The 57,671-nt window shown below is 41.6% G+C and carries 44 protein-coding genes (2 of these 44 running past the window's edge); 3 read left to right on the top strand and 41 right to left on the bottom strand.

The genetic code is table 11. The features are described from left to right. From NHH16_RS04915 to NHH16_RS04830, 18 genes are all read right to left on the bottom strand, one after another. Nucleotides 1-1,243: the 5' portion of a phage tail tip lysozyme gene (locus tag NHH16_RS04915; protein ID WP_262064783.1), read on the bottom strand. It extends 455 nt beyond the left edge of the window; the window shows 1,243 of its 1,698 coding nt (coding positions 1-1,243); its start codon is at nucleotides 1,241-1,243; its stop codon lies off the left edge, out of view. Continuing rightward, the gene (locus NHH16_RS04910) at nucleotides 1,243-3,849 is read right to left on the bottom strand and encodes a VirB4-like conjugal transfer ATPase, CD1110 family (RefSeq protein ID WP_262064782.1); all 2,607 of its coding nucleotides are present in this window, start codon (nucleotides 3,847-3,849) and stop codon (nucleotides 1,243-1,245) included. Before NHH16_RS04910 ends, NHH16_RS04915 begins: the two co-directional genes overlap by 1 nt. Further along, nucleotides 3,758-4,177 carry a PrgI family mobile element protein gene (locus NHH16_RS04905; protein ID WP_262064781.1) on the bottom strand — a complete coding sequence of 140 codons (420 nt, stop codon included), beginning with the start codon at nucleotides 4,175-4,177 and terminating at the stop codon, nucleotides 3,758-3,760. The genes NHH16_RS04910 and NHH16_RS04905 overlap by 92 nt, the downstream gene beginning before the upstream one ends. Nucleotides 4,178-4,190: 13 nt before the next feature. Next, nucleotides 4,191-5,030: a hypothetical protein gene (locus NHH16_RS04900; RefSeq protein ID WP_262064780.1), complete on the bottom strand. Its 840-nt coding sequence runs from the start codon at nucleotides 5,028-5,030 to the stop codon at nucleotides 4,191-4,193. A gap of 11 nt (nucleotides 5,031-5,041) precedes the next feature. Then, nucleotides 5,042-5,371 (bottom strand): hypothetical protein, encoded by a 330-nt coding sequence (locus NHH16_RS04895; protein ID WP_262064779.1) that lies wholly within the window; start codon nucleotides 5,369-5,371, stop codon nucleotides 5,042-5,044. A 72-nt stretch (nucleotides 5,372-5,443) separates the two neighbouring features. Then, nucleotides 5,444-7,783, bottom strand: a complete 2,340-nt coding sequence (locus NHH16_RS04890) for a VaFE repeat-containing surface-anchored protein (RefSeq protein WP_262064778.1) — start codon at nucleotides 7,781-7,783, stop codon at nucleotides 5,444-5,446. A gap of 151 nt (nucleotides 7,784-7,934) precedes the next feature. Beyond that, the gene (locus tag NHH16_RS04885) at nucleotides 7,935-8,354 is read right to left on the bottom strand and encodes a DUF3795 domain-containing protein (RefSeq protein WP_262064777.1); all 420 of its coding nucleotides are present in this window, start codon (nucleotides 8,352-8,354) and stop codon (nucleotides 7,935-7,937) included. A gap of 139 nt (nucleotides 8,355-8,493) precedes the next feature. Then, nucleotides 8,494-9,177, bottom strand: a complete 684-nt coding sequence (locus NHH16_RS04880; protein ID WP_262064776.1) for a hypothetical protein — start codon at nucleotides 9,175-9,177, stop codon at nucleotides 8,494-8,496. 79 nt (nucleotides 9,178-9,256) lie between these two features. Further along, nucleotides 9,257-10,180, bottom strand: coding sequence for a replication initiator protein A (locus NHH16_RS04875; protein ID WP_262064775.1), 924 nt, complete (start codon nucleotides 10,178-10,180; stop codon nucleotides 9,257-9,259). Nucleotides 10,181-10,186: 6 nt separating this feature from the next. After that, nucleotides 10,187-11,119 carry a ParB/RepB/Spo0J family partition protein gene (locus NHH16_RS04870; RefSeq protein ID WP_262064774.1) on the bottom strand — a complete coding sequence of 311 codons (933 nt, stop codon included), beginning with the start codon at nucleotides 11,117-11,119 and terminating at the stop codon, nucleotides 10,187-10,189. Next, nucleotides 11,076-11,897, bottom strand: coding sequence for a ParA family protein (locus NHH16_RS04865; protein ID WP_262064773.1), 822 nt, complete (start codon nucleotides 11,895-11,897; stop codon nucleotides 11,076-11,078). Before NHH16_RS04865 ends, NHH16_RS04870 begins: the two co-directional genes overlap by 44 nt. 197 nt (nucleotides 11,898-12,094) lie before the next feature. Beyond that, nucleotides 12,095-12,334 carry a death-on-curing protein gene (locus NHH16_RS04860; RefSeq protein WP_262064772.1) on the bottom strand — a complete coding sequence of 80 codons (240 nt, stop codon included), beginning with the start codon at nucleotides 12,332-12,334 and terminating at the stop codon, nucleotides 12,095-12,097. Between the two features lie 356 nt (nucleotides 12,335-12,690). Continuing rightward, nucleotides 12,691-14,034, bottom strand: coding sequence for a TIGR02679 family protein (locus tag NHH16_RS04855; protein WP_262068482.1), 1,344 nt, complete (start codon nucleotides 14,032-14,034; stop codon nucleotides 12,691-12,693). Nucleotides 14,035-14,037: 3 nt separating this feature from the next. After that, a complete protein-coding gene (locus NHH16_RS04850; protein WP_262068481.1) occupies nucleotides 14,038-18,117 on the bottom strand; it encodes a TIGR02680 family protein in 4,080 nt (1,359 codons plus the stop codon). Next, on the bottom strand, nucleotides 18,110-19,258 hold the full coding sequence (locus NHH16_RS04845) for a TIGR02678 family protein (RefSeq protein WP_262068480.1): 1,149 nt from the start codon (nucleotides 19,256-19,258) through the stop codon (nucleotides 18,110-18,112). Before NHH16_RS04845 ends, NHH16_RS04850 begins: the two co-directional genes overlap by 8 nt. Then, entirely contained in the window at nucleotides 19,259-20,746 is a 1,488-nt protein-coding gene (locus NHH16_RS04840) for a TIGR02677 family protein (protein WP_262068479.1), read from the bottom strand. Between the two features lie 26 nt (nucleotides 20,747-20,772). Then, the gene (locus tag NHH16_RS04835; protein WP_262068478.1) at nucleotides 20,773-21,987 is read right to left on the bottom strand and encodes an ATP-binding protein; all 1,215 of its coding nucleotides are present in this window, start codon (nucleotides 21,985-21,987) and stop codon (nucleotides 20,773-20,775) included. Nucleotides 21,988-22,147: 160 nt separating this feature from the next. Further along, the gene (locus tag NHH16_RS04830) at nucleotides 22,148-22,915 is read right to left on the bottom strand and encodes a DUF134 domain-containing protein (protein WP_262068477.1); all 768 of its coding nucleotides are present in this window, start codon (nucleotides 22,913-22,915) and stop codon (nucleotides 22,148-22,150) included. A 218-nt stretch (nucleotides 22,916-23,133) separates the two neighbouring features. Between NHH16_RS04830 and NHH16_RS04825 the strand changes: the two genes are divergently transcribed. Beyond that, nucleotides 23,134-24,411 carry an MFS transporter gene (locus NHH16_RS04825; protein WP_262068476.1) on the top strand — a complete coding sequence of 426 codons (1,278 nt, stop codon included), beginning with the start codon at nucleotides 23,134-23,136 and terminating at the stop codon, nucleotides 24,409-24,411. Here the strand turns inward: NHH16_RS04825 and NHH16_RS04820 are convergent. From NHH16_RS04820 to NHH16_RS04805, 4 genes are all read right to left on the bottom strand, one after another. Next, nucleotides 24,371-26,401 (bottom strand): ATP-binding protein, encoded by a 2,031-nt coding sequence (locus NHH16_RS04820; protein ID WP_262068475.1) that lies wholly within the window; start codon nucleotides 26,399-26,401, stop codon nucleotides 24,371-24,373. The genes NHH16_RS04825 and NHH16_RS04820 overlap by 41 nt on opposite strands. A 186-nt stretch (nucleotides 26,402-26,587) precedes the next feature. Then, nucleotides 26,588-27,262, bottom strand: coding sequence for a response regulator transcription factor (locus tag NHH16_RS04815; RefSeq protein ID WP_262068474.1), 675 nt, complete (start codon nucleotides 27,260-27,262; stop codon nucleotides 26,588-26,590). Between the two features lie 173 nt (nucleotides 27,263-27,435). Then, on the bottom strand, nucleotides 27,436-28,122 hold the full coding sequence (locus NHH16_RS04810; protein ID WP_262068473.1) for a phosphoribosylaminoimidazolesuccinocarboxamide synthase: 687 nt from the start codon (nucleotides 28,120-28,122) through the stop codon (nucleotides 27,436-27,438). Between the two features lie 57 nt (nucleotides 28,123-28,179). Further along, nucleotides 28,180-29,070, bottom strand: coding sequence for a LysR family transcriptional regulator (locus NHH16_RS04805; RefSeq protein WP_262068472.1), 891 nt, complete (start codon nucleotides 29,068-29,070; stop codon nucleotides 28,180-28,182). Between the two features lie 181 nt (nucleotides 29,071-29,251). Between NHH16_RS04805 and NHH16_RS04800 the strand changes: the two genes are divergently transcribed. Then, complete coding sequence (locus tag NHH16_RS04800) at nucleotides 29,252-30,001, top strand: SDR family NAD(P)-dependent oxidoreductase (RefSeq protein ID WP_262068471.1); 750 nt, start codon at nucleotides 29,252-29,254, stop codon at nucleotides 29,999-30,001. A gap of 86 nt (nucleotides 30,002-30,087) precedes the next feature. Here NHH16_RS04800 and NHH16_RS04795 read toward each other — a convergent pair whose 3' ends face one another. The 4 genes from NHH16_RS04795 to NHH16_RS04780 all read right to left on the bottom strand — a co-directional run bounded on the left by NHH16_RS04795 (nucleotide 30,088) and on the right by NHH16_RS04780 (nucleotide 33,163). Next, on the bottom strand, nucleotides 30,088-30,699 hold the full coding sequence (locus NHH16_RS04795; protein WP_262068470.1) for a 50S ribosomal protein L25: 612 nt from the start codon (nucleotides 30,697-30,699) through the stop codon (nucleotides 30,088-30,090). Between the two features lie 138 nt (nucleotides 30,700-30,837). After that, entirely contained in the window at nucleotides 30,838-32,424 is a 1,587-nt protein-coding gene (locus tag NHH16_RS04790) for a bifunctional metallophosphatase/5'-nucleotidase (protein ID WP_262068469.1), read from the bottom strand. A 29-nt stretch (nucleotides 32,425-32,453) separates the two neighbouring features. After that, nucleotides 32,454-32,663 carry a helix-turn-helix domain-containing protein gene (locus NHH16_RS04785; protein ID WP_262068468.1) on the bottom strand — a complete coding sequence of 70 codons (210 nt, stop codon included), beginning with the start codon at nucleotides 32,661-32,663 and terminating at the stop codon, nucleotides 32,454-32,456. Nucleotides 32,664-32,941: 278 nt separating this feature from the next. Beyond that, the gene (locus tag NHH16_RS04780) at nucleotides 32,942-33,163 is read right to left on the bottom strand and encodes a hypothetical protein (RefSeq protein ID WP_262068467.1); all 222 of its coding nucleotides are present in this window, start codon (nucleotides 33,161-33,163) and stop codon (nucleotides 32,942-32,944) included. A gap of 851 nt (nucleotides 33,164-34,014) precedes the next feature. Here NHH16_RS04780 and NHH16_RS04775 point away from each other — a divergent pair. Further along, the gene (locus NHH16_RS04775) at nucleotides 34,015-34,659 is read left to right on the top strand and encodes a LysR family transcriptional regulator substrate-binding protein (RefSeq protein WP_316043925.1); all 645 of its coding nucleotides are present in this window, start codon (nucleotides 34,015-34,017) and stop codon (nucleotides 34,657-34,659) included. Nucleotides 34,660-34,689: 30 nt separating this feature from the next. Here NHH16_RS04775 and NHH16_RS04770 read toward each other — a convergent pair whose 3' ends face one another. The 15 genes from NHH16_RS04770 to cuyB form a co-directional block, all read right to left on the bottom strand. Further along, on the bottom strand, nucleotides 34,690-34,953 hold the full coding sequence (locus tag NHH16_RS04770) for a Txe/YoeB family addiction module toxin (protein ID WP_262068466.1): 264 nt from the start codon (nucleotides 34,951-34,953) through the stop codon (nucleotides 34,690-34,692). After that, nucleotides 34,946-35,197 (bottom strand): type II toxin-antitoxin system RelB/DinJ family antitoxin, encoded by a 252-nt coding sequence (locus NHH16_RS04765; protein ID WP_262068465.1) that lies wholly within the window; start codon nucleotides 35,195-35,197, stop codon nucleotides 34,946-34,948. Before NHH16_RS04765 ends, NHH16_RS04770 begins: the two co-directional genes overlap by 8 nt. A 730-nt stretch (nucleotides 35,198-35,927) precedes the next feature. Next, nucleotides 35,928-40,499: an MGH1-like glycoside hydrolase domain-containing protein gene (locus tag NHH16_RS04760; protein WP_262068464.1), complete on the bottom strand. Its 4,572-nt coding sequence runs from the start codon at nucleotides 40,497-40,499 to the stop codon at nucleotides 35,928-35,930. Between the two features lie 57 nt (nucleotides 40,500-40,556). Next, complete coding sequence (pgmB, locus tag NHH16_RS04755) at nucleotides 40,557-43,442, bottom strand: beta-phosphoglucomutase (RefSeq protein ID WP_262068463.1); 2,886 nt, start codon at nucleotides 43,440-43,442, stop codon at nucleotides 40,557-40,559. Nucleotides 43,443-43,507: 65 nt separating this feature from the next. Then, nucleotides 43,508-44,329, bottom strand: a complete 822-nt coding sequence (locus tag NHH16_RS04750) for a carbohydrate ABC transporter permease (RefSeq protein WP_262068462.1) — start codon at nucleotides 44,327-44,329, stop codon at nucleotides 43,508-43,510. A gap of 5 nt (nucleotides 44,330-44,334) precedes the next feature. After that, nucleotides 44,335-45,201 (bottom strand): carbohydrate ABC transporter permease, encoded by an 867-nt coding sequence (locus NHH16_RS04745; RefSeq protein WP_262068461.1) that lies wholly within the window; start codon nucleotides 45,199-45,201, stop codon nucleotides 44,335-44,337. Nucleotides 45,202-45,300: 99 nt separating this feature from the next. After that, nucleotides 45,301-46,608 (bottom strand): ABC transporter substrate-binding protein, encoded by a 1,308-nt coding sequence (locus NHH16_RS04740; protein WP_262068460.1) that lies wholly within the window; start codon nucleotides 46,606-46,608, stop codon nucleotides 45,301-45,303. A 264-nt stretch (nucleotides 46,609-46,872) separates the two neighbouring features. Then, nucleotides 46,873-48,357: a response regulator transcription factor gene (locus NHH16_RS04735; RefSeq protein ID WP_262068459.1), complete on the bottom strand. Its 1,485-nt coding sequence runs from the start codon at nucleotides 48,355-48,357 to the stop codon at nucleotides 46,873-46,875. Continuing rightward, the gene (locus tag NHH16_RS04730; RefSeq protein ID WP_262068458.1) at nucleotides 48,342-50,180 is read right to left on the bottom strand and encodes a sensor histidine kinase; all 1,839 of its coding nucleotides are present in this window, start codon (nucleotides 50,178-50,180) and stop codon (nucleotides 48,342-48,344) included. Before NHH16_RS04730 ends, NHH16_RS04735 begins: the two co-directional genes overlap by 16 nt. Nucleotides 50,181-50,484: 304 nt before the next feature. Then, nucleotides 50,485-52,032: a glutamine-hydrolyzing GMP synthase gene (guaA, locus tag NHH16_RS04725; protein ID WP_262068457.1), complete on the bottom strand. Its 1,548-nt coding sequence runs from the start codon at nucleotides 52,030-52,032 to the stop codon at nucleotides 50,485-50,487. A gap of 63 nt (nucleotides 52,033-52,095) precedes the next feature. Continuing rightward, complete coding sequence (locus NHH16_RS04720; protein ID WP_262068456.1) at nucleotides 52,096-53,445, bottom strand: MATE family efflux transporter; 1,350 nt, start codon at nucleotides 53,443-53,445, stop codon at nucleotides 52,096-52,098. Between the two features lie 121 nt (nucleotides 53,446-53,566). Then, the gene (locus NHH16_RS04715) at nucleotides 53,567-53,812 is read right to left on the bottom strand and encodes an HPr family phosphocarrier protein (RefSeq protein ID WP_262068455.1); all 246 of its coding nucleotides are present in this window, start codon (nucleotides 53,810-53,812) and stop codon (nucleotides 53,567-53,569) included. 181 nt (nucleotides 53,813-53,993) lie between these two features. Continuing rightward, entirely contained in the window at nucleotides 53,994-55,832 is a 1,839-nt protein-coding gene (asnB, locus tag NHH16_RS04710) for an asparagine synthase (glutamine-hydrolyzing) (RefSeq protein WP_262068454.1), read from the bottom strand. Nucleotides 55,833-55,834: 2 nt separating this feature from the next. Then, on the bottom strand, nucleotides 55,835-57,325 hold the full coding sequence (locus NHH16_RS04705) for a Mur ligase family protein (protein ID WP_262068453.1): 1,491 nt from the start codon (nucleotides 57,323-57,325) through the stop codon (nucleotides 55,835-55,837). An 8-nt stretch (nucleotides 57,326-57,333) separates the two neighbouring features. Further along, nucleotides 57,334-57,671: the final stretch of a cysteate racemase gene (gene cuyB, locus NHH16_RS04700; protein ID WP_262068452.1), read on the bottom strand. It continues 370 nt past the right edge of the window; 338 of the gene's 708 nt are visible here — the last part of the coding sequence; the start codon falls outside the window, past its right edge; it ends in the stop codon at nucleotides 57,334-57,336.

Here is a 57,671-nt window from a genome sequence, read left to right as displayed (position 1 = left end):
TGGTCCCCATACTTGTAGCTCGGCTTTCTAAGTTCTTGAAACGATTGGACCCTACTGTCCACTGCGCAATTCCTCTTCCAGGTCCCCCGCCCTGTTGATAACACTTCGGGTCTAGACCAGACTCTTGCTTTAGATTTCCCATAATCCCAGCAGCACTCTCTGGACTAAACCCTTTGCTTATTAAAAAGTTCCAAGTGATTTCCTCGTTCGTTTCTCCTTCAAAGTCGCTAAACTCTTCCGGATAGTTAGGAACACAATAACCAGAAATACCACCGTAAGATAAGGGATATGTTCGCGTTGCCACAATGTCACCCGTATTCCCCTCAATGGTTATTACTTGATTGCCTTTTACGTACTGAACGATACCGATATGACTCATGCCGTTTTCAAAGATGATTAAATCTCCTGCCTTTGGTGTGTATCCATCTTTTTTCATGTAGAGATTTCGCTTATCATACCAGCTTCTATACTGAGCAACAGAAGCGCTCTTTGGGAATATCTCCTTTTCTATGTAGTCGCACTGGTCAGCACACCAGCTGACAAAACAAGCGCACCATTCTTCTCGCTTCTTAAACCCAAACCAAGACCAGTACTTATCGCCGCCTTTCTGATCCCCTTCTTTTTCTTCGGCTAAAGCTACCTCTACAAATCTTTTTCCCCCATCGCTTTGCCTTGCACTTGCAATTACCAGCAGCAAGAGACTCGCTGATAGCATAACCACTACTAATACCGCCAAGAATACTGGAACCACTGCCGCCATGGCGAACTTTGCTTTCGGTCCTGCCACCATGGCAATACCTTCTCCCACTCCGCCAGTAGCACTTGCTGCCTTTTTAAAGTCATCTGCCATCATTTTCTCAATGACTTCTTCGCGTCCGAGTTCTACTTGGCGCTCTTTCTTAATGTTATCCATAGCAACTAACTTAGTAGCCGACTTAGCAATCGTCGCTTCTACGTGACTTATGTCATCAGGTCTTGGGTAGTCCGCTATTTTATTGACCGTAGCTGTCTGATTCGTAACCTCTTCACCAGTTGGAAAACCCTTACTTGATGGCTTTTGATTCTTTCTTAAATAGTTCTCCGTAGCCTTTTCTAGATACTGCTGTTTTTTTCTGGTGTTAAGTCTATTCCACTGACGTCTCTCCTTCTTATTTAGATACTTCTGAGGTTGATAGCCCTTTCTGATAAATAGTAACTTTTGAGCGGATTTGCTATTGAATTTCTCTTCTTCAAACAACTTCATCACAGCACCTCTCGTAGTTTTGCGATACTGGCTTCTCCGTTTCTATCTATTTGATCCCTCTCCTTAGCATCACGCATGCAAGCCTCTTCCTTTTTCTTAGCAATCAACTCTTTTAGTTCCTTCATGCGCTTTTGCTTTTGCCTACTTTCCTTCGGATCTGTAGTAAAGAGCCAGTAAAGGATATTATCTTGGTCGATTCGAGCATCAAAAATGACTTTCGTATTCCCAAATTTCATAAGACCCATCCCTTTATGCTTAGCATCCACATACTGCATTTCGGTATCTGTTAAGTCAATAATCTCCGGTAAGTCCTGCCGGTCTGTTTTCGATAAGGAGAGGATTCCGATTACATCCGAATTGGCAACCATGGTTTTGGCCTGCTTACTCATAATAGAGTCGCTGATGTTCTGGGTAATACCAGTAGTAATACCGCCATCTTTTCTCGCTACCTTCCATAACTTCTCCCAGGCAAGCGCGAACTCTGGGTCATCAAAGACTACGTGTAGCTCATCCCCGTAGACCCTCGTCGCCTTATGGTTGCGTTTATTGTAAGTAAGCCTTGTAGTCATCAACTCGGTAATAATCATCATGGAAGGTTTCTTTAGCGTTTCTCCTAAGTCCCGAATACCAAAGACTACCATTCGACTATTGATATCTACGTTGCTTTTATGGGCAAAGACATTGGATGAACCACTTACATATAGCTCAAAGGCGTCCAAGATATCCCCAGCCTTTTCTCTTGGCTCTTCCGCTAAAAAGCGTTGGTATTCTAGGAACGTTGGCTCTTCCATAATTCCCTGTTCATCAAAGATACGAAAGACTTCCTCATACAAGCGACGTACCGAGCGGTCGATATAGGTGGCTTCGTTTCCCTCTAAGGTTTTCTTTTTGATATAAGGGAATAAGCGCTGCATGAACACTCCCTTATCTGAAATGAAACCTTCTCGTAGGGACTCATCAAGGTATACGTCTTCAGGTATCCACAAGGGATTGATATGGGTTTCTGTGCGATTGCTAAAGTTAATTACTTGGCCTCCGTAAAACTCGCAGATATCAAAATACTCATTGGCCGGATCGAGTATTAGTACATCATCATAGGTATAATTTAGTACCTGGACGATTTCCAATTTTACAAAAAAAGACTTTCCACTCCCCGGCGGCGCATAGATAAAGCCGTTCCCATTCTTAAGATTCTTCTTATTGGCGAAGATTAGCGTTTTGGACCCTTGGTTTATGCCATAAAAGGCTGAACTACTACTTCTATCATTTAACTCCGCCACGTGATATGGACAAAAGGCGGTAATACTACTTACCTTCATGGGGCGAAGCACCGGTACTAGCCTTGTCGCCGTTGGAAGCATCGTCTGAAAGGCTTCTACTTGCTGTCCTCTTAAAAACTCTAGTTCCACATCTTCCATCGCTGCTTGTTGCTTAACTCGCTCTACTCGGCTATCTAACTCTTCCTGGCACTTTCCTTCTACATATATGAGCAGAGAGGTATAAAAATACACCTCATCATTTAGATGGGCGTTCTCCAGTTCTTCCGATATCTCTTGTTTTTGCTGGCGCTTATCCCAACTAGGATCTGTTAGAAATGCTCCTCGCTGATTATTCTGCTGTTGTTGGCGATCGATGCTGCCTTCAATGTTCATAAGCTTTCGACTTAGCATTTCCTTTGTATCGGATTTACTAAGAGGTGAAAAATCCATTGTAGCGATAACTGGAAAGTTAAGCCCTTTTACAAACTTCGTAAGGAAACCATCGGGAAGAGATTCTGGGTATTCTCTCGCAAGTAGTACACAACCATAACGCGCATCTAGACGTAACTGCTTTTTCTCAATCTCCATTGTGAGTGGCGCTAGTATATGTCTAAAGTAATCTCGTTCCTCTCGTAATTTTTCCCATGTAAGCGAAAAACGCTCCTCTTCCAATGGCCGATAAATACTCTTTAAGATTTGCAAGCGGTTAATCCCATCAACTGGTATCAGCTCACTTTCTAGTTGATAGAAATAGGGAACAATACTGGTCTCTAGGTTATTGAAGAAGAGAACTGCCTCTTCCATGTTTTGTTTTACACAAGAAAGAATTAGGTAGTACTGGTAATCGATGCGGTTATTTCCTAGCTTCCTCTTTTTCCCAATCACTTCGTTTAAGGCCTCATTTGTTAGTACGTAAATCGGACCCTCGTGAAGCGGTTCTCGCCGGCTTTCCTGCTCTACTGTTTCCTGTGGGCGTTCAATCCCTGATACCATCACTTTAAAAGCCACCTTCATCCCTCGAAGGATCTCCATCCAGACCTGCAGTACTTTCCGCTTCCCTTCATCATCTTCTAAGTCAAAGTTGATGTCTGTAAAGCGATACATCTTATCAAAAACCATCCCCTCTTTATTATCTGGTTCTATCTGAAACACACCATTTTCAGATATCTTTTCTATCGGTATGTAGGAGCCTGTGTCTGTAGGGTAAGCATTCTTCCGAATCTGATACACTGGCACACTACACTTTTTATAACTTTTAAACGTTCGTTTTCCCATCTCGTTTATCACCTTGATTCCTTCCTTTTCTTGACCATCTTTTCGTTCTCTTCCGCTTGATAAGCCCTTCATAGCGAATATCCTTTTCTCTCGTAAACTCCTTTGAAGCATAGTGAATCGTTGGCGTAAACTTTAGGCGCCAACTTCGTTTCGCTAGCTCAATAAACCCTACTCCCATACGACTAGCCGGGAAGAAGCCAATCAGACCCACTAAGATATCTAGAGGCAAGATGATATAAATCCCTAAGAGAACGTGAATATCAAATAGAAATAGACAGCTGAGGACACCGCCTAAGTTTAAAAACAGTAGCAGCCCTAAGCTAATGGTTTCTCGCTTATTTAACCCACGAAAGAAATCATCTTTGTATTGCTCAAAGTCTCGATTTATTTCAATTTTCATCCTAACTTTCCTCCTAATGCATCCCTAAGAATTTTCTAAATATAGCACCTGACCCTCTGACTGCACTACTCATAAGCACCATCTTAAATGCTGGTTCGATAATAGACATCAGCGTATCCACCACCCCTGAACCTGGAAATAGCGGGATTGCCATAATCGGTACACAAATCCCGATCGCTAGGATCATAAATGAAGCCTCTAAGATAACTGCTAGAAACTCTTGAAACCAGCTGCTAGCAGTTCTTGATAGCTCCCGACCACCCGCAATGGTCGCAATGGCCAGTGCACCTGTTGGTGCAGCAAAGATAATCTTTATGATTCTCTGAAATACCGATAAGCAGATAGAACCTCCACAGGTCAGTGCTGCGATAAAAAATAGAATTCCAATAATAGTACCGGCAAACATAAGACTGCCACTTTTTAAATACTCTGAGGATGGTGCTAAGTGACCATATGCGCTACCAGTGGCGAATCCCATGCGACTAATAATCATCCTCGATAACGCCTGGCCCGACTGAAACATTGCCATAATAAACGGCTTTAACCCTACGATGACCGCTTGGCATATGCCTAAGCGAATCAAAATGAAAATAAGACTTTCTAGCTGGATGATTTGCCGGTAATCACTAACATCCCGGTATAGTCCCAGAAAGAAGAAGGTTACTACTAGTGCTGAACCCACTGCAAGAAAAAGAGGATAGATGTTATCCATTACAACCGCCCATAAATTGGCATCGATTTCCTCTGGTGTTTTCACCAGAAAGGCTAACGAGATATCCACAAAGGCATTCCAAACATCACATCCTAATTGGTATAGCATATGGCCATTGATTAAGTTTTGAATAAAGCTCATTCACAACCTCCTTAATACCCCATAAGTGCGAGTAAAGTAGAAATGCCAACCAACAGTCCGCCAGCAGCAATCTTAAACGCTGCGGTCTTTAATCCTCCTGTATTATGATCTCCCCAACTTGTCACCAGATCGACAACTCCTAGGATTAGCACAATCGTACCAATACCTACAACCACCGCAATCAGTACGGTTTTTATCACATCAATAGGCTTTGTGATTGCCCCGACATCTATAGCAGCAAAACTAGGTATGGTTAGAATAAGGGAAAGCGTTAGTGCTTCCACTACCGCTAATACTCCTTTTGTCTTCGCTCCATATCTTTTATATTTATTTCTCTTCATTTTTCGTTTCCTCCAATTAAAAAGCCACCTTCTTGGTGACCTGATTGGAAGGGGCACAAGGCCCCTCCCCTACTATTTCCTTCTCTTTTTTAAGATAACGATAGCTACGATTGCACTCACTAGAGCAAAGGCCAAGAGAATGATAATATTGGCACCATCTCCGGTATTTACTACTTCCTTCGGTGGGTTCACTGGTTCTGCCGGCTTTTCTGGCTCCTTAATCCGAATCGTTTGATCTTTATCTTCGATGTCCGCATGACTAGCCACTAGTTTTCCGTCTAGGTACAGTTCTTCAAACACGACAATATCTTTTCCACCAAGTGCGCTTCCGTCAAAGGTAAAAGTCATGATTTCCGTGTCATTCATTTCCTTTGTCTGAAAGGTCTTTGTCGCCGTCACTTCTTTGTCGTTTATAAGAAGTGGCTTCTTCGTTTCTTTATCCATCAAGATGCCTCGTAGCTCATACTCAAGTTCCTTCGTTAGATTCTCATAGCGAACTTCATCTTCAAAGATCATTTCTTTCTCGGCGAGTGCTTCCTGAGTTCCTGTCTTTTTATCCTTTGCTTTCGTACCAATGGCTGGAACAGATTTGTAATCATTGGTGATGGTACCTAAATCGATGGTGGTCATCTCTCTACTAATGGTGACTTCAATCGGTTCAAGTAATACACGGTCTTCATTTACCTCACAAGGTAATTCTTCTACTAGATAGGTATCGTAGATTAACGCTCCTCTTTTATCGTCTAATGTGGTAAGTTCACCAAACCAGATACCATCTGTTGGCTCCTCTCCTCGATTGGTATTATTTGAGTGCAGATTCCACTGGGACGATGTACTGAATTGTCCGTTCTTATCGGTAACTACTACATGGCTTTCTTTTGTGGTTACCGATGTGATTCGAAACGGAACGTAAGCCATTCGCTTTTGGTCACCATCAGAAACCTTTACTCCTTTTAGATCTCCTCGGATTACCTGGTCCTCTTGCAGAGGCACATTATATTCATAGACCGGTTGTCCGTGTTCATCTGGAATAATCCTTCTTACATGAACACCGGGAGTCTTTCCCTCTTTATCCGTTAATAGATACCCTGACGGCGCCTTTGTTTCTTGTACTGTTAATGTACCAAAAGGAACCGTTGGCATACCGTTACTCAAGTAAAGAGCATCGCCACCAATCTGATAGGCGCCGTGTAGATTGGCAAACCCGTTCTCATTCGTCTTAAATATCCATGTGCGTTTAGGCTCATATCCTTTTGTTCCTGGGTCTACATCTTTTTCTGCATCGCTTAGGAGTACATCATAGTATTTAACGGTAAACTCACCATCTATTAGTTTCGCTGTTCCTTGAGGCTTATCCTTATTGGTTTCTGCATCTATCTTTCCTAGCAGCATCCCTATAGGGTCATTGCCCGGAACATTTTTGATTTCTACTGTTGCGGTCTTCTCCCGAGTAACAGTTACCGATACGCGGTCGACTTTTGAGAGATATCCTTTCGGGCTTTTCGTCTCTTGAATTTGATACTCGCCCTCTAGTGCTTCAAGCTCTCCTGTATTCCCTTCTGCATCTGCAACCAGTGTTCCCACCACGTCATTGGTGCCCGCTTTAAAGACCGTAAACTCTGCTCCCTCAAAAGAATAGCAGCCATTGCCTTCGGTAATCTCTGGGTTCGCAGACACCTTTTTAATCTTTACTTTTCCGTTCGGGGTATAAGAGGAACCACCCATCACTTGACCGGCACCGTCTTCGTTATACACAAATGCTTGAAAGGTCCATGGTGCGTCTGGCAATTGGTCTAGTAGACTCACTTGATGGACTAACGCTTGAATAATATCTTGACTCAAGCCTACAAATGCGGAACCGCCGGGATCATAAATGTAGGAAATCATTACATGGGTCATGGTGTATTCTGAGTCCTCATTGTAACCAGCGCCACTGGCACCGATTGCGCCAAAGTTTTGATACCAAGTCTGATAGCCCGGACCACCGTATAAGTAATAGAGTCCTTTTGCATAGCGACTGTTATTGGGAACGTAGCGACTGATTCCATAATTACCAGTTGGCGGCGTCTCTACGGCTGGCTGCAGACAATAGGCAACTCGGTCACCTGCGGTAAAATAATTGGTAAACCAGCTCTCATAAAAGATTGTGCGGCCTACCACATGGTTTACTGTTCCCGTTCGCAATAGGCGTTTGGCGCGCGGAACATCTTTTATTTCCAGGCTTTCCTCGCTAGGACCTTCTGCCTTATGCTTATCTTCACCAATACGCTCCGCTAGCTCATTCATAATCTCTGTTTTTTGCTGATTGGATATCGGAGTGCTCTTCATTTTTGCTTGAATCATTATCGGCGAACATAAAAAAATCACTGCAACGATACTTGCAATAATTTGGTATAACTTTCCTTTATTCATATTTTTTTCCTTTCTTTTGCATGAAAAAAGACAGGTATTTTTACCTGCCTTTTGGGTTGCTATTGCGCGATAGTCCTTATACATTCATCATCTTTAAACGATTATACGTCTGACAAACTGGAATTTGCCAGTCATATGCTTTTAATATTGATTAGCGTTCTGTATTTCCACACTCACTACAAGCCCCATCATGGAGGGAGAAAGCACCGCCACATTTTAAACAAGTCCATTTTTGACGGTCTTGTTCTAAAAAGCCGACAATCCCCTTTTCATGTGCTACGATACTATTTTCAACAAGACTTGTTTTATATCTTTTTTTGTAGCTCTTTTCAAGGTTTTTAATCAGTTTACAGGAAAAGTCGGCACACTCAAAGCAATGTACATATCCCATATCCTGTGCACAACTTTTGATATTACACTTACGGCAATGTTCAGGTTTTCCTAAATCACCTTTCAAACACCCCTCGCAAGGTTTCCCATATTTTCGTACACCTACATGTTTATAGCAGACGGCACAATTCATGCCGCAGGGGGCAAGCATAATATCTTCAATTTTATCTGGCATTTTCAAGGTTGTTCCCCCCTTATCATTTTTACGATTTCTTTCTTAAACTGATTTACAAATTCAAAGTTAGTTAATTATAACATTCCTAAGTTAAAAAAAGTAGTAACCACCTTTTGCCACTCTCTATAGTACTATCCTGTCAATTCTAATAATATTCCCAATAACCTGGTACCACATACTCTTCCGTCTTGGTTCCCCAGGCTGCTTCATGTTGTACAACTTGTTCTTCTCTCACAAGTACATTTCTCGAAGTTTGATAACTGCCACCACCTTCACCTGCTAGCATATGTCCTTCTGTGTGAGAATTAACAGTATCGTTGGTAAGCTCTATCTGGCAAACACTACATGCCATATAATATTCTGTCCGATACTCGGCTGGAATAACTTCGGTTCTAGCTTCTTGTATAATCGTTGGAATCTCTCTAGTCTTTGTCTGGCCTTCAATCCATCGTCTTCTTGGTTGATTAGCTTCACTTGATATCCCTTTCTCACTTGAATGAGTTGCTGCTAGAACTGTAGCTTCCACAGCTGTCTTTGACACTTTCGCCTTTGTACTTGCATCTACTACATTGGCCTGTTTATCAGCTTTTTTATTTTGCTCCTGTTTACTCACCTCTTTGAAGGTGATCGCCTTCTTTTCCTTTGCTTCTGGTTGCTCACCTCCCTCTTGCGGCTTCTCACTTGTAGCACCAACAATTTGCGGCTTCACATCCGTATACACAATCTCCTCTTTAGAAAATGCCTGAATCCCCAAGATAAGCAAAAACAGAAGTATAAATAACACTTTTAAAATCAAGCCTGGTCGCCAACACCTTTTTTCAAACAACATATTCCTGTCCCCCTTTATCCTTTTCTTTAGGTATACCATAACCCATTACTTTTTGTAAAAGGTGTAAAATTGGCTCCTGCTAAGGTTCTCCATAAAGCTCATGATTCACTTGTTGCTGATAGTAATGACTCATTGTCTTCGAAGCATTAAAGAGCGTGGTTAGCAGATAACTTTTTATATTATGGATTTTAGCTGTTGTAGTCCTCAAGCAATCAAGAACATACAAAACATGAGAAAATTTAAGCTTCATAATCTGCCCTTGTACCAATGCCAGAGAATACTCTCTTTGCCCAATCTTAATTCTAGACCCCTGATCACACAGAACCTCTAGCATCAACTCCACAATCTCATCCACACTTGCCTGGTCTGAGCGTTCAATCAAATTATTATATTCAATATTCTCCTGAATTACTCTTCTCATCCGATCAATCAATTCTTCATCAGCTAGCTCATTTCTGATAGATGGATTATTATTCTTTTCAGTATCACTATATTCAGTATTATTACCGTTCCATATAGGAACTTCTAGAAGTTCCGTATCGGAATCTTTAGAAATTCCATATTGGAATTTCTGAAGATTCTGTTTTTTCATGACATCATCTTGTTGCCTTCGACGTTCGTAAGGAATGAAGTTTTTTACGTAAATGATATTCGCCTTTCCTTGGCCTAGGCGCTTTTTCTCAATTAGACCCACTCCCGTTTTTTCATCCAGTTCAGCCATATACTTCGTTATCTTTTGTCTAGAAAATTTTAACATCGCCATCAATTCATCTACAGGGTAGATTATATAAACACGGTTGTTCTTATCGAGCCACCTATTCTGCACGGATAACTGCATCCGGTCCAATAACACACCATAAACCAATTTTGCTTCCGTTGAAACCCTCTCCATTTCTGGCTCTGTAAATAAGCACTTGGGTATTCGAAAAAAACTGAACTGATCGGCCTCCATCCCATAAAAATAATCAAATGCTAACGGGGCATCACGAATCTTATTTGCCATCTCCCATCACCTCGTTTTCTCTTTCGTTCGTTTTTGATAATATTCCAAGGCTTTGATGATGGTATCTTGCATAACCTCCTTAGTTGTCCCTTCAGGAAAATAGCGACCTATTTTTTCTTTGGGCATCTTAAATTGTTCCTTTTGATTCCCCTTCTCTTCAATCATAATTTTAAAGATTCCTTCATCATCCAGCTCACCTTTTTTCGATAAGTTTTTCATCTTTACGGCTTGTGAAAGAGATGGGGTCTTCTCTTCAAGAACGATGTTGTCATATAAGATTGACTGCTCCTGTTCTGTCAAGTATGACACCTCTACCGCTGGGCGGAAAGCAATCCTACCCTCATCCACTAAATCCAGAATATCCGGGGTTAGATTTGTTAAACGTATATAGCGATGAATCTGCTCCTTACTCTCACCCACTTGACGTCCCAGTTCTACATCCGATCTAGAGCTTTTTAACTTCGTCTCCAGTGGAGACGAAGTTAAGTCCGTTCGTTTGCCTTGTCGCTTCATTGCCTCCAATTTCAATTTAAACGCAAACGCCTTTTCCGAAGGGAGAATATTCTCTCTCTGAATATTCGCATCCACCATGATAATGATTGCTTCATCATCGGTTAGACTTTTCTTAATACAGGGAATTACCGAAAGTCCTGCTTCTATGGCTGCGAATTTACGCCGATGTCCTGAAATCATTTCAATGGAGCCGCCCTCCTTTTCCCTAACAATGGCAGGAACGAGTATGCCATACTGATTTATGCTTTCTATCATGTCCTGCATTTCCTTGTCTAGACGTACCTTAAAAGGATGATTAGGAAAGTCGCTGATTTCCTTTACTGGTATTTCTAGAATCTGTTCCGCCGTCTTTTGGTCTCGTTCCTCTTGAGTCGTGAACAAATCATCGACAGAAGGGAGTTCGAGTTTGATTTCTTTTTTTGCCACCTCTCATCACCTCCTCAACAAATATTTCATATGCCTTTGCCACTTTACTATTTGGTTCATGCAGAAATATACTCTTCCCAAGCGCCGATGTTTCTGCAGCACTTATCCCCACAGGTATAACTGTGTCATAAATGCGAATATGCTCCCCATAGCTCTCTCGAAGAGTTGTTTCCGTTTCTCTTGATAGATTTGTTCGCATGTCAGCCAACGTTAGAAGCGCTCCATCTATCTGTAATACCGGATTAATCTGTCTCTTTACCTTGTTTATTGTACTTATGAGCTGTGTCATTCCCTTAGCTGGCAAATAGTGAGCTTGCACCGGAATAATCACGCTATCTGCAGCTGCTAAAGCATTAATGGTAATCATCCCCAAGCTAGGCATACAATCAATTAAAATATAGTCGTATTCATCTTTTAACGGCTCCAAGCAGTTTTTCAATGTGAACTCTCGACTCATAGCATTTACTAGTGACATTTCTGTCGTTGCTAACTCTAGATTTGCTGGAATCACGTCTACCCCCTCATAATGATGAACTATGCCACCCTTCGGTATTGGCATATCTCGGATGGTAGCTTCCATATAGGTTGCTAGCGTAATATCTATTAAATCGCTATCATTACAACCTAAACTTGTTGTGAGATCGCCTTGAGGATCCGCATCCACCAACAAAACTCTTCTTCCTCTTTGAGCCAATCCAACGCCTAAGCTTATCGTTGTTGTGGTTTTTCCAACACCACCTTTTTGATTGGCAATTGCAATAATTTTACAGTTATCCATATCTCTCCTTTCTGCCAAATAGGCACAAAAAAAGCACCTTTCAACTTAATGAAAAGTGCCTTTTAATTATTCATGTTAAATATCTCTTATCCTGTATTTTATCTGTGGTTTCAGAAAATAATCTTCTCCATCACATCCTCAGTTACATCAATAGCCCCAAATAGGGCTGTCGTTGTTTCCAATCTGCATTTAATAGATTAATTAATTTGAGGCGGCCGATGCCCATTATTACTACTTCCGTGCATAATTTGCACGGAAGTATCTTGCTCTAATTCACCCTCTGAAAAAATATTTGTTATATGGCGACTTATTACAGTTCGATTCTTTTCAAATAGAGCTGCCATTTGATCTTGAGTTAACCAAACTGTATCGCTCTCTGGCGAAACCGATACTTCTAATTCGATATCTCCGTCACTAAAGAGTACTATCTCATTCATATAAACTTCACTTCACTTCGCTTTACACTAATTCATTGTATTTTGCCATCGCACTAAGGCAAACTCACTTTTAAAAAAATCATTAGTAAATCGTTAGTAAACTCAAATAGGCAGATCCTTAAAACCGCACAACCACGCGTATCATCGGCGTTCAGTTAATCTCCTGCCGTGGCACACCATTAATATTTTTATCATAGCTAAAACCCCCTTTGTAAGACGTCTATTTACTACTTCCGTGCATATTTTACACGGAAGTCTCTTGCCTTTAAACTGGTAAAATCAATCGACTTCACTGTCATTGTATGTCTCCCTCCCGCTCCATCTGTAAATACTTCTCTCGTAAATACCATGCCTGCTCAGAACTGATTAATTGATTGACTATCACCGGTTTCGGGATCTCCCTGCTGCATTAAATCCTCTACATACCTATCCCATAACGCCTCTTGATAACCTGCCATCTCCCGCTTTCTCATTTCCTGGCATACATCTTTAAGACTTTTATTTTTAATTGCCCGTAATTTCTGAAGACGCTTTTTATCAAGAGGTACCGCCGGTACAGATGCCAGGTAATCCTCTACCGACATCCGCCATAAATGTACTTCCGGCAATCTTTCTAGAAGACGATCCGCAATCTGTAGTCCTTCCGGGTCAAAATCACCGGCGTAGAACACTTCAATTCCTTGCTGAATAAACTTCTCTAATAGTATCCAAGAAGCCGTTGTAAATTGACCATTTGTACACATTAGCGCTTGATTACTTGAAGAAAGATGATTAACTAACTCCGCGAAAACCCCCGAATTTTCCACCACATACACTCGTTTCCTGGGAACGATAATACTTTTGGTTTGCAATATTAAGCGTAAGGTTAATACCTGCGGTTCCTTCTCCTCCAAATAACCTCTACATCCCGCGTGCTCGTGGCCACCCTTTTGTATACAACTAAGACCATAAACCGTCGTGTTATTAAGAATGTCATCGCGGCCTAGCCCGACTTTACTATATAACTCTAAATCACGTATTAAGGAAGTTCGTCCCTTTTCAAATCTCGCTGTTTCCAGATAGAAGGCGATAATGTACAGAAGAATATTACTCTCTAAATGACCATAGTCAAACGTATGAGGATCTCTGCTGTACCTTTCGGCAAAGAAGGGGATTTGTACTTTCTCGTTCTTGGTGCTTGGCAAGTTGTTACCAGCTTCCATGGCAATTTTCAGAGCCTTCTTTAAACGTGCCCCGTCCTCTCGGTAATGGCGATGTAAATACTGCCACTCCCCTAGCTCTCGCTGCCAAGCGCTTTGCAGCCAACTACTACTTATGGTTCCTGAAAACTCATTAATGAGGTCCTGAAAAAAAGCGTCTTCTAATTCCTTTTCCAGGGTTCGTTCTTCTTTTTTCGTGAGAATATCCTCACTAAAATAGGCAGTTACAGCCTCTTCTAAGGATATTCCGGAAAAAGGTGTCATCTCTAGAGCTTTTAGTATCCGGCTAACACTTACCCGAATCTCATTTGTGTCTGAATAATCAACTCCCAGCATTCCGCTTAAGGCGTTTTTTTCAGCAAGACTCGCTTTTTTTAGAACTAAAATTCCTTTTACCTCACCAAAACTTCGGTATTTTTCGCGCATGGCCGCTAAAAGCCTGGCAAATCCCGGGTCTGCCTTTAAAAAGCTGACAAACTGTTCTAGTCTTTCTTCACCCATACTTTACCCCTCAAGCATTTTTTCTTTGCCGTTCCACGTATAACGAATAACCGTGACAAACTTGGCATTATCTGCTCTTAATAGCTGATAAATCGCCAAACTAGGCACCGTTTCATAGTCTCCCCAGAGAATCTGCGAATTGATAATAAAGGCAAAACGGAAATCTACCATTAACCGGAACATATCATTAATATTTGTAGCATCTACACCAGCAAAGGCTTCATCAAGAGAAATCAGTCGCGGAGCATCATCTCTAGCAGCCTCGTATTTGGCCACCACTGCTGAGAAGAGCGGCACATACATCGCCATAGCTTTTTCGCCACCACTAAAGGTAAAGAAATCACGGTCTGTCAGCTCTTTCTTTCGCTCCCCGATTTTTTCATACTCTAGACGAAATTCAAACCACTGACGATAATCTAAAATATCGCGCACAATTCCGTGAAAGGAACGAATACCTCCACTTTCTTCTAAGATTTTTCTTGCCGCTTCAATCTTTGAGCGGAAATGACTTAAGAGCTTTTCGGATTCTTCTTCCTTCATCCATTTCTGGTCCTTCTTAAGCAAGGTTACCAATTCCTTTGTATCTAACTGACCCTCTTGCTCGGCGCTTTTGCTACGCCAACGCAAGCTAAGACGAATGCCGCTAGAAGTACGCATACTTTCCATCAGCTCATTCATATTCTTAACCCAGCTTTCGCTGCTATATATTTTCGCACGTATTTTACGGTTGATGACACCAAGGAGAATATCCTCAAACAGTTCCCTCTCCTTATCACTCAATAGTCCTTTTTTCTCTTCGATATCCTCATCTACCCTCTTCGCAAAGCTAGGGAACTTTACTTGCTGCCCTCGGTAGCGAACATTAATTTCCACTCTGGCAAAACTAAATTCTTGACCGTCACAAGATGTTTTTTCAGAGAATATTTCTTGTAGCGAGGGACCGTACTCTGTAAGAGCTGCACGATTATTAAAGAACGACTCTTGTAAATTTCGGCTAACTTTTTCTGACTCCTCTTGTTCTAAAAGCGCTCCTTCTCTTCTTACTATTTCCTCAGCCACTTGAGAAATATCATCCATACCCTCCGCAATGTCACCTGCTAAATCCTCTTTCAGATAACCTAGAAAAAGTTCTTGTTTTAGAGCATCTGCAATAACCTTCACTTGGTTGCGAAGCCTTAAGGTATCTACCAAGCTATTTTCTTTGTCACTTATCGCTTGGGTAATCTGCTGGCCTAACGTTCCTAACTTACTGGCTATGCCTCGCTGTTCTATGGGAATCTCTTTCAGGCGAACATTAACCAATTCAATTTTCTTTAAGACCTCTTCCACATCGCCAATTGCTAGCTGTTCACTTATCGCCTCTAGGCGCTCTCGTAACTTTTGACGGCGGATTTCCAAATTTCTAATATCTACTAGGACTGTATCTATGTCTTCATCAAGGCTTTCTAGCTGAATAACCATGGTCGCGACAATTTCGCAAATGCTTATATATTTACTGTGGGAAATCTCCAGTTCTTGTAGCAGTTTCTTATAGCTTAAAAGCTCCTCGAGAACCTCTGACACCACTTCCAAATTAGGGACCGTATATACTTTGGTGCACAGGTTTTGTATTTCCAGATGAAGACCATCAATATTTCTAAGCACCTCGTTGAGGCGTTCTTGCTCTTTATCTAAAGCTTGCTTCACCTGGCGAAGAGCGTATTTGGCATCCTCTAAAGTTCGCAGGGCTAAGAGTAAGTCGTCCCCCTTTGGAAACTCTGCCCAACATTGTCCAAGTGCCTCGATACGCTTTTGTAGCCCTATCTCTTTTCTTTCAAGCTCTTCCCTGTCTTTTATTAACTGCTCAAGCTCTACCGTAAGCTCCGCAATCTTTGCTTCCTGGTAACGCTTACGCGCTCTTTCGCCGATAAACCTCGCCTGATACTCGCCCGTTAACGTTCCTGTTATTGGCCCTAACTGATAATACCCCTCGCTTTTAACCGTTACTTCGCCCTGGTCATCGTAACCGATTGCCGCCAGTGCCTTGGCGACCTTTTGATAGAGCAAAATATCGTTATCTTCGTTTACAATCTCGACTAAGCTCTCCAGATTGTTATCTGCTTTCTTAGTATTCGTCAAGATATAGCGATCGCTTAGACCGCCTTCAAAGGCTTTTACTTTCTCAAAGTCCTCGGTATCAATTAATACCGCATCTAAAATACCCATTCGCAGTAAAGCTTCCTCCAAGCGGTTCCGTTGTTGTTCAGAAAAATCTGTCGGGAAGTCCAACACCTTATAGAATTCCTGATAAGCGATGCCTGCCTGGCGAAGATGCTCGCGACTTGCTACTTGCTCCGGACTTCGCTCGGGAACGGGGTCGGTTCGTTCACGCCACAAGGTTAACTCCTGCTCTGTCTTCTCAAGTAACTTCCGATTTTGATCCTTTTCAAAAGTTAAATGTGCCTTTTCTAGCTGTAGGTCCTTTTCTGCTTCCTGATAGAAAGGCTGAATTATATTCTTCACCTCATGATAGTCTTGCTCATACGTAAAGCCTTCTATCTTCGTTAAAAGAGTGTGCATTTTCTCTTCAGGGACAACAATCTCCTGTGCCTCTTGCTCCCACAGGTTGATTTTCTCTAATAGCTCATTTTTAACCGTTCGCAGCTGATCCTCTAGGTCCCGCTCACTGCGTTCAAGCGTATCTCGCTCCCTGCGTTTCTTTTCTACTTCTGACTCAATAAAATCACTGTTTTTCCTAAGCTGTAGTTCCTCTTTGAGTTTGTCCTTCACTAGTTGTAAATTTGTAATTTGTCGGTCTAGAAGTTCTCTGTGAGAAGCAAAACTATACGTTTCTGAAAGATGCTCTTGCAGCTCATTGGCCATAAATTCGTAATCGTCAAAGGTTGCCTGCGTAAGCTCATCTCTCATCTCGTCTAAAAGCTTATGTATCTCATCTTCTAAAGCTTCGACATCTCCTCGTTTTTCCGTCTGTCGATGTTCTAATTCTTGACGCTGTGCCTTCTTACCGCTATGAGTCGTTTCCTTTAAGGCGATTTCTTTTTCTATCGTCTCTTGATCCGTCAAAAGGCTTTGCCGCTCCTTGTCTAGCTTAACCAAATCATTTTCGCCGTAGGAAGCTAGCTCTTCTTCACGAAGCACTAGTTCTTGGCTGAGCTGCATATCTTTATTCGCATATGCGTCCTTTTCCTTATTTTTTTCGTCAATTAGATTTTCTAAGTTCGCGAGCTCTCGTTCTCCTTGCTGTAGCCTCTGGGAATACTGCTTATACTTACGGGCTTTGTCAAAAGCAATAAAGCGATTATATTTATGATAGCTCCTGGCTATTTTTGCCGCTGCTTGCTGCGTTTCTTTTAAATCATCAAGACTCGCCTTTAAGCTATCCATATTTTCAATCGCTTCTGACATGGGGCGCAAATCATCTTCCGACAATGGCATAAGTGAGTTTGTCAAAATATCGTTAATAATGCTAGGTTTAAAGTCCTTTGATAGCTTCGGCGTTCGTAGCTGAATCAAAAGATCCACCAACTCTTTATACGCGTCATCCGTCTCAAAGCCAAAAATCAGTTTATTAACTAGGCCCATATATTCCTTCTGACTTTCCACGACCTGACCACCTTCACCTAGACGATTTTTTAGTTCTCGCTGCGTCAAAGGGATTTTCTGGGCTTCTTGGCGATATAGATAGAACTCTTTCCCGATTCGTCTGTTGTCTTGAAGAAAGAAATACCACGTATCCATAGACTTTCCTCGTCTAGCTCGCATACCAATGCCAATCGTTATATACGTCTCCGAGTCCGTGCGTTTGAATTCCATGTAAAGATAGCCCGTGCGCTCTTCCCGGCCGTCGCCTTCCTCCAAAAGATAATTCTCCATCCGCCTCGCTCTCGATCCAAAGGGATCCAAGCGCTCAGGGCGCATATTTCCGTCCAAGAGAAGAGGGATAAAGCTTTGCATCGTTACAGATTTTCCGGACCCGTTTGCTCCTCTTAAAAGCATCCGGCCATCGGCAAAATAAAATTCCTCTTCATCATAATACCAAAAATTCAATAACCCTATTCGGTGGATCTGCCAGTTACTATTCATCTTTATCTCCCTCATTTATCTGCTTAATTATCTGTGCCGGGTATTCGCCTATCAGCTTTCCTGCAATGGGCCAGATCCATATTTTATCGTCCTTCATAGAGATGATTCCCCACAGCAACATATTCTCCTCGATAAGCTCATAGAATTGTGAACTTGTAAGCTCCCTATATGTCTTAGAAAATAATTGATCGTACTTATCTTTACAGCCTTCAATAATCCGTCTAAAGGTCAACTGATTAATCTCAACCTTTTCTTCAATATCTGTTGTAAGCTCTCCCTTTGCAATCGCTTTTACTATCTCCCCATTACACAAAAGAACCACGTCTGAGACCATCGACTGATTCGGCAAGGTTCTTCCCATGCGACTTTCTTCACCTAAGAGTAAGTAAGCGCTGGTGCGGTGGACGGCAACATCACAGTCAAAATACCCTGCTAATTCACTACGAATTAAATTTCTCTGATTTTTAAGGTAGAGAAAATCCTCGTCCTCACCTTTTTCTTTATACATCCCTGGCTCCACTAGTAATTTGCGGTAAACTCGGTGCCTCCGAACCGCACCACGATCTTCATCCATTCCGATCCATTCACTGGAATAAAAATCTTCTGGTCTATCTAGATCTTGGATATCTCGACTGAAATTTCGCATAAAATAACGAGATGTCCCTAGATTTTCATAAAGAACCTCCTGATTATAATCGGTGATGAACGATTCTTGAGAGCCATCATCAACCTTAACTAATCCATAGGACTGAGCTTCTTTTATTACTTTGATCAAAAGACGACGATGGTTAAAACTCGTCCAATCAATTTGCTCCTGCCGATAATTTGTCTGGATAAATTCCAATAGTTCTGACAAGACGAACTGTTCACCGGCTTCCTTATCTTCCAAAAACATCAACAAAAGACACAGAAAAATATAGTGGCGGATATCGGTAAATTCTTTGATTCCAAGAGCCGCTACCGGCCTCGCCGGGACTTTATCCAGTTTTATTAAATAAGGATTTACGAGCAGCTGATAACCAAGTTTTTCATTGAAAAACTTTTTATATTTGCCCACTTCATCCTTTAAACGATAGTACAGATCTCGTTCTTGTTCCTTGAGAATCCATCGTTTACTAAGTAAAACTTCCATTCCTCGCATTTACTTTACCCCTTCCACAAACTCGATTCGATAAGCTGGCATGAGAAACTCCCCGTCCGTACACTGAAGCTGGCAATACTCACCCTCATCTGGTTTCTTCACCGCAAACTCTTCCCCATCTTCAGTCTTACCTTTAAAATCATCATTTTCCATCGCTTTCGACAACCAAGTAAGAAAGGTATCCCGCACCTCGGGCTTAATCACCGGTAAATCTTTAAACTCCAGGACGCCATCCTTAATATAACTTCGGAGTAGCTTTCGCTCCATCTCTATTCGCTGAAGCACGGCCTCCTTTGCCATTTCCTTTTCTTTTGAATGGTCAACAACTGGTGACTTCTCACTCCGTTCTCTGTAGACCCGCGTTCGCGGCGCTAACTTTATAATCTCTGCTTCTTCTTCATACACGCCGCTATTCATACTCTCTGTAGAGCGCTTAAAATCCCCTTTTAAGTGCATCACACCCTCAAACCCAAATACCATCGAAGAGAGCTCATGAGCCTGTGTTATATCATTACATTTCCCAAAAATCTCCGCCAACTTAAGATATTCACTACGCCGATTAGCATTTCCCCCTGTCTGCTCGCTTATCTGGGTGGCATAGCGAGTAATTTTACGGATTATATTATTCGCTAAGTCAAAGACCATCTCTGCCTCTGCCGGGCGACCATTCTCGCCTAAAAACCAATTTCTTATGCTCGCGAAGCGTCCGAAAATACGCTCCGCCATTTCTTCTTCATTTATTTGAAAGTCAAGACGTGGTATCGATAGCTCATGGGTTAATATTTTAGCGAAAACTTGCTTAAGCGTCTCCTCTGATACATCTTTTAATTCACTTTCGATAATCCCCATATTGTATTGAAGACTCTTGACAAAGCCGCGAAGATATTCTATCAAGGTATCCTTAAACAGTAGAAAAGCCTTTGTTTTCATCATCTCTTCTGCTTTTAGACTATTCAAATCTCGCATGTAGTCCTGATAATTCTGATTTAAGAGAACAAAGTTATTGTTAAGCTCGCTCCACCAACCGTATACTTCATCAGGGTTTAGCTCACTCATCTCCGCTATCCTACCTAACCCCTTCCTAAGTCTTTCCAATAGGGTCGGTTCTAAAGAGGTCCCCTCAATCTGTAAGTTCTCCAGACGAATGACCATTCGCTCAACTTCCACACTGAACTCCGATAATTGATACCGGAATTTCTTGTTTTTGAATTCCTCAATAGTGGATACTTTCTTCGTATCCTGCATCGCCAGTAAATTCTTCCACTCTCTTAAGACCTGCAAGTCCTGCTGGCACTGCTCTAATGTATAATCAGCAAAATAATCGTCTTCTTTTATCTCAGCAAAAACCTCCTCCGCGTATAGCCAATATTTTAGCTTTTCATACTGAAGATAGAATAAACGAATAATACTGCGATAGCGATCCGTATTTTCCACATTCAAATATTTCGCTTCTGTAATCGGTTTTCGTATTTCTTCACCTCGTTGCATAGGGCCCTCTCCTTATCATCCATAACTTATATATACTCAACTGGAAGAGCCACCACCTCTTCGCTAAGGTACGTCTTCCTCTCATACTGACATAGAATCACCCCTAATCCTCTCTTTTTATCAGAAACAATATCTAATACATTAAAATTCTTGGCCATCGCCTTCGTAGGCTTTGCTGACATCTTGATTTCAATCGGATACAGTACTCCGTTTTCTTCAATGACCAAGTCAATCTCTCGTTGATCACGATCTCGGTAAAAATATATGGATGCTAGAGATTTGCCTGCATTTAGAAAACTCTTCATAATTTCACTTACGACAAAGTTTTCAAAGATACTGCCTGCTGCTGCCCCTAAACGCAGGGCTTCTGGTGACGTCCAACGGGTAAGATAGCATACGAGACCGGTATCCATAAAATACACTTTCGGCGTCTTCACTACTCTCTTAATTAAGTTATTCGCATAAGGTTCTACAAGGCGAATAATTCCCGAAGTACTCAAGATAGACAGCCACCTCTTAATCGTATCAATACTTACTTCTGCTTCGGTAGCAATCGCTTGATAATTGAGAAGTTCTCCACATCTTGCTGCAAGAGAAGTCATAAATCGCATAAACTTCAGCTCATCTGTCACATTTATTATCTGCCTGACATCTTTCTCAATATAGGTTTTAACGTAGCTACCATAATATCTTTCCCAGTCCACATTTGCATCAGCTAAAGCAGGCATCGTTCCCCGGAATATCTCGCTCCATAAATCTGTATACGGTACAATCCCTTCTTCTCTTCCGTCAATATATTCCTGCGTTGGTAGAAAAACTTTATTAAACGTCACTCCTAACTTTTCGCGCATGGAAAGACCCTGCATCTCCAAAATAGCCATTCGACCTGCTAACGTCTCACTTACCCCAGCCATTAATTCAAAGGCTTGCGAGCCTGTAAGAAGATACATTCCCTTCTCTTGCTTTTCATCCACTGCCATTTTAAGAAACCGTAAGATATTCGGTGCATATTGAACCTCATCAATTAGTAATGGCCATTTATTATTACGAAGAAATAGACTCTCCTCACTTGAAGCTTCTTGTAGCATGATAGGGTCGTCAAAAGTCACATAGGAAAACCCCTCTCCTACAACTCTAAGCATGGTTGTCTTCCCTACTTGTCTAGGACCTGTTACTAATACCACAGGAAACTGAGACAAGCTTTCTTTTACAATCCTCTCAATGTGTCTATCTATATACATACTACCATCCCTTTCGGCTAATCCACTTATCAATCTTATATTAGCCGAAATTCTTGGACGTGTCAACAGGACGTACTACACTTGTCACCTAGTAAAAAGGCCTCCAGCAACTCCAACATTGCCAAAGACCTTTCCTTGTTATATCCAATATTCTTACTCTCTAATTTCCGCCACAACCGTGCTTATCTTCACCGCATTTATGCTCGCCACATGAGTGGTCGTGTCCGTGGTGATTGCACTGTACATTCGGATTATATCCTAGATTCCCTGCTAAGTACGCAGCTACTGCATCGTCGGCTGCACCAGATACACCGCCGTATAATTTGATACCTGCGGCTGCTAAAGCTGACTGAGCACCGCCACCGATACCTCCGCAGATTAGGGCTTCCACCTGATTCTCTACTAGAAAGTCCGATAAGGCTCCGTGGCCTTGACCGTTGGTATCCACAAGCTGGGTCCCAACCACCTTGCCGTCCTGGATATCGTATAAGTTAAACTGCTCCGTGTGTCCAAAGTGCTGGAATATCATGCCATTGTCATAAGTTACTGCAATTCTCATTTCTTTCGCTCCCTTTCTCTTAATCGGTTTTTTACTTGTTGGCGGTTTCTTGCAGTCCTGGTGACAGCAAAATCCCGTCCCATCACATACACGATACTGACCTCCGGAAATAAAAAGCTGCTTCCCATTCACCAAGCAGTCAGCAATCTTGGTTCGAGCACTTTCGTAGATCTCTGTAACCGTCGTCCGGGAGATATCCATCTGCTTAGCACACTGCTCATGAGTCAGTTTCTCCATATCCACTAGGCGGATGGCTTCGTATTCATCTAGGCTCAAGATAACTTCCTCATCACTGGGAAAGCCGCCGGGGAGAAAACTATCATAGGAAGGCTCCGAACAGATTCTTCTACATCTTCTTGGTCTTGCCACTTTTTATCCTCCAAATCATTTCCGTTATATGTCGAAAACATTGTATCACGTATTTCTCTATATTTCCAGATTAAGTTTATACCGCCCTCCACTAACCTTGCATATTTTACCACTTACCTCGCCTAGCTATCCACTTGCGCTTTTCGCCTTTACGCTTAAGCCTAGACGTGGTTAGATAAGGGAAAATAGCAATAACGGAATGTGGAGGAAAACACAAAATGGAAGAAAAAAAACTATTTCATAAAGATTTTGTACTGGTGGTAATCGGACAGATTATCTCCCTATTCGGTAATGGAATTCTGCGCTTCGCCTTGCCCTTATATATCCTCGATCAGAGCGGTTCCCCTGCCCTTTTCGGGATGGTATCGGCCCTCTCTTTTGTGCCCATGGTGCTAATCTCCCCTATCGGCGGCGTGCTAGCTGATCGTGTCAACAAGCAAAGGATTATGGTGATCCTTGATTTTCTAACCGCTGGTATCTTACTGGTCTTTACCTTTGCTTCTAAGAACTTATCAATTGTTCCGCTAATCATCATCGTCATGATGCTTCTTTATAGCATTCAAGGGCTCTACAGCCCCGCTGTCCAAGCTAGTATGCCCCTGCTTCATAACGAAGATAGACTTGTTACCGCCAATGCTATCGTTAACTTAGTGCAGTCATTAGCCGGACTTCTAGGACCTATTATCGGTGGTTTTTTATATGCAAACTTCGGGCTTTGGCCGATCGTATATATCGCCACTGGATGCTTCGCGGCTTCCGCAGTTTTGGAACTTTTTATTCGCATTCCTTTTTATTATCGCAAAAATAGCCAGGGGGTTATCGGCACCATCGTTACTGACTTACGTGAAAGCAACGACTTTGTTTTCAAAGCGTATCCGGTGATGAAGCGGGTGATTTATATCACTTTTTTCATCAACTTATTTATGTCTACTATGATAATTATCGGACTTCCTGTTATTATCACTCAGCACCTTCATTTAAGTTCTGAGTTATACGGCATTAGTCAAGGGGTTATCGGTTGTGGTGGTCTGGTGGGCGGTGTCTTAGCCGGCAGTATTGCTAGAAAAATAAAAGTCGAGGACTCCTGGAAAATGCTAATTCCTTGTGCTCTTAGCATCTTTCCTATCGCCCTCGTTCTAATTGTTGGTACTTCATCAATTTTCAGTTATATCGTAATTACCGCTATGAGCATGTTGGTAATGGTCTGCTCCACCATTTTTTCGATTATTATGCTAGCTTTTGCCCAACAGGTTACGCCCCCTCACCTTGTCGGCAAGGTAATCTCCGTCGTCATGGCCATTAATCTTCTCGCCCAGCCTCTTGGCCAAAGCCTCTTCGGTGTCGCTTTCGAGCGCTTTGCTCACGCTCCTGGACTGGTGGTCTTAGCGGCTGCTTTACTATCACTTTTCGTTGCCCTTTACTCAAAGTCATGCTTTGCCGAGCTTAGAAAACCTTCTATGTTAGCATCTCAAAAAGCGTTTGATACAGCACTTTAACGTCAACCGGTTTGGGAATATGACCATTCATGCCTGCTGCCAAGCATTTCTTCACATCCTCAGCAAAAGCGTTGGCAGTCATGGCAATGATGGGTATCGTTTCTGCTCTTTCAAGACCCGAACTGCGAATCTTTTCCGTCGCTTCGTAGCCATCCATAACCGGCATCTGGATATCCATTAAAATCAGATCATAGAGATCTGGGTCCTTCTGAAATAACGTAAGGATTTCTTCGCCATTTGCTCCCCAATGCACCTTGGCCCCCTTACGAGTGAGCAAAGTGATGACAATCTCTCGATTAATCTCAATATCCTCAGCCAGTAAAACAAACTTACCTTCTAAGCTAAAACTACTCTCTTCGTACTCTTCATGTTTATTGCTTGCTATCGCACTAGCCCTTTTCACTTTAATATCGACAGTAAAACTACTTCCCTTACCTAACTCACTTTCCAAAGTAATCCCACCATTCATCATCTCAGCAATATGCTTACTAATAACGAGTCCTAGCCCTGTCCCTCCGTATTCCCGAGCCGTAGATTTCTCCGCTTGCTCGAAAGACTTAAAGACGACAGCCTGCTGAGCCTTTGATATGCCAATGCCATTATCTTTAACCAAAAATCGCAAATCAAAACTATCTGCATCTGCACCTAAGCAATCAATTTTTACTTCTATCTTCCCTTCTTCTGGCGTAAACTTGGTTGCATTAGAAAGCAAATTTAACAATATTTGCGTTAATCGCAGCTCGTCTCCTTCCACTAAACGCGGTACATTCTCACCTAGATGAATCTGAAGTTCTTGATTTTTTTCCTCGGTCCGCACACCAATAATATTTTTAACATTATCAAGCAAATCATAGAGATCAAAAACTTCGGAGGCCAAATGCATTTTACCAGCTTCGATTTTACTCATATCGAGAATATCATTGATTATCCCTAATAATTGTCTAGTGACGCCGTCTATCTTTTCAAGATAATCATATATCTTCTCCTTTTCCTCCGTGTCTTTAGCAATCGCCACCATTCCCGTTATTGCGTTGATAGGAGTCCTAATTTCATGGCTCATACTTGCGAGAAACCGGCTTTTTGCCTCTGTTCCCGCTAAGGCATCTTCTTGGGCACGAATTAATTCAACCGTCATCTCATTTCGTAGAAGGGCCGTTGCAATCAAAACACCGGCCGTTCTCAGAATACCTTCTTGGGCTTGAGAAAACTCCCGCTCACTATGACAATCATCAAACCCGATAAATCCCCAAAATTCGTTCTTGTAATACACAGGCACCACCAAGATAGAAAGAATTCCTTGTGGAGACAGCTGAGCTTGTTCTGCCAGAGAGAGATTACGCACGAGACCATTGACACTTCTGCCATTTGTAAACGCTTCCTCCCAACCGGGAATATTCTCGTCGTAAGGAATATCGATTACTAGATCCTTATCTTGTTGAGGCTCCACTAGCTCAGACCATTCAATAATCTGAGTACAATAAAGTTTGTCACCTTTTTTATGGTTTTTCCAGATATACATTCGATCTGCATCCACGCTTCCTGCTAGTACTCCCATACATTCATGGAGCACTCGATCAAATTCTTCCACACTAGATGCCAAAAGAAGCGATGCCACTTCATTTGATGCCTGTAGCATTTGATCATGATACATAACTTCGCCGACTTGCTGCTTCACCTGCAATTGTAAATTTTTATTCTGGATAATAACCTCGTCACCTTGCTCTTGCAGTGCACTAGTCAGTTGTTCAATATAGCGCATAAGAAAAAAAGCAAAACACGCCGCGATCACAAAAACAACCCCCACAAAGTAACGAATGGGAGCCGCCTTTCCGGTAAGAATATCAGTCGCCCCTATAGCAAATCCCAAAATAAAGAAACACTGCACAATTAAAATCAGATTTTTATTTCTTTTTAAGTAGGGGTGACTATTCGTAAGGTATTCATCGGCCCACTTAAAGATATAGTTAAATTTGTAGGTGGTAAAGGCCATCAAGAGGCCTCCTCCAATAACCACTGTTGCACATACATATCGAAGCATATCTCTCCCCTTTCGTGTAAACTAACTTAATTAACATTATATCCTAAGAACTCACTTTTAACTACTATCTTTCCACAAAAAACACCGACTAGGTAATGATCTCTTCTCCTAGTCGGTGCTTCTCCTCTTGCTTACATATTAATTCCACACGTATCCATATCCTCTTACAGACTCTACACTCATTATCTTTAGCTTTTTTCGTAAATGCTTAACATATCCGTCTATCGCTCGAATACTAACCTTCTCCACTGAGTTCGCCCAGATATTATCTATAATTTCTTTACGGCTAAGCGCCTTTCCCTTGTTGCTCAAGAGCAGACACAGAAGCTCATATTCCTTTCTTGTCAAGCCAACAATTTTTCCATTCTTAAAAACTGTATGGGCTTCGGCATCCACTAAGATGCCTTCTTCTGCCGATACAAGCCGTCCTGCACCGTTCGCCTTGTGATACCTTAAGTTATCAATGATATGATGGATTTGCTTAACTAATACATCCCTTCTTTTTTCCCGGTGAAAATAGACATCTATTTCCTTATCAATTGTTAGCATCTCCATAGCGTCATCGTAATCATCTGTAAGTAATATCGTTTTCACATAAGGATTGATTTCCCTAATAGACTCAAGTACTTTAACACCATCTAACCCTTCCATTCCTTTATAGGTAATGACAATGTCAAATAACGTCTTCACATACATGACAATGGCCTTTGCTGAGTCGTCAGACAGCGTAATCTCAAAGTTTTCTTTCTCCAGTTCTTTCCCCAGTTGTCTAGCATACTCGGTGTTGCTATCCAAAATAAGTATTTTGTGCATGTTTTCCTCCTACTTCTTACATATTCTCTTTATTTTTGCTTATTATACTTTTTAGAAGAAGACTGCATACTATACTTTTTATTATTTATTTTTTCATTCCTACTGTTCTTTTAGACAGTAAAGACCAGCTACCGAATTCTTCCATTCTGCATAGCTGGTCTTTCTAATTGGATTTATCCTATTTTTTCCAACAACATTTTCGCACAATCAATCTGATTAGGGATGTTGCCATTTTCATCCTTAATTCTCCAGATATCTGGAGTAATCTCATCGGCCACTACCACTTTTCCATCCTCATCATATCCAAGCTCAATCTTAAAGTCGATTAATGTGTAGCCCATCTTCGCTACTTCATCTCTTAGTAAAGCGCCTACTTTTTCTAATACGCCAAGGGCTTCTTCATACTGACCGGGAGCCAATAAGTTCTTCATCAGGCACAAACGCTCGCTAATTAATGGATCGCCCTGCTCATCGTCCTTTAGAGTCACTTCTAAGTACGGTGGGTCAAAAGGAATTCCTTCCTCAAGGGTAAAGCGGCGGCACATACTACCAGCGGTAAAGTAACGAAGAACGAATTCTAGTGGGGGAACCGTTACTTTTTTTACTTCCATCAGGCCTTTCTCAATATCAGAGCCCTTATAGTGTGTCGGGATACCGTTCTTTTCCATTAACTCGAAAAAGTAGCTTGATATTTTAAGTCCGATCTTGCCTTTGCCTTCCACACTTCCACCTACTGTATTGGCACCAGGATCGAAGACACCATCTTCACCGGTGGCGCTGTCTTTAAATAGTAGATAAACCGCTCCTGTTGCTTCATCTGTCAAGACGTCTTTCGTCTTACCTTCATATAAAGTCTTCATTATTCTCATCTCTCCTTTTACTTGCTTGCGCTACATAGTCTATTTTACTCGTTCTCCCTACTTTTTATCAAGCTTTTTAAGAAGAAGGTTTTGAAAATCTTTGCCGTATCGGATATTTTTTCTCCTTTTTTTGGTAATCAGATAAATCGACCAGTCATTATTGCCATCGGTTAAGGGAATCGCTTTTACCTTCGCGTTGTCAATCTCCTCTAGCGCAAAATCCACACTATAAGAGATCCCAAGATTTTGTCCCACATATTTATGTCCATGGGCAAGCTCGTTGATGCCCATGATTATATTCGGTTCAAACCCTGCCTGGCGACAATTATCCACAAACGTATGATGCGCTTTGAAGACATCTTCCACTAAGATAATTCTTTCGTTTTTGATATCTTTATAAGATAACGACTCCTGCTTTGCCAAAGGATTACGTGAATTTACCACCAACATAAGTTTAAAGCTTTTAATTAAATCCGCTTCAAACTTCTCCCTGTCCACTGGTCCAAGAGTTAAGCCAATCTGAACATCGCCCCGATACACCGCATCCTCCACCTCGTAATCGGCTAGCGTTTTCGCCCTGATTTCCATCCGGGGATGATTGCTTTTGAACTGCAAAATTCGCTCCGCGCCAATCGCTCTAATCACACCATTTGCTGCCGCTATGTATAGCGGCTCTTGATCTTGGCGATTCAGTAACTTATCGATTTCACTTCTCATGCTATTTACATCACCAAGTATTTCTTTTGAATATTTATACACCGCCTGCCCACAAGCGGTCACCTCAATCCCCCTTGATGTTCTTAAAAGCAGCTGGCAGTCCAATTCCTTTTCCAGAGAAGAAATTGCCTTACCTAACCCTTGCGGGGTAATAAACAGCTGCTGAGCAGCTTTGCGGATACTTTTATTCTTGCAGACCGCGCGAAAATAGATAAGCTCATTTATCGTCATGATTGTACCTCTTTTTCATCATTTTCTCTGCCTATATTATATGGCACATAAGACATCCGTGTAAACCATTCGTTGTCACTAGACAAATAATTCTTTCTATGAGAACCCCATTTTATCACTTAAACTTATCTTTAAATGGATATAAAGCAACCGTAAATTTCATAATCATGGAGGTGTAGCAATGAATGGTAGACTCAATGGAAAAGTAGCAATTGTAACCGGAGCAACATCAGGAATCGGTAGAGCAACCGCTGTATTATTTGCAAACGAAGGGGCAAAAGTAGTCGTTGCCGCTAGAAGAGAAGAACGTGGCCAAGAGGTCGTTTCTGAGATTGAAAAAAATGGTGGCACGGCGTTTTTTGTAAGAACGGATATAACCCAAAATGAAGACATCAAAAATTTGGTAGCAGCAACTGCCGAAAAATACGGCAAAATTGATATTCTCGTAAATAATGCAGGCACACTTACCACTTTTAATTTCCTTGAAATGAATGAGGAAATTGATTTTGATCGGACCTTCCAAACAAATGTAAAATCTTACTTCATGCTCTGTAAAGAAGTGATTCCCTATATGTTAAAGAACGGCAAAGGCTCTATTGTCAACTTAGCTTCTGTGGCTGCTCAGTTAGGCGTACCCATGCATACGGCTTATTCAGCCAGCAAAGGAGCCGTAAAGCAGTTCACGAAGTCTCTCGCTGGCGAATTCGCGCGCTCTGGGATTCGTGTAAATGCCATCTTACCAGGGCTAACCAACTCGGAGATGGTTCCTGTGGGTAGTGATTTTGAGAAAGCACAGATTGACTCTGTCCCCATGGGGCGTGCCGGAAAGCCTGAAGAAATCGCACAAGGAATTCTCTTCTTCGCTAGCGATGACTCCTCTTTCTGTACGGGTGCAACGCTACTTATCGACGGTGGACATACAGCGATATAATATGCAAACAGAAACTCATCTTTGAGTAGAAAAAAGAGCAAGCGCCTAGCTTTCTAGGTTCTTGCTCTTTTCCTGTCTGAATTAAATTATGCTTCTGTTGTACCTTCTTCTTTGGCTTCCTCTTCTTCAAGACTCTTCTGCATCTTAGAACCAGCAATGGTAATCACTTTATAATCTGGCTCTAGGTCGATGGTGACTCCCGCTGGTAAGGTTAAGTCTTTTGCTTCGATACATTCGTCGATTTCCAGCTCCGATACATCTACCACAATCTCATCCGGAATATCCTGAGGCAAGCCTTCTACCACTACCGTATCTGCCATGCTACTGATTAATAGACGCTTAGACTCAAGCATCTCTTGACCCACAACCTTTAAGGCTACATCTTGCTTAATCTTCTCTGAAAGAGATACCACTTGGAAATCTAAATGCTCAATACGATTCTTAAGAGTCTCCAAATGGATATCTTTAAGCATCGCTGTGTAGTCCTTATCGCCCTCGACCGCTAACGTAAAAACAGCATTTCGGCCGTCAGCCTTTAACACCTTATGGAAATTTTCTCCTTTTATTGCAATCGCTACGGAGTCCATTCCTTTGCCTACTATATTCGCGAGTAAATACCCGTCTCTTTTTAGCGCATTGTTATCACCTTTTCTAGTGCTCTTTCTAAGCCTTGCAGCTAATAACCCTGTCTTATCCATGTCTTCTTCCTCCTTAGTTATTACATAGTTAACATCCATCTAATTAACCATACACCAAATGACTGACAATATCCAAGGTTATTCCGCTTTTTTAATACTTTATTTAGAATCTTTTATAAATTGTCTAACTTTTTATCATTACTCTTTTATAATACGACCCTCTACTTGATCACTTAGTGCCCCCTGATGTCCCTCAATATACCAGATTAGAGCATTTTCAATCGCTGTATATTCGGGCATCTTAAGCTGCGTTTGCGATGAAAAAGGCTCTACCAGCATGGTAAACTCATCTCCGCCCATGGCAATAAAGTCATTTGTACAAAGCTTGTAACTCTTTTCTGAATCTAGCTCTTCCTCGCCTATATAAATCTCTTTCACCCGTTGACCTTTAGGCAAGTTGGGATCAAAAGAATACCGCATCCCCGACACTTGAAGAAAGCCGCCGTTTTCCTCGGGGTACATGGAAATGCCCTGCTCCAAACACTCTCTGATAACCTCGCCCTTTACTTCTGCCATCTGAAGGACGTTTCCATAAGGGAGAATTGTCAATATCTGGGCAGTAGTAACATCACCCGTCGTTAACTGCTGGTCGCGAATACTGCCGCCGTTTTGCATAGCGACGTCGGCACCTGAGACTTCCCGCATGGCGTCAGTTAAGATATTGCCCATCACCGTCTCCTGGGTGCGTTCATTTTCCCGGGTGACCGTAATGTCAAAAGGAATCTGCCCGACTACAGTATTTCCTACTTCGGCGACTGTTTCGTTCCATTTACTTATCAGCTTGGTAACCTGCTCCCTTGGTTCAATATCCTTACAAGCAGCCGCATCCATCAACTCTAAGTGGGCAGCTACTTTCTCATCCGTCTTCGTAAGCTTGGCTACTCCGATGTGCTCCCCATAAGAGCCTGTTGAAGTAATCTGAGTTTTCCCCTCGACATTTTCGATGTCCTCTAGTAGCGCATGGCTATGACCATCAATGATTAAGTCAATTCCCTCGACATTATCGCGTATATCATAGCTCGTTCCGTATCCCGAATCCTCTATTCCTAGGTGAGCAAGGCAGACAACGTAATCCACCTTCTCCTCATCCCGCAAGGTCTTAACCATGTCTTTGGCATAGGTAGTGAGTGAATCCACATTTCCAAAGTCACGACCAAAACCACCATCACTTTTAAACTGGGTCTCTGGGGTGGTAATGCCGAAAACTCCTAATTTTACCCACTCTCGCTCAATCACTGTATATTGCTGAAGGTTCTTCGTTTCCTTTGTCTGCTCATCGTCTAACTGAGACAATATAGGAAAATCAGCCTTTCCGATTAAATCCATAAGTCGGAACCACCCGTAATCAAACTCGTGGTTTCCAAGCGTCATAGCATCGTATCCCACTTCGTTCATAATCTCAATTGCCGCTTCACCTTCATTCTCGGTGACAAAATATATGCCCTGGACAGCGTCTCCGGCATCAAGCAAAAATACCGGTTCCTCATTCTCCTTAAAAGAATCGTATACACCAGCGATGGTATCGTGCCCAATCACTGTCTCTGTCGGTTCTCCGGTAAATAAGTCTGTCGCCGAATCGTAGCCATGGACATCATTGGTGTGCAAAATCGTAATTCCTGGGGCTTCTTCTGTCTTTTTGTCCGCCTCGTTCCCCTTTCCTGCGCATCCTACTAGCAGCATGATTAATAGTGCCATAATACTTAATTGTGATATCGCCTTTTTCACTTTTGATTTCCCCTCTTTGGCCTCATTCTTTATTCGTCTTTCACATATTCGATTATATCTCCCGGCTGGCAATCAAGAGCCTCACATATCCCGTTTAAGGTCGAGAAACGGATAGCCTTAGCCTTACCTGTTTTTAAGTTAGATAAGTTAACATAGGAAATCCCAACTTTCTCGGCCAAGTCATTCAGTTTCATTTTTCGATCCGCCAGCACTCGGTCTAGCCTTAATATCAGTGCCATCTTCTCTCCTTCCTAGACCAAAGTATCATCTACTTCCTGCAACTCTAACCCATACTTAGCAGCATACCCTATAGTAACAATGGCAATCCCTAGAATCAGCAGTTTGCCATCACATATCGTAAATCCCTTCATATGAAATATCTCATATGCCCCAATCTTTAATCCTGAAAGGTGTGGCGTAATAAAGGCACTTATCGTAAAGATACCGCCAATAATTAATAAGCAATTAGCTAATATTCTTGTAAACGGTTTCCCTTTTGTCAAGATAGATATAAAACCTACGCAGAGAAACGGCAAGCTAATGAAAAAAGAAGATTCATAAAATAATTATAGCCAAACTCGCTTGAAAATATTAAGCTAATTTGCTCGTTAAAGTCTGCAACAAATGATACTAACATAAATATACTAGGAACACCTGTGAGCAAACACCCTATTATTACAAATATTTTTGCGCTTCTTGGAAGCTTGATTTCTTTAGATTTTTCATCAGATAATTTCATAGTCCCTCCAAACTAAACCAATTCGTCATTAACCTGCTGATACGAAATCCCGTATTTAAATATTGATGCTATAACTAAAAGTAGAACACCAACAAACAACATGTTTCCATCATTTATTGAAAAGTTCGGCAACTTTAGTATATGGTAATTAAAGATATTCTCAACCCCTGTGATGTGCGGTGAAATAAACGAAGCTATAATTACCAACCACGAAACGAACACCAAACAATTCAGTAGCATCTTCGCAAATGGTTTCTTCTGAACTATAACTGCCAAGATTCCGAAGCACATTACCCATGGTGACTTGTAAGGTGAGAAGCCATATTGTAAATGTGAGTATAGTGTAGCTTGCCTCCTTACTCCAAACATCTCTAACATATTAACATCCTCAGAATAGCAATACTCTCATAATAATCCAAACAAGTGTACTGAATATAATTTGTCTTATCCGGAAGATAACTCGATATGTTGCATTATATCACGATTTATCACGAAAATCTCACTATTATCAATATCTAATTAAGGTACGAAATAAGATTAATCTCTTTAGCAGGAATTATTTTAACGTCAAGCCTAGTTAAGTTACCTTCACTGTAAAGGAAGCAATACACTGCTTGCCAATTGGTTGTTCAACTTTTTTGTATAGGAATCAACGTGACTCATCACAAGGGTCACATTTTCCTAGATTCAGTTGTCGAAAGTCGTTTTTGAGGAAGGACACAACGAAGCATTTCACAACTTAATTTGTAGCCACCTTTTTGGTCCGAGTGCTGTGGATTGCAACAAAACGTTCGTGTTCTCCACTCCACTCGCCATCGTCATTGAACTCAAAGCCTTGAAGCACGTTACCAATACTGCCTCAGTATCAGATTACCTCGGTTTTTTATGGCTTTGCTACCAAGCACCCTGATGTTCCCTTCACCCTCGAAGAGGTCGAGGAAATGGAACTCATGCGCGGTCTCGAAGCTAAGAAATACGATTTCGTAATCGGCGGGAGACACATGCTTAACGAAGATACACGCCTTATCTCTCCGAGTACAAAGGACGAATTAATGGTAATTATTCCCGATACACACCCTCTCGCTCAGAATGCCTCCATCAGCTTACAGGAACTAGCCAGCGAAAAAAAGATTCTGATGAATCCATATACCGCCATCTACTACCAGCTGTGTATGCAAATCTTCCAACAGGCAAACATCTCCCCAAATCTACTTCGTACTGCCCGTGTGGAATCTATACTTAACACGGTGAGCATCGGTGAAGGCATCAGTCTACTGCCCCTCAATAGTCTGCCGATTTTTCGCCATGATAATATTGTGGCAAAGCCTTTAAACCCTGCCGTTTCCTTAGCCGTCGTTATGGCACGAAACAAACGAGAAAAGACCTCTAAAAAACTATGTTTATTGAATTTTTTGAGAACGCTTTCTAAAAAAAAGAAAACCTCAAGCCTGAGAAGATTAATTTTCCTTCTTAGACTTGAGGTTTTCTCTTATTGACATTTTAGATATCCGCCAAATACAAGTTGATTACTTATCACGATAATGAGAGCCACATTGAACAATCTTCAGTATATCACCATCTATTCGATATACAATACGATTAGCATCATCTATTCGACGACTCCAATAAGATGCCAAATCACCGCTCAAACGTTCTGGCTTGCCAATGCCCACATGGCCATTGCGCTCGATGTCTTTTAGTAGTTGCAAAATACGTTTCAGCGTTTTCTTATCTTGCTTAAGCCAATATTCAAAATCTTCCCACGCTTCATCCGTCCATGCTTTAATCATCCACGTCTACCTCATGTATTGTCCCACCTGTCGCCTCCATCTGTTCAACAGACTTCCTGAGACGCGCCATATTCGCATCTGAATAAAAGGGATCCGCAGATACTTCGAACGGAATACGTCTTTCTCTTCCTAGCTTTTTAAGATAAATAGTAATGGCTGTGGACATAGACATGCCCATATCTTCGCAAGCTTGCTCCGCCTTCTTCTTAATCTCATCATCAATCCTCAAACTAATCTGTGCCATACAATCACCTTCTTTCTATATATCTATGATATCACAAAAGCAAGCAACTGTATAGCATTTACTTTACAATTGCTTGTCTTAATTGAAATCTTTGCCGAAATCCATACATTAACACAAGAATACTGTTGACATGTACATTCCCTCTTCTTTGCATGTGTTTTTGCTAATTGAGCCTCATAAAAGCCACCTCAACAGCTATAAGCCATGCTCAGCTCGAATTTCCTACGGAAATCCTCGCTGACGGCTAGCGCCGTATAAAGATAAAATCAAAAGAAGTCCGCGGCGAACATAAATGCTCTCCGCGGACTTCTTCCGCTTTTATCTTTGCATGGCTTATAGCTTATTCAAATTCTATAATTTCATTGTGGCTTTTGTAATATGTAGTGGTAATATTTATATTTCAGCCACAACATATATACCTATTATCTCATTCATACAGATTTACCGAGTGTTCTGTGGTCAAAAAGAGGTCACTCTTTTTCTCATTTTTCCACCTCATATTCTCTTGAAGAGTATGAACTTCATTAATACTAATCTCGTGTGTAAAGGCAAAACAATAGATGAAAATAACTTTGAACAATTTCACAACTGAATATTACATTATGGCTAATATTCAATCGTATTTGGCGGTAGGTTTTATTTATGCATCTAGAAATAATATGTCCAAAAGAAGTCCGCGGCGAACATAAATGCTCTCCGTGGACTCCTTCCGCTTTTATCTTTGTATTCCTTAGCGATTGCGTTTCCTGCGCCTTATTACAATAACTCCTCCAATAGACACTGCACATACTATCATAAGCAACAATAGATACTTGACTGAATTCGCATCCCCAGTCTTTACGTCACTCGAGGTTTTCTTGGCTTCGCTTACACCTTTGCCATTCTCTCTATCCGAACCCGGCTTCTCCTCTTTATTATCGTCTTCACCAGTTCCCAATTGTTTTTTTAGACCTTCAATTGCTGCTCTCAGATTAGATACCGCCTCCGCAATCTCAGCCTCTGTCGCCTCTGCATTTTCCATGACTACCACTGCTGCTTTCAATGCGTCGTCCAAAGCCTGTACGCTTTCCTTGGTATATTCGTCTCTATTAATCGCTTCAGCATCTTTAATAGCTTCTTTCAACTCATTCTTCTCGGGTACTTCTATCACCTCAGATGGAGTATAATATACCTTAAGATAATGGTCGCCAATCTGAGACTCGTCTACCCGCGTGCTATTCTGCATGATTTTCACTTGTTTCAAATCACCCTCATAACCTGCTTGTACACCTTGTACAATTGTTTGAAGATTACCAATATGCTTGCTACTAATTATCCAATCATATGCTCCGCTTCCACCTTCTTGCTGACCGAGAACAACATAATATGTCTTACCGCCTTCTAATTCACAAGTCAATGGTACATTTACTTTTGTCATCTTATCGGAACGTACCAAATCTTTTGAAATAGTCGTCTGGGCAATGCTTTTTCCAGGCAGTCCATCTTCTCCTGCTGTATAGATTTCAACAGTTACATCCTTACTCGCTCCAGCATTTCTAATCATTACCTGAACACCATTAAGCGTACCGTTCGTAAGTGCTGCGAACTCCTGTGATCTTTGAAACTCATCTCCTTGCTTGCCATAATTGCCAAACCCTAATACTGCATTTCCATCCCAGTCAGGTGCATATATCACATACTGCCCCTCATGTTCTGGCATCTCTCCAGCTTGATATGGATAATCATCATCCTCAATAATAGTATCGCCTGGCTTATAAGTTGCTGCTGCATTGATAATTTCTGCAACGCGTCCCTCTGTATAAGAAATATCCGATGCTCTTTTAAGACTCGCTGAGGTATTAGAGATTACCATCGCACCACTTTCATCTAAAATAGCCACTTCTCCAGTCTCCGCATCCCATGTAAAATGTGCAAGTTTATCAATTATCGCAACTACTGTACCATCAACACTTAGGGAGTAGCCCGCACCTTCTTTCCATTCCACTGTCATATCCTGCTCATGGTAACGAATGTTCTCCGCTTTAAAAGTATCCCAACCAACATCTATTGGATTTAGCTCTATCACCGAATCTTCTCTTGGAGTAAGTCCAATGACGTCTTCAAGAACTAAGGCATTGTACTGAGAATGCCAGTTGTGATGAATCCACGAACGATAATCACCGTCTGAACCATTGCCACTGAAAAATTCATTCGCATCTGGATAATTACTATTACCACCTGCATAGCTCATTTTTGTGTAGTTCTGAAGAAGATTTAAATACTCCGCTCCAGTAATATTATCTGCATCGTAGTTTTTGATAGCTGAACCAAACATCTTTAATGTAATTGCCATAGACCCCGGTGAATAATTGCGACTTCGTTCATTCAAATTTAGATCTTTGGCAATTTCAAAATCCTTACTGTTGCTAATGTACATCGGCCATAATGGAAATTCCGTTTCATCCCCCCATACACGAAGTGCAGTATCATATTCTTGACCCTGTGGAACCATACCTGACATGAATACATAATAATTATTGATATCTCTGAGTGGGTTAAATGTTTCCTCACCCTTAAATTTCATCAAAAATTGCTTCGAACCCTCATCCCAGTTGTTCGCTAGCAATGCCTCTTGGACTTGTTTTGCATACATTTCATAACTATCCGCTTGTTCATTGTCACCTGCCTGGCGATACATTTCACTGACCGCTTGCGCATTCATCCAAGCAAATGCCGCTGTATCAATACGCTCTTGGGCTGCACTATAATGACGATTTCCAGGATGTTCCTCATCAGGATATGCCAATGACACAGTATCAGCATCCCAGGCATCGTATTGAATATCAAACAAATAGTTTTTATCTGAATCATATTTATTCTGTGTCCCTACTACATCGCCAGCTCCTGCATCTGCCATTGCCTTCAGAAACTCTGTCTGACCACCATGTACCTTATAAGTTTCCCAACCCGCTTGAGAAATATAATGCTGTGGTGTCTCACTCCATAAACCTGCACGATTATCTACATAAATACCACCATTAGCTTGAAGTGCTGCTGTCATCCATGTTCCGTAAGACGCTAGAGGTGAACGGAGATAACGCATCTCGTCTAACTGCCACGGAAGTGCATTTATTATAGCATTATTATAACCAAATACCCCTTCCATAGCTGTAGGGAACGGATAATTTCGGCTGTTCATGTCCGCCATATTAAATCGCGCAATCCACCAGCGATAAATAATTGTTTTCTGAATGCTCTGATCCGGGACCTCTACATATGGAATATTTTCCACCCACCACCAATTGTATGCCTGAACATGTGTTGTAAACGCTTCTGTTGGTGAAAGATTCTTGTAAGTTTCGTATTCCTGTCCTGATGCTACTAATTCTGGATTGGCAAAGCTCATCTGCACTTTATAGGACGAACTTCCTTTAGCAGGCACGGTCAAAATCGTCTTTACACTTCCCTCTTGAACAACCCCGCCATCTGCAGTTAATTTTACTTGAATAGACTGTCCATCCGCGTATATTTCTCCACCCAGTGTCTGCTCATCAAGCGCAACAAATTTGTTATCTGTAAGAACCGTCAAATCCACTTCTTTATCTTGGTTATTCCCGTTCATAATATCCATCGTGGTAACAGCTACGTTATTCTCTGTGATAAATCGCCTCAACTCAATAATAAGTCCTTCACTTACGCTCCCTGGCTTGCCGCGATAAGTCGAACACCAATAACTTGGATGATCTGCCCGTTTAGAGGTTTCCTCAATAAACTCCTCTGCTCTTTGTCCGTTAACGCGAATTGCGTATCCTGGCTCATCTCCTTTCACATAACGCATCACTCCACCAAAACCAAACTCCTTGATTAGGCCACTGCTATTAGTTCCTTTTGTATAGAGTGCATTGCCTCTAGTCATAATCCCGGAGTCCTCAATTAAAGTAGGATCGACGTTTGGACGACTCAGAACGCGGTCTATATAGAAAGACTCTCCGCCCTTTTCCATATCTTCCTCATAACGTTCTTTCAAGTTCCTTCCTGGACCATCATCCCATATAACTGACGGATCTGGATCTGGCTCCTGTGTATTTTCACTTAAATCATATTCCGATTCGTAAAAAACTTTCAACCAGTAATCACCACAACGTGATTCATCTGTAATCTGCCCATCGCCTCCAAATTTTAGACTAGGTAAGTTATCACCATGCCCTGCCTGAGTTACCTGAGGATTCCACACATCATCATGCCACCAATTAGGATTGCTAGCTTCATTAGACGTGCTCCAGCGAAAACCATCGCTAGTCGCCTCTCCCTCCTGGCCAAGCTTCACAATATACATCTGTCCCTTTTCCAACCCTTCATATGATAAGGGGATAGTCACATGTCCAAGACCAGTTTCTGTTTCTTTACTGAATTCTTCAATTTTATCCATCTCACATGTACCTATAGCAAGGCGTTCACCAACTGGTTCATTCTTATCTGAATCGAATTTGTACAATTCGGCTAAAACTGAACCTTTAGCCCCAGTAGTACGTCCAATACTAACCTCTATCTCCTTTACCCCACCCCCATGGACGGCTTCAAAGGTTTGTCCTCTCATGTACTGGTCTCCGCTCTCCCCAAAGTTCATACTACCAGTTTGCTTCTCCACCTCATCAAACGTAATATCATACGAATATAACTGACTATAATTTACCTTCAACCAATAATCACCGCAGCGGGATTCATCCACCCACTCATCATTCGGTGTACACTTAAAACTTGGTAACTCGCCTTCATATCCTGTCTGATTAACTTGTGGGTTCCACACGTCATCATGCCACCAATTAGAGTTGCTAATATCACAAGATGCACTCCAACGATATCCACCCTGTGTTCCGTTTTGCTCCAATACGACCATGTACATTTTTCCCGCTTCAAGATTATCGGTAGTCAGTGGAATTGTCACATGCCCAAGTCCCTTTCCAGAATTAAAATCAAACTCTACCACTTCTTCTTTTGTAAGCGTCACTTCACCAAGTGCATCTCCTGTCGGCCCTTTTCCCGTCTCATCACATGAATATATCGATGCCTTCACATCTCCATCTGTCTCCGCAAGACGACCGATACTAACCTCAATTGACTTTACCTTCCCTCCCTTTACTGCTACAAATGTCTGTCCTCGTTTTTTCTCATTGCCGTTGTCTCCAAAATTCATATTTCCTGTTTGCTCGGTCTCTTCAAAAGTGATGTCATACACCAATTTCGCTGGTTCCTTTGATTCATCGCTCTCGCCTTCTGCACGTGCAACTGCCGGTAATACCGCGCAACACATTATTAAACTCATTGCTAACGAAAGCCATCTTTTTCCTCTCTTTTTAAACATGTTTCCTCCCTTCTTTTTCTACATAAGTTCCTTTATTATTGCAACCGTCAGCATTTCTGTACTCTCTAAGTAGATATCCGGGTCCTCTAATTTAGCACTTTCTCCGATCCCTACTGAAGTAACTCCTGCCGATCTAATTGCCTGAATTCCTGCCGCGGCGTCTTCAAAAGCAACGCACTCCCACGGCTCAAGCTCTAAAAACTCCATACAGTTTGTAAACACCTCTGGGTTAGGCTTCGTATATTTAATCTTTCTTGCATCCGCAATATAATCGAACATAGAACTTATTCCCAAACCATCAAGTACTGTTTTTGCATTCGCACTAGCAGATGCTACCGCAAGTAATATATTCTGTGCTTTTGCTTCCTTTAGAAAATCAAGAATTCCTGGCAAAATATCTTGCGGTGTAATTTGGTTAATAAGGTTCTTATAATAATCATTCTTCAACTCCATTTGCTCATTAATTTCTTTGTCAGAAAAGTGATTTTCTGCTTGATTCTCTGCAAGAATAATTTCAAATGACTGTCTTCTACTAACTCCTTTTAATCGCTCATTTATCGTTCTATCAAAAGAAAGTCCTAGATTATCAGCCAATTGCTTCCAGGCGAGATAATGATATTCCGCTGTATCGGTTAATACCCCATCTAGATCAAAGAGAAACCCTTTCATAGTCGAAGGAATCACCTGTGCTTTATACTGTTCTCCTTCGACGCATACGTGATACTTCTTACCTCGCCAAATTACTGTCGCTTCAATTGCTTCTATGAAAGATGGTAACTGTGGTCGGAAAATAGGTTTTCCACTTCGATTCATGGGCATCATTCCCATAAAACCTTGAACTACAATTTGCCATATTGCACCACAGTTCGCAATATGAATACCATCTTCTGCTCCTTTTCGCGCGAATTCCATATCTACACCTAACGCTCGGTTTAGAAGTTCCTCAGTATCCTTTTCTAATCTTAATCTGTGAGCTGCAAGTGCATATATTGCCGGGGACAGTGACGAATCATGGGTGGTAAATGGCTTGTAATACTCATAAGCCGTCAACACTTGGTAATTAGTAAACTCTTCTGGAAAAATGCTCATAAGTGCAATCGTATCTGCTTGTTTAATGCATCTGCTACGATAAAGTTTTTCTTGCGTTACATAATGACCGAAGGCTCTATCTTTATTTTTCCATATTCCTTCTATATCAATTATTGAATATTCCTCGAAATCTGCACTCTGTAAATATAAATCGCGCGCTTTATCATAGGGAACCGGAAGTGATTCTGCAATCTCTTTAAGCACCTTTAGCTCACTTGCACTGGTTTTCGTCTGTTCCATAAGCTCATCGTACCGTTCAGTGCACTTTTTCTTCATTATTTCTAACACTTCAAACAATGCCTTTAAATTGTATTTCACCATATAGTTTGTGTATCCGTTGTCTTTCGTCATCGGCGAATATTCATCAGGTCCCATAACATTGAGTAAGTGATAGATTCCTTTTTCATCCATATCTACACGGTCAATCCAAAATTTTGCAGTTTCAAGTAGGACATCAATCCCCTTATCAAAGAGAAATTTTTCATCCCCTGTAGCATGATAATAGTGCAATATACCAAAGGGAACATCCGCATTAATATGCACCTCATTATCAGCGTATTCCCACAATGAGCACTGCTCTGTTCCAGTCACTCCTGAATGCCACGGATAACGCGCCCCCCTGCTGTTATATCTCATCGCATTTTCTTTCGCACCGGCCAGTGTATTATAGCGATACCCAACTAGACTCCTTGCCGATAATGGATCTGTATGTAGATAAAATGGAAGCATATACATCTCTGTATCCCAGAAATATCTGCCATAATACGCCTCGCCAGCAAACCCTTTTGCACATATCTGAATTCTATCTTCCACCTTTGCAGAGCACCTTAACAAATGGTAAATCGAAAAGCGAATCCCTTCCTGAAGCTTGCGACATCCGCGGATTCTTATATCTGCATCCGTCCATCTTTCCTTCCATATATTACTACTTGCTGCCAGTAGCTCCTCATACGTATATTGTGTTGCTTCAACAAGACTTGTTTTTACATCCTTTACATAATCCTCACATTTATCTCTTGAGCATCCTAAAGACGTGTATTTTACCAATTCCGTTCGTTCCTGTAAAATCATATCGTAAACTGTAGATATCACCTTGTTTGATGACGTTTCCAAGCAAACTGCTTCCTTGGCCTGTATACTATGCTTGCTCATGATGGATACGTGTTCACTCATGTCTGTTTTCAGGTTCATCTCCATAACACCATCAGTAATCGCAGATTCTATCTCTGTAAAATGATAGTATCCATTTGTGGTCACTGCACCATCTATACTGCTTTCTATTCGAATGCATGGGTTCCCTTTCTCAGGCTCTAGAATAACCTTCTGTGCAAACACATGCTTATCTTTAAGACTTGCAAAACGCGAAAACATTACTTTTAACACGCTACCCTTTGCCGTAACCCAAGAAAATGACCTCGACATTTCTCCCGTTTTCATATCTAGAACTCGCCTGTAATTCCGAATCTCACAATGAGACATATCCAGCTTTTCATTGTCTGCTGTGATTTTTATACTCATGAAAAACGGAAGGTTCACAATTACTTCGCCTAGAAACGGGTGTTCTCCCATAACTAGCGGAAGAAAAGTCCCCGCCTTAGAAAGCGGGTGTCTCTGAACCTCTGTCGTCACACTTTTCATTGTCCGTGTATATATTTCGTCCTGAGGTGCATCCACAAGCCCTTCTTCAAAATTACCTCTCACATGAAAATATCCATTTCCCTGTGCCAAAATCCCCTCATAAAACTTCGTTCTATCCTGTGTATACTGATCTTCTACGATTTTAAATCCCTCAACTTTTATAACTCTCTCATCCATGTTGCACGTTCTCCATTCTTAACAGGGAGTACCTCCCCCTAAACTATCCGCCTCGCTAAATACACCTATTCTTTTACTGCTCCTGCTGCCAATCCTGAAATTACCTGCTTCTGCATCAAGACAAAGACAACAATGCTCGGAAGCGTAACGAGTACTGTGGCCGCAAACATGGCTCCATAATCACTAGCAAAAGCGCTTTTAAAGTAATAAAGTGCAATCGGAAGCGTTCTCTGTTCGGTGCCAGTTGTCAAGGTCAATGCAAATTGAAATTCATTCCAGCATAAAAGAAACTGTAATACACCTGCTGTTGCAAATGCCGGTCTTGTCAGCGGCAGAACAATTCGCGCAAATGTTTGAAAAAATCCTGCTCCATCAATATATGCCGCTTCTTCCAAAGTCGAAGAAATCGTCTTATAATAGCTCATCATGATATATAACGTCGTCGGCATTCCTAGCGCCGCGTAAACAATAATCAGACCCGTCAGTGTATCGTAAAGATGTGCTGTGTTCAACGTCTGATATAACGGTTGTAGAAGTGCTGCGCCTGGAATAACCAAAGCTGCCGAAAACAACATGGTGATAATTCCATTAAGACGAAATTTACACCTTACGAGCACGTACGCCGCCATACTAAAAACAAGCAAATTTAAAATTGTGCTGAGAACTGCCACAATAATACTATTCTTGTAGAAAGTCACCATCGGTGCCATCTGAAAGGCTTTGATATAATTATCAAATCGCAATCCACCTGAGAATCCTATCGCTGAAGACATTATCTCAGCATTTCCCTTAAATGATGAAGAGAGCACCCAAAGAAATGGGACAATCGAGATACACACAATAAAAATCAAAAAAATGCCTGCTGTTACTTTTCTTACTATTTTCATTGTCTCTACTCCTTATCCATTCTGTAGATTCCACGAACCAACGCAACGATAATAAGTCCCATGAGGATTAAAATAACACCCTGCGTATTTGCCAATCCATAGTTGTTGTTTGTCAGAGCTGTACGATATAAATACAACGGCATATTCATAGTCTTCCCCGCTGGACCGCCGTTGGTTGTCATCATAATAATATCCAACTTCTGTAACATACTTGTAGCTGCTAATACTGTTGATGTTCCGATAATATTTCTCATCATCGGTAGTACAATTCGTGTGTCGATTTGGAAATCTGTAGCTCCGTCCACCCTCGCTGCCTCAAGTACACCTTCGGAGATTGAGGCCATTTCTGCCATGACAAGAATCGTGACCAAACCCGCGTAAGGCAGCCATGTCATTGTCACTGTAAAAAAAGCTGTATCAACCCCCATAAACCAGTTCTTTGAAAAATCCGACTTCGTTACCGCTCTAATTATTTGATTAACCATACCAAACTCAGGGTTCATAATGCACAAAAATAACATACCAAGTGCTGCACTAGAGATAATATTCGGAATCATAAATACACTTCGCATAAAATTTGTATACCACTTTTGCCTTCGTATAATCAATGCCAGAATTGTCCCTATAGAAACATGTATCGTTGCCTGAAGTACAATCCAAATAAGAGTATTTACAATGCTCTGACGGAATTCCTTGTCCTCTGTAATCAAATATATATAATTATCCAACCCAGCAAATGTCGGTGATGTTCCGATTGTCCAGTCAGTAAAGGACGTTATTCCTAGCCGAATTATGGAAATCAAGAAAACAAACCCAAACAAAGCTAAAGCCGGTGCAAGGAAAATGGCAATCCATTTTTTTTGTCTTTTCATCTTTAAACTTATTCCCTTCTATACGCAATTACATTTTTACATAATTTGAGCTTCCCCATTTAAAATGACGAAGCTCAAATATCCTGCGATGTTATTTGTTTATTGGGTCTTAGCGGCCGCTTCTGTCAATTTTACTGCCATCTCATCTGGAGTCATACTTCCTGCTGCAAGATCCGGGTAATAAGCCGCAAATGCTTCAATCGTACTTGCTACTGCTGTATTATCAATGTTATTGAAGTCCCATTTATTTGATGCACTCAGCTCCAGCATCTCTGCCGTCAACGGATTTGCCGCTTTATACTCATCAGACAATTCAACAAGGTCTGTGAGAGGAAGCACACCCGCATCTTCGAGAAATACTGCCTGAGATTCTTTCCCTGTCTTAAATTTGAAGAATTCAAGAGCTGCATCCTGAACCTCTTTGTCCTTATTATTTGTACATAGAACATATCCCACTTCGTATTGCTCAATCAATCCGCCTTCTGGATAAGCCGCAACACCAATTTTATCCTTTAGCTCCGGAAGGGTCTTGCTTGCATCTTCAAAGTCTGGCGTCATCCACAAACCATTAGCGATGATAGCCGCCTTTCCTTGCTCAAAGTTATTCATTGCATTTGCTGCAAGTGCACCAATAGCATCATTCGTCGAGTAATTTGCTAGGCACTCCTGAATCATACCAAGCCCCTTAACAACCGATTCGTTCTCATACGAATCTGGATGAAACGTTGTCATAAATTCATTTCCAGATTCACCATCCGTTCCGATCATCGCTGCTAGTAAGAGATTTGTTGTCCAGCAATTTTCTCCCGTCATAAGAGCAAGTGCCGGATGACCAGCATCTTTTAGTTTCTGATTATTACTCATAAACTCTTCCCATGTTTCTGCTGGTTTGATATTTGCATCTTCAAACATCTCTTTATTGTAAAAATATCCAATAATCTGTTTTTGGTTTGAAACCGAATAAAGTGCTTCTCCATCTTGGTTAGCTTCAATTGCTCCCTCCCCAACTTCTTCTTTCCATTCCTCATCCGCATCAAGGTATGGCATTAAGTCAACTGCCTGACCATTCTTTACCGCAAGTTCGCGAACACCTTCTTTGCCAATGATTACGTCTGGGAGAGCATTTGATGCTGCCAAAGTCTTCATCTTATCTACATATGCCGAATCACTTGGTAGTTCCTCGACGTTTACTTTGATTTTTCCCTCGTACTCTTTATTAAACTCTTCAATAACCTTCATCTCAGCCTCTGCAGATTGATGTGTTCCTACCATGAACGTAGCATAGCTGATTTCAACAGGTCCGTCACCACTTACATCTTTACCCTCTTTTTTCTCACCTCCACACGCTACCAATGACACGGTCATACAGCCTGCAAGTAATAGTGTTGTCAGTTTTTTGAATTTCATTTTTCTCCTCCTTGTTTGAATCGATGGCTGTATTATACGATAGATAATCTCGCCGTTACATCGATAATTCTGATTAGATTTTGTTGCAATTTTACTTCTTTTCTTTTATCTATAAATATTTTTACGTCTCTTGCAAATATTTTACCTTTTCTACTTCTTATATTTTCATCCACCGTATCAAGCGAATAATGAAAGCCCACTCCTTAGCAAGATTTTTAATAAAATAAGGGTGAATGACTTTATGAGTCACCACCCTTATTTCCATTATAAATCACCTTCATTCATATAATCTGAAGGATTTTTCCCCTCATATTTCAAAAAAACATGGGTAAAATAGGAAGGATCATCAAATCCTACCAATTTACCAACCTCATATATCTTATAACCTCCTTCTTTCATAATTAACTTTGCTTTTTCAATTCGATAAATATTAATTGCATCGGTCACTGTAATTCCTGTATCCTTTTTGTATATACGGCTTAGATAACTACTGTTGACAAACAACTTCTGACTGATGTCCTTTAGACTCAATTTCTCCTGATAGTAAGAAGCAATAATATTATTCACTTTCTCTACCAGATGATTCCCGGTACCTTTATCTGCTAGAAATGAGGCAATTACAGAACATGTGCTTTGCATAATGTCTGCAAGTGTCGCCTTTGTTTGACTACAATATACAGCATCTAGGATGAATTTTGGCGATAATACCTTCTCCTTCTTCGCTACACTTCCAATTTTTCTAATTAAATAGGATAAAATGGCATGAGTATCTGACTTACATTGTTCAAAAGATCTATTTTCCACCTTCAAATAGCTTTGGAACTCTTTCTGTCGCTCTGCTTGTTCATCTTCCGTGCCGTTTCTCAAAGCTGCATATAGAACTCTCATGTAAATATCGATATCTTCATTCTCAAACCAATAATGTACATATTCTTTGCTTTCTTCATTTGTATTTACCGGCATTTTATCTGTACATATATCGGAAAGATTTCTCAAGGCCAACTTCTTCCCATAAGACATACACTCATTGGCTTTCATCGGACTCCCCACCCCAATTCTCAATTGAATATTTTGAAATGATGCCGCCAACAAAACAATCTTTTCAAGTTTTTTCTGAAACCAGATAGAACTTTCCGTTTCGTTCTTATGCTCCACTAAAATAAACAACTGTTCAGCATCTCCGACAAACGTAACCGTTTCATGCTTTGGAAAGGTCTTCATAACAAGTTCTTCTACTTTTCCTCGACATACATCCATATCTCGATTTATATCCCCAGATAAACTCTTCACTTCACAAATACAAACCCTATACAACATCTCCCCCGATAAAAGATTTATTTCTAACTGATTGTCTAGTGATTTCTGTTCTTCATCTATCTGTTTGGTTATTCTCTCAATTACCTCCGGAAGTTCTGTAAAAAAATCGCTTTTAGCAACAAAATCAGCCACTCGATACTTAATTGCTTGTTGAGCATACGAAAATTCGCCATAAGCAGTTAAAATGACTATTTTAATCATCGGATATCTTTCACTTAAAGCCTTCGCTAATTCTAACCCCCCCATAACAGGCATCTTGATATCTGTAATTACTATATCGATGTTTTCCGTCTTACTATCAAGATAATTTAACACCTGTTGTCCATTACGCATAGTCTCGCATATACAGCATCCCAGGCTTTCCCAATCAATCAGTTCTTCAATACCTTCTTGAATATTTTTCTCATCATCCGCCACTACAATTTTATACATCTTTCATCCTCCCGAATTGGTACCTTTATTTGGATTGATGTTCCTTTATCTCTCTCACTCTCGATATCTATTCCATATTCTTCACCATAAATATGTTGAATTCTTAAATGTACGTTTCGCAGACCAATCTTCTCTCTTGTAGAAATGTTAGCTTCACTTTCATCTGCCTTATCCCAAGTTTTGAGATATTCTTTCACATCAAAGCCAATCCCATCATCTTTCACTAAAATAAGCAAATTGTCTCCTTGTCTTCGTAACGATATCTCGATTCTCCCAACATTCTCCATATTTTCTATTCCATGAATTACAGCATTTTCTACAATAGGTTCAATTATAAATTTGGGAATTGTTTTAGAACACAAAGAATCCTCCTCAATATCAATATGGTAAACTATTCTCCCTTCAAAGCGAATCGTCTGCAGGTACAAATAAAATTCTGTGTAGTCTAATTCCTGTTGAACGGTTATCATATCTGTGTTTTTTGTCTGAATGCTCGCCCGTAGAAGCGAAGATAAAGCCGATACCATCTTATAAATCGTCTCATCTTTACACTGCTTTGCTTTAATCTGTATCGTAAAAAGCACATTAAAAAGAAAGTGCGGATTAATCTGATGCTGAAGAAAATTTATCTCCATATCCTTTAACAGAATCTGAGATTCATATTTATTCTGAATTAGCTCCTTAATCTCTGTTACCATTTCATTAAAGGCTACTGCCAAACTATTGATCTCTGGATCTTTATATTCCTTAATCTTTATTTCATAGTTGTGCTCTCCAACACTCTTCATCGCAAATAAGAATTCATTTAAGAAACTTGTGGATTTAAAGCCAACAAAAAGCACTACAATGACGCTCCCTATAATCAAACCAATGCACATCACCACATATGCACTCATGCTCTGCATCACACTCGCGGTAAGTAACTTCTTAGGGTATAGATATAGTAGTCGAATACCTTCTCCTGAGTTCTCCATATTCCTAACCGTGAGCAAATACTTTTGATCCTGTTTGATTTCAGCGCAACCCTTGTCTACATATTCGATTAAGTCATCATCTACATATTCTCCAATCTTACTTTCGATATTACTGGAAATAATTCTATCCTTATCATCTAACAAATAGACAATGGTTTCTTCTTCCTGTAATAGATCTGCATACTGCATATAGACATTTCTTTCCTTTGTCGCAAGCATAAGTGTCATAGGTATATCCTCGTCATTATAATTTGACCTCAATTTGCGAACATTAAAAATCAGATTTTCAGGTTCTGTAATCAGTTCTGAATGAATGTATTCTTCGCTATCCTTAACTGCTTGATAAGCTTGAAATGAGCCGGCCTGGCTTCGCGTCTCACCAATTAATTCTAAATCTAGATGTACTAACATTTCGTTCTCATCAAAAACCGTGACATAATCGATAATATGCATATCTCTAACATTACTATAGGCCATCATTCTCTGCAATTCTGTGTTAAACGTCATCTTTCTCAAATGAAATTCCGGATTTTCCCTATCATAGAATGTATCGTCCTTAAGCCAGCTCTGTACTCCATTCACCCCTGCACACTGGAACAATGTATTTTTACTAATCAAAAAGGACTGGTCCACCACTTTGGATACAGCTGTAACCGTAGTATCAAGTTTATTCAGTAGACTCTTTTTCGTACTTATGTATGCATTTGAAAATGTAATAACACCAAGCAATGACATACTAAGGAATATTACTCCCACAAAAACAAGTATTATCTTTTCACGAATAGATACTGATGTAAGACGTTTCTTTATGAGTCTATTGCTTTTATTTTCTTTCTCATTTGATTTCATTATCTGCCCCTCACATAACTTGTAATTTTACCCATATTAACATATTTTATTGTCTGTGTTGTTTTTTTTACTACTTTTTAACAAACTTATCGTCTCTAACCTCCTCCTTCTTACTAACGACTAGCAACCTATAAATATAATAGTTCTCCATCAAAATAGCTATAAGCCATGCTCAGCTCGAATTTCCTACGGAAATCCTCGCTGACGGCTAGCGCCGTATAAAGATAAAATCAAAAGAAGTCCGCGGCGAACATAAATGCTCTCCGCGGACTTCTTCCGCTTTTATCTTTGCATGGCTTATAGCTTATTCAAACTCAATAGTCCCCGGCGGTTTACTGGTTAGATCGTAAAGCACGCGGTTGACGTGATCAACTTCGTTGATGATTCGACTTGTTACTTTATGAAGTACTTCCCAAGGGATTTCGCTAGCTTCTGCTGTCATAAAGTCGACAGTGTTTACCGCTCTTAGTGCAATCGCATAGTCGTAGGTTCTTTCGTCTCCCATGACGCCAACGCTTTGCATGTTGGTTAGAGCTGCGAAGTATTGACCCAGGTCAGCGCTAATACCGGAGTTGGCGATTTCTTCTCGGTAGATGGCGTCTGCGTCTTGGACAATCTTTACTCTATCGGCGTTTACTTCGCCGATAATGCGGATTCCGAGGCCTGGGCCTGGGAATGGTTGACGGAATACGAGGTTTTCAGGGATGCCCAGTTCTAGACCAGCACGGCGTACTTCGTCTTTGAAGAGATCTCGTAGGGGCTCGATAATTTCTTTAAAGTCTACGTAGTCTGGTAGTCCGCCGACGTTGTGATGGCTTTTGATAACTTCAGATTCGCCGCCCACACCGCTTTCAACTACGTCTGGGTAGATGGTTCCTTGTACCAGGAAGTCTACTTTGCCTATTTTCTTCGCTTCTTCTTCGAAGACGCGGATAAATTCTTCGCCGATGATTTTTCTTTTTTGTTCTGGCTCGGTTACGCCTGCTAATTTTCCGTAGAAACGTTCTTGAGCGTTTACGCGGATGAAATTCAGATCGTAAGGGCCGTTTGGTCCGAAGACTTCTTCCACTTCATTGCCTTCGTTCTTGCGGAGTAGTCCGTGATCAACGAAGACGCAGGTGAGTTGTGAGCCTACGGCTTTTGAGAGCATAACTGCTGCCACTGAGGAGTCAACGCCTCCTGATAGGGCGCAGAGTACTTTGCCATCGCCGACTTTTTCGCGAATCTTTTCGATAGATTCTACTACAAAGGAGTCCATGCGCCAGTCCCCGGCACAGCCGCAGATGTCATATAAGAAGTTATTGATCATCTGGCTGCCGTACTCTGTATGGAGCACTTCTGGGTGCCACTGAAGCGCATAAAGCTTATCTTCGGCTTTTTCCATGGCTGCCACTGGGCAGTTAGCCGTATGAGCGGTCACTTCAAAGCCTGGTGCGGCTTTACTAATGTAGTCAAAATGACTCATCCAGCAGGTAGATTCTGTAGGTACGTCTTTAAATATTTTCGAGTCTGCTTGATCAACGGTCATTAACGTCTTGCCGTATTCGCTTGCTGGTGCTGGTTCCACGGTACCGCCGAGAACGTGAGCCATCAGCTGAGCGCCGTAGCAAAGGCCAAGAACAGGGATACCTAGTTCAAATAGCTCTTTCTGGTACGTAGCTGAATCTTCTTTATAGACACTGGCCGGTCCACCGGTTAAGATGATGCCTTTCGGTGCCATTTCTTTAATCTTTTCTAGATCCGTTTTGTAAGAGTGAATTTCACAGTACACATTGGCCTCGCGAACTCTTCGTGCCACCAATTGATTGTATTGTCCACCAAAATCAATGACGATAATTAATTCTTTGCTCAAAGGGATTTCCTCCTAAAATAGTTGTTTTTTCATTATATCTTTTTCACCCGTCAACTGCAAGCATTAGACGACGGCCTTGTTCTTCCATTTTCCACTGTAATAGCGAATAATAAACATAGTCGCCCGGAAGGTCCAGTCGATCATCATGGCGATCCACACGGCGCTAACCCCGATGCCAAAGAACTTGGCTAGTAGGAAAGCTGAGCCAATCCGGAAGGCCCACATGGAAAATGTGGAGATATACATGGTGATATTCGCATCTCCCGTAGCTCTAAGCGAGCTTGGAAGAACGAAGGATTCTGGCCAGATTAGAGTACAACCAATACTGTGCAAGGTAATAATCTTGATAACCTCCACTTCGGCTTCTGGGGAGAGGCCGTAGATTTTCATAAATACTGGTAAAAGCAAGTAGGTCACCAGCGACATAAAGCCAATGGCGATGTGAGCAATGATGATAATCTTACGGTTATAGTATTTTACCTGTTCGTAATCGCCGGCGCCAATGCAGCGGGAGATTACGGCGGTAGCGGCTAGACCGAGAGCAATTCCTGGTAGGATTTGTAGGAGTGCCAAGACATTAGAGACTGCATTAGCAGCAATAGCGTAGGTACCAAAGGATGACACAAGACCTAGGACAACGATTTTTCCCACTTGAAACATACTGCTTTCCAGACCATTAGGAATACCGATTCGCAGGATTCGGCGCACCATACCAAAGTCTAGCTTAATCTTAATGGTTTTAGCGATATGCAGTAAGCGCTTCTGATCTAACAGCAGGATAATGATTATAACAGCAGCTACTGCTCGGGATACTAACGTGGGAATCGCAACACCAGCCGTACCCATGCCTAAGCCGTAGACCAGACCAATATCACCAACCACATTGATGATATTCATCAGCACCGCGATCTTCATGGTCACTCCTGAGTTACCCATGGTGCGGAAGATGGCGGCCCCGCCATTATACATAGCGATAAAGGGAATGGACGCGGCGACGATGTCAAAGTAGATCCCGGCGTGGCTTGCCACTTCTGCATCAATTTTGCCAAATAGGGTATGAATAATAAAGGGTTTTAGTAAGTAGACTATCAGCGTGATAACTAAAGAAGAGATCAGGATAAAATAAATTAGCTGGCTAGAGGCCTTGCTACCTTTTTCTTTTTCTTTTCTTCCCAGATATTGTCCCGCTACCACGGCACCGCCAGTTGCTAGGGCTGCAAAGGCATTGATCATCAGAATCATTACCTGATCCACTAAGGAGACTCCCGATACGGCGGCTTCTCCGGCTCTGGCGACCACCATAGAATCCACCATGCCTACGATTACCGCAAGGAACTGCTCGATGATCAAGGGCACAATCAACAAGAACAAGGCTTTATTAGTAAACAATAATTTTTCTTTTTCTATTTTCATTTCTTTTCCACCCTCTCTGAAGAAAATTATACGCCTGCAAAGGAGAAGTTACAACCCGAAGGACTTTCCGATGAAAAAAACATGCCCCCTGGCTTTCGCCAGGAGGCTTTACACTTATGTCTTATCTAACTGGTGCAAGATAAGGACTGATGTCATTCCACAAGCCATTTAGCTCGTCGGATTCGTCCTCATATACTTTTAGCTCAATTTTATTATCAAATCCCATGCTCAAAATACTTAGGATTGACTTGGCGTCCACAATATAGCGCCCTCTTTTCAAGTCCATATCATATGGGTAACGAGAAACTTTATTGGCAAAGTCCTGCACCTCGTGGGGGTCATGGAACTTGATTAATCTTTTTGACATGTTTATCACCTAACCTTTATCTGGGGAGTTTAACTTGTAGTACAAGTCTTTTATACTGTGATAATACCATATCTTGTGGTCATAATGATATATCTAAATCAACAAATTATCCGATTGCTTTCCCATTTTTTTACATGATTTTACACAAAAAGCCTTGACATCCATGTCTTTTCTGTGTCTTTTAGCGCAAAACGAAATACTGCTCATACCATAAAAGGAATGAATAGATGGTGTAAAGCTTACGGTGATGAGCTTTCTTCTTGGCTTTATGCTCTTCTAGCATCTGCAAGATAAGCTTTTGATCAAAGAACTCGCTAACGTAGTCTTTTTCAAAAATCGCCTTCACTTGATTGTAATATTTATCCTCTCTAAGCCATACTTTAATCGGTACCATAAAGCCGAGCTTCTTTCGCTTAGCCCACTCTGTGGGAATTTTGGCGAGGGCGGCCGTTCTAAAGGCAAATTTAGGAACGCCTTTATCGATTAGGAAGCGGCTTTTCATGGTTCTCGATAAGTTCCACACCTCTCTATCTAGATAAGGCACCCGTAGCTCTAGAGAATGGGCCATGGTCATCCGGTCCGCTTTTAGCAAAATGTCGTTGGGGAGCCAGACGTGCATATCTAGATACATCTTTTTATGCAAATCATCCATGCCCTTCATTTTATCAAAATAAGGCTTCGTAATATCCTGATACTTAATATCGCTCTGATATGCCGGGGCCAAAATCTCCTCAGCTTCTTCGTTGTTCATAATAAAGGCTTGACCTATGTAGCCATCTTCCACCGTATCGGCATTTCTTTGAAGGAAGGCTTGGCCTTTAAAATACGGACGATCAGCCGCCCACTTAGCTAGGCGATGACGGAACTTCTTCGTGGTGATTCCTTTGTAGAATTCGCCGATAGCACTGGACTGATAGGACTCGTAACCACCGAACATCTCATCAGCACCTTCCCCGCTTAGCACCACCTTTACGTCTTTCGCGGCCAGCTCTGCTAGGTAGTAGAGAGGCACCGCTGAGAGGTTGGCATGAGGTTCATCGGAGTGATACTGAACCATAGGTAAACTATCAAAGAATTCATCCGGCGTAATTTCTTTCTTTACATTTTTCATCTTTAACAGTCGGCATAGCTCTTCTGAGTAGCCGGTCTCGTCAAAGCCTTCTACGTCGAAGCCTACCGAGTAGGTCTTCATGGGTTTTACCGATGAGGCGATATAGCTTGAATCCACACCACCAGAAAGGAAAGAACCCACTTCTACATCGGCAATCTGATGATAATCTACTGAGCTTTGTACCGTTTCCTCAATGAGCTTCACCGTCTCGTCAAAGGTCTTCTCGGCAATCTCGTAGTCCATGGTGAAGTATCGCTTCGTCTGGAACTCTTTGCCGTCATAGGTAAAAAACGTACCCGGTGTTAACTTGTATACGTTTTTGAAAATAGACTCTTCCGTAGGCGTATATTGAAAAACTAAGTACATCTTTAGCGCCTCTTTATTAACCTCTTTCTTGAAATCAGGGTGAGGCAAGAAGGATTTGATCTCCGAGCCAAAGATAAAGGTATCCCCCATCTTTGCGTAGTGGAAGGGTTTAATACCAAAGTAATCCCTAGCGCCGTAAAGCTTATGGGTATCCTTTTCGTAGATTACAAAAGCAAACATCCCCCGCAATCTCGCGGCCGTTTCTTCTTTATAGACCTTGTAGGTCTCGATGATTACTTCCGTATCAGAGTTGGTCTGAAACTTCGCTCCGTGGTTGTCAATTAAGTCTTGGCGAAGCTCTCTATAATTATAGATCTCGCCATTAAAGATAATGACGTAGTTGCCGTCGCTACTGGTAATTGGCTGAGTACCACCCGCTAAGTCGATAATACTTAGGCGGCGAAAGCCAAAGGCCACGTAATCATCGGTAAAGCTTCCTTTACTATCCGGGCCTCTATGGACAATTTTTTCGCCCATCTCATCAATTAATTTTTCCTTTTCCGAAGCGCTCATGGCGCTATAAAATCCGGTAAATCCACACATAACTAATTCCTTTCATCGTAAGCCTTTAAGACCTTTGCTACCAGTTCTAAATCCGAAGGATAATCTACATATTCATGGCCGATTTTCATCGAGGCTTCGTGGCCTTTGCCAACTACCGCGATAACGGCCTTCTCAGGAGACGAAGAGAAGGCGATCTCAACAGCCTGGCTTCGCTCCTCCACAATCTGAAACGGCTTATGCTTAATATACTTGCCGATTTCCTCGCAGATATCTCGCACCTGTTCGATACCTGGCTCATCGGCCGTTAAGATAATCTCATCGGCGTACCGATCGGCGGCCTCACCTAAGTCTTTGCGTCTGCCGAAGGCTTTTCCCCCAGGGGTTCCGAAGACTGCGATGATGCGGTATCCTGGATACTCTTTTTTCAGTGAAGAAAATAGCTTTTCAAAGCTTAATTTATTGTGAGCGTAATCGACGATGCCGATTTTATTCCCGTCTTTCCCATGGAAAATCTCCATCCGCCCCTTTACCCTGGCCGTCTTTAAGCCAGTATAAATCTCTTCCTCAGAGAATCCTAAGGCGTTAGCTGCGGCCATAGCGGCTAGTGCATTCTCGATATTAAAAAGTCCTGGCATCGCTAGCTCATAGGTCTTTTCTGCGCCTTTTGCGACGGCTTTAAAGCGGCTATGCTCTCCCACCTTCTCGATATCTTTGCCATAATAATCGGCAGTTTTATCTTCTAAACTAAAGGTAATTGTCTGACTGGCATTCTTCGCGGCCTCGAGAGCCCTGACGCGCTCACCGCCGTCTAGGTTGACGATCGCCGTCTGGGTCTGCTTAAACATCAGCATCTTTGACTGAAAGTAATCTTCAAAATCTGGATGCTCGATAGGGCTAATGTGATCCTCGGAAATATTAAGGAAGACCCCGATATCAAAGTCTAGTCCTTCCACCCGGTGGTACTTAAGGGCCTGAGAGGACACCTCCATCACCATGTATTTCACCCCGTTTTGTACCGTTTGATATAGATACTTCTGGAGCTCTACCGACTCTGGTGTGGTATTATGGGCCACCGCTTCTGTCTTACCATCATAAGTACAGATAGAGGATAGAATCCCGCAAGGGGCTTTTTGCTCAATAATATTCTTTAGGTAAAAGGCGGTAGTCGTCTTTCCCTTAGTTCCGCCAATACCGATAACCTTTAAGTCTTTGGCCGGTTCGTTGTAAAAAAGAATGGCCTGTCTTGCCATCACCTGGCGAATGTCGCTGACGATGATACAGCTCATGCCTGCACCCGCCTGATACTCCTTTTCACTAATATAGCAAAAAGCTCCTCTCTCTTTTGCTTCTTGTAGGTACGCTTCTTTAAAATTCGCGCCTTTACAGATAAAAAGAGTTCCTGGAGCTACTTCTTTCGAGTTATAGGTAAGACCGGTTACTTCTTGCTCTTCTTTACCCAGAAGAGCACTTTTGGTAACCGTCCCGTATTCTCCTGCCACTTCAAGGTATTTCTTAAGAGGATAAAAGTTCATACTTTGCATTACTCCTTATATTCTGCGCCTGAGCGGATAATCGACTCCCGCACTAGGACGTCCATGGCATCCAAACAGCGTTCGGAAACCTCATGGGATTTCTTATAGACTGAAAGCTCCGTACAGGCGAGAATCACCACGTCGCAACCATTTTTTACCAGCTCTTCATAAATCCGGTTGAATTTCTTCTTATCTCCCGGAAGACCGGCCTTAATCTCTTCATAAATCAGACTCATCACTTCCACTTGCCGCTTCTCACTGGGAATCATCGCTTCTACCCCTAGCGCTTCGCAGGCCTGGTGGTACACTCTAGCTTTCACAGTACCATCGGTTGCCATAATGCCGA

Source organism: Ohessyouella blattaphilus, assembly GCF_024721265.1.
Taxonomy (GTDB): Bacteria; Bacillota; Clostridia; order Lachnospirales; family Lachnospiraceae; genus Aequitasia; species Aequitasia blattaphilus_A.
Note: the sequence above shows the minus strand (reverse complement) of the source record. Positions and strands in the feature narration are given on the sequence as shown.

What these genes read in the sequence shown, in the direction of transcription:
- NHH16_RS04910 (WP_262064782.1), bottom strand. Translation starts at nt 3,849, where the DNA reads ATGAAGGGCTTATCAAGCGGAAGAGAACGAAAAGATGGTCAAGAAAAG.
- NHH16_RS04905 (WP_262064781.1), bottom strand. Translation starts at nt 4,177, where the DNA reads ATGAAAATTGAAATAAATCGAGACTTTGAGCAATACAAAGATGATTTC.
- NHH16_RS04900 (WP_262064780.1), bottom strand. Translation starts at nt 5,030, where the DNA reads ATGAGCTTTATTCAAAACTTAATCAATGGCCATATGCTATACCAATTA.
- NHH16_RS04895 (WP_262064779.1), bottom strand. Translation starts at nt 5,371, where the DNA reads ATGAAGAGAAATAAATATAAAAGATATGGAGCGAAGACAAAAGGAGTA.
- NHH16_RS04890 (WP_262064778.1), bottom strand. Translation starts at nt 7,783, where the DNA reads ATGAATAAAGGAAAGTTATACCAAATTATTGCAAGTATCGTTGCAGTG.
- NHH16_RS04880 (WP_262064776.1), bottom strand. Translation starts at nt 9,177, where the DNA reads ATGTTGTTTGAAAAAAGGTGTTGGCGACCAGGCTTGATTTTAAAAGTG.
- NHH16_RS04875 (WP_262064775.1), bottom strand. Translation starts at nt 10,180, where the DNA reads ATGGCAAATAAGATTCGTGATGCCCCGTTAGCATTTGATTATTTTTAT.
- NHH16_RS04865 (WP_262064773.1), bottom strand. Translation starts at nt 11,897, where the DNA reads ATGGATAACTGTAAAATTATTGCAATTGCCAATCAAAAAGGTGGTGTT.
- NHH16_RS04860 (WP_262064772.1), bottom strand. Translation starts at nt 12,334, where the DNA reads ATGAATGAGATAGTACTCTTTAGTGACGGAGATATCGAATTAGAAGTA.
- NHH16_RS04855 (WP_262068482.1), bottom strand. Translation starts at nt 14,034, where the DNA reads ATGGGTGAAGAAAGACTAGAACAGTTTGTCAGCTTTTTAAAGGCAGAC.
- NHH16_RS04850 (WP_262068481.1), bottom strand. Translation starts at nt 18,117, where the DNA reads ATGAATAGTAACTGGCAGATCCACCGAATAGGGTTATTGAATTTTTGG.
- NHH16_RS04845 (WP_262068480.1), bottom strand. Translation starts at nt 19,258, where the DNA reads ATGCGAGGAATGGAAGTTTTACTTAGTAAACGATGGATTCTCAAGGAA.
- NHH16_RS04840 (WP_262068479.1), bottom strand. Translation starts at nt 20,746, where the DNA reads ATGCAACGAGGTGAAGAAATACGAAAACCGATTACAGAAGCGAAATAT.
- NHH16_RS04835 (WP_262068478.1), bottom strand. Translation starts at nt 21,987, where the DNA reads ATGTATATAGATAGACACATTGAGAGGATTGTAAAAGAAAGCTTGTCT.
- NHH16_RS04825 (WP_262068476.1), top strand. Translation starts at nt 23,134, where the DNA reads ATGGAAGAAAAAAAACTATTTCATAAAGATTTTGTACTGGTGGTAATC.
- NHH16_RS04820 (WP_262068475.1), bottom strand. Translation starts at nt 26,401, where the DNA reads ATGGCCTTTACCACCTACAAATTTAACTATATCTTTAAGTGGGCCGAT.
- NHH16_RS04815 (WP_262068474.1), bottom strand. Translation starts at nt 27,262, where the DNA reads ATGCACAAAATACTTATTTTGGATAGCAACACCGAGTATGCTAGACAA.
- NHH16_RS04810 (WP_262068473.1), bottom strand. Translation starts at nt 28,122, where the DNA reads ATGAAGACTTTATATGAAGGTAAGACGAAAGACGTCTTGACAGATGAA.
- NHH16_RS04805 (WP_262068472.1), bottom strand. Translation starts at nt 29,070, where the DNA reads ATGACGATAAATGAGCTTATCTATTTTCGCGCGGTCTGCAAGAATAAA.
- NHH16_RS04800 (WP_262068471.1), top strand. Translation starts at nt 29,252, where the DNA reads ATGAATGGTAGACTCAATGGAAAAGTAGCAATTGTAACCGGAGCAACA.
- NHH16_RS04795 (WP_262068470.1), bottom strand. Translation starts at nt 30,699, where the DNA reads ATGGATAAGACAGGGTTATTAGCTGCAAGGCTTAGAAAGAGCACTAGA.
- NHH16_RS04785 (WP_262068468.1), bottom strand. Translation starts at nt 32,663, where the DNA reads ATGGCACTGATATTAAGGCTAGACCGAGTGCTGGCGGATCGAAAAATG.
- NHH16_RS04780 (WP_262068467.1), bottom strand. Translation starts at nt 33,163, where the DNA reads ATGAAATTATCTGATGAAAAATCTAAAGAAATCAAGCTTCCAAGAAGC.
- NHH16_RS04770 (WP_262068466.1), bottom strand. Translation starts at nt 34,953, where the DNA reads ATGATTAAAGCATGGACGGATGAAGCGTGGGAAGATTTTGAATATTGG.
- NHH16_RS04765 (WP_262068465.1), bottom strand. Translation starts at nt 35,197, where the DNA reads ATGGCACAGATTAGTTTGAGGATTGATGATGAGATTAAGAAGAAGGCG.
- NHH16_RS04760 (WP_262068464.1), bottom strand. Translation starts at nt 40,499, where the DNA reads ATGAGTTTAATAATGTGTTGCGCGGTATTACCGGCAGTTGCACGTGCA.
- pgmB (WP_262068463.1), bottom strand. Translation starts at nt 43,442, where the DNA reads ATGGATGAGAGAGTTATAAAAGTTGAGGGATTTAAAATCGTAGAAGAT.
- NHH16_RS04750 (WP_262068462.1), bottom strand. Translation starts at nt 44,329, where the DNA reads ATGAAAATAGTAAGAAAAGTAACAGCAGGCATTTTTTTGATTTTTATT.
- NHH16_RS04745 (WP_262068461.1), bottom strand. Translation starts at nt 45,201, where the DNA reads ATGAAAAGACAAAAAAAATGGATTGCCATTTTCCTTGCACCGGCTTTA.
- NHH16_RS04740 (WP_262068460.1), bottom strand. Translation starts at nt 46,608, where the DNA reads ATGAAATTCAAAAAACTGACAACACTATTACTTGCAGGCTGTATGACC.
- NHH16_RS04735 (WP_262068459.1), bottom strand. Translation starts at nt 48,357, where the DNA reads ATGTATAAAATTGTAGTGGCGGATGATGAGAAAAATATTCAAGAAGGT.
- NHH16_RS04730 (WP_262068458.1), bottom strand. Translation starts at nt 50,180, where the DNA reads ATGAAATCAAATGAGAAAGAAAATAAAAGCAATAGACTCATAAAGAAA.
- NHH16_RS04720 (WP_262068456.1), bottom strand. Translation starts at nt 53,445, where the DNA reads ATGAAAATAGAAAAAGAAAAATTATTGTTTACTAATAAAGCCTTGTTC.
- NHH16_RS04715 (WP_262068455.1), bottom strand. Translation starts at nt 53,812, where the DNA reads ATGTCAAAAAGATTAATCAAGTTCCATGACCCCCACGAGGTGCAGGAC.
- asnB (WP_262068454.1), bottom strand. Translation starts at nt 55,832, where the DNA reads ATGTGTGGATTTACCGGATTTTATAGCGCCATGAGCGCTTCGGAAAAG.
- NHH16_RS04705 (WP_262068453.1), bottom strand. Translation starts at nt 57,325, where the DNA reads ATGAACTTTTATCCTCTTAAGAAATACCTTGAAGTGGCAGGAGAATAC.